At 74.6% G+C, this 56,642-nt stretch carries 50 protein-coding genes and 2 pseudogenes; 26 read left to right on the forward strand and 26 right to left on the reverse strand.

Annotated features, from left to right (window positions below; all coding sequences use genetic code 11):
• Positions 1-31 precede the first annotated feature (31 nt).
• A complete protein-coding gene (locus JHAT_RS20470; RefSeq protein WP_077799688.1) occupies positions 32-523 on the forward strand; it encodes a hypothetical protein in 492 nt (163 codons plus the stop codon).
• 67 nt (positions 524-590) lie between these two features.
• Here the strand turns inward: JHAT_RS20470 and JHAT_RS20475 are convergent, their stop codons facing one another.
• Positions 591-806 carry a dodecin gene (locus JHAT_RS20475; protein ID WP_077799751.1) on the reverse strand — a complete coding sequence of 72 codons (216 nt, stop codon included), beginning with the start codon at positions 804-806 and terminating at the stop codon, positions 591-593.
• A 293-nt stretch (positions 807-1,099) separates the two neighbouring features.
• Between JHAT_RS20475 and JHAT_RS20480 the strand changes: the two genes are divergently transcribed.
• Positions 1,100-2,365, forward strand: coding sequence for an extracellular solute-binding protein (locus tag JHAT_RS20480; protein WP_077799689.1), 1,266 nt, complete (start codon positions 1,100-1,102; stop codon positions 2,363-2,365).
• A 33-nt stretch (positions 2,366-2,398) separates the two neighbouring features.
• Here the strand turns inward: JHAT_RS20480 and egtD are convergent, their stop codons facing one another.
• Genes egtD through egtA form a run of 4 tightly spaced genes read right to left on the reverse strand, consistent with a single transcriptional unit; the run spans position 2,399 to position 6,868 of the window.
• Positions 2,399-3,361, reverse strand: a complete 963-nt coding sequence (gene egtD / locus JHAT_RS20485) for an L-histidine N(alpha)-methyltransferase (RefSeq protein WP_077799690.1) — start codon at positions 3,359-3,361, stop codon at positions 2,399-2,401.
• On the reverse strand, positions 3,358-4,191 hold the full coding sequence (egtC, locus tag JHAT_RS20490; protein ID WP_077799691.1) for an ergothioneine biosynthesis protein EgtC: 834 nt from the start codon (positions 4,189-4,191) through the stop codon (positions 3,358-3,360). Before egtC ends, egtD begins: the two co-directional genes overlap by 4 nt.
• Positions 4,191-5,570 (reverse strand): ergothioneine biosynthesis protein EgtB, encoded by a 1,380-nt coding sequence (gene egtB / locus JHAT_RS20495; RefSeq protein ID WP_253195557.1) that lies wholly within the window; start codon positions 5,568-5,570, stop codon positions 4,191-4,193. Before egtB ends, egtC begins: the two co-directional genes overlap by 1 nt.
• Positions 5,567-6,868, reverse strand: a complete 1,302-nt coding sequence (gene egtA / locus JHAT_RS20500) for an ergothioneine biosynthesis glutamate--cysteine ligase EgtA (RefSeq protein ID WP_077799692.1) — start codon at positions 6,866-6,868, stop codon at positions 5,567-5,569. Before egtA ends, egtB begins: the two co-directional genes overlap by 4 nt.
• Before the next feature lie 288 nt (positions 6,869-7,156).
• Here egtA and JHAT_RS20510 point away from each other — a divergent pair, with 288 nt between their 5' ends.
• The 3 genes from JHAT_RS20510 (at position 7,157) to JHAT_RS20520 (ending at position 9,665) form a co-directional block, all read left to right on the forward strand.
• Positions 7,157-7,996 (forward strand): TIGR02452 family protein, encoded by an 840-nt coding sequence (locus tag JHAT_RS20510; protein WP_077799753.1) that lies wholly within the window; start codon positions 7,157-7,159, stop codon positions 7,994-7,996.
• A gap of 274 nt (positions 7,997-8,270) precedes the next feature.
• Positions 8,271-9,161, forward strand: coding sequence for an NAD(P)-dependent oxidoreductase (locus tag JHAT_RS20515; protein WP_077799694.1), 891 nt, complete (start codon positions 8,271-8,273; stop codon positions 9,159-9,161).
• A gap of 78 nt (positions 9,162-9,239) precedes the next feature.
• Positions 9,240-9,665, forward strand: a complete 426-nt coding sequence (locus tag JHAT_RS20520; RefSeq protein WP_077799695.1) for a PPOX class F420-dependent oxidoreductase — start codon at positions 9,240-9,242, stop codon at positions 9,663-9,665.
• 164 nt (positions 9,666-9,829) lie between these two features.
• On the opposite strand, the gene ssuE is transcribed toward JHAT_RS20520, so the two are convergent.
• On the reverse strand, positions 9,830-10,384 hold the full coding sequence (gene ssuE / locus JHAT_RS20525; RefSeq protein WP_077799696.1) for an NADPH-dependent FMN reductase: 555 nt from the start codon (positions 10,382-10,384) through the stop codon (positions 9,830-9,832).
• A gap of 230 nt (positions 10,385-10,614) precedes the next feature.
• A complete protein-coding gene (locus tag JHAT_RS35965; protein ID WP_350721800.1) occupies positions 10,615-10,701 on the reverse strand; it encodes a putative leader peptide in 87 nt (28 codons plus the stop codon).
• Positions 10,702-10,844: 143 nt separating this feature from the next.
• On the opposite strand from JHAT_RS35965, the gene JHAT_RS20530 reads away from it, so the two are divergent.
• Positions 10,845-11,081 carry a hypothetical protein gene (locus JHAT_RS20530; protein WP_077799697.1) on the forward strand — a complete coding sequence of 79 codons (237 nt, stop codon included), beginning with the start codon at positions 10,845-10,847 and terminating at the stop codon, positions 11,079-11,081.
• A 441-nt stretch (positions 11,082-11,522) separates the two neighbouring features.
• A complete protein-coding gene (locus JHAT_RS20535) occupies positions 11,523-12,119 on the forward strand; it encodes a response regulator transcription factor (RefSeq protein WP_077799698.1) in 597 nt (198 codons plus the stop codon).
• A 26-nt stretch (positions 12,120-12,145) separates the two neighbouring features.
• On the opposite strand, the gene JHAT_RS20540 is transcribed toward JHAT_RS20535, so the two are convergent.
• The 6 genes from JHAT_RS20540 to JHAT_RS20570 form a co-directional block, all read right to left on the reverse strand.
• Positions 12,146-13,933, reverse strand: coding sequence for an ABC transporter ATP-binding protein (locus tag JHAT_RS20540; RefSeq protein ID WP_253195558.1), 1,788 nt, complete (start codon positions 13,931-13,933; stop codon positions 12,146-12,148).
• The gene (locus tag JHAT_RS20545; RefSeq protein ID WP_253195559.1) at positions 13,930-15,711 is read right to left on the reverse strand and encodes an ABC transporter ATP-binding protein; all 1,782 of its coding nucleotides are present in this window, start codon (positions 15,709-15,711) and stop codon (positions 13,930-13,932) included. Before JHAT_RS20545 ends, JHAT_RS20540 begins: the two co-directional genes overlap by 4 nt.
• 132 nt (positions 15,712-15,843) lie before the next feature.
• The gene (locus tag JHAT_RS20550) at positions 15,844-15,972 is read right to left on the reverse strand and encodes a SapB/AmfS family lanthipeptide (protein ID WP_006130296.1); all 129 of its coding nucleotides are present in this window, start codon (positions 15,970-15,972) and stop codon (positions 15,844-15,846) included.
• A gap of 33 nt (positions 15,973-16,005) precedes the next feature.
• Positions 16,006-18,624 carry a class III lanthionine synthetase LanKC gene (gene lanKC / locus JHAT_RS20555; RefSeq protein ID WP_077799699.1) on the reverse strand — a complete coding sequence of 873 codons (2,619 nt, stop codon included), beginning with the start codon at positions 18,622-18,624 and terminating at the stop codon, positions 16,006-16,008.
• A gap of 137 nt (positions 18,625-18,761) precedes the next feature.
• Positions 18,762-19,400: a LysE family translocator gene (locus tag JHAT_RS20560; RefSeq protein WP_077799700.1), complete on the reverse strand. Its 639-nt coding sequence runs from the start codon at positions 19,398-19,400 to the stop codon at positions 18,762-18,764.
• 206 nt (positions 19,401-19,606) lie between these two features.
• Positions 19,607-20,485, reverse strand: coding sequence for an alpha/beta fold hydrolase (locus JHAT_RS20570; RefSeq protein WP_077799701.1), 879 nt, complete (start codon positions 20,483-20,485; stop codon positions 19,607-19,609).
• A gap of 148 nt (positions 20,486-20,633) precedes the next feature.
• Between JHAT_RS20570 and JHAT_RS20575 the strand changes: the two genes are divergently transcribed.
• From JHAT_RS20575 to JHAT_RS20585, 3 genes are all read left to right on the forward strand, one after another.
• A complete protein-coding gene (locus JHAT_RS20575) occupies positions 20,634-22,643 on the forward strand; it encodes a BTAD domain-containing putative transcriptional regulator (RefSeq protein ID WP_077799756.1) in 2,010 nt (669 codons plus the stop codon).
• A 447-nt stretch (positions 22,644-23,090) separates the two neighbouring features.
• Entirely contained in the window at positions 23,091-23,516 is a 426-nt protein-coding gene (locus JHAT_RS20580) for a CBS domain-containing protein (RefSeq protein ID WP_077799757.1), read from the forward strand.
• 21 nt (positions 23,517-23,537) lie between these two features.
• Entirely contained in the window at positions 23,538-24,557 is a 1,020-nt protein-coding gene (locus JHAT_RS20585; protein ID WP_077799702.1) for an RNA polymerase sigma factor RpoD/SigA, read from the forward strand.
• A 22-nt stretch (positions 24,558-24,579) separates the two neighbouring features.
• Here JHAT_RS20585 and JHAT_RS20590 read toward each other — a convergent pair whose 3' ends face one another.
• From JHAT_RS20590 to JHAT_RS20605, 4 genes are all read right to left on the reverse strand, one after another.
• A complete protein-coding gene (locus JHAT_RS20590; RefSeq protein ID WP_077799703.1) occupies positions 24,580-26,022 on the reverse strand; it encodes an FAD-dependent oxidoreductase in 1,443 nt (480 codons plus the stop codon).
• 13 nt (positions 26,023-26,035) lie between these two features.
• Positions 26,036-27,250 carry a polysaccharide pyruvyl transferase family protein gene (locus tag JHAT_RS20595; RefSeq protein ID WP_077799704.1) on the reverse strand — a complete coding sequence of 405 codons (1,215 nt, stop codon included), beginning with the start codon at positions 27,248-27,250 and terminating at the stop codon, positions 26,036-26,038.
• Positions 27,251-27,404: 154 nt separating this feature from the next.
• A complete protein-coding gene (locus JHAT_RS20600; protein ID WP_077799705.1) occupies positions 27,405-28,592 on the reverse strand; it encodes a CaiB/BaiF CoA-transferase family protein in 1,188 nt (395 codons plus the stop codon).
• Positions 28,593-28,843: 251 nt separating this feature from the next.
• The gene (locus JHAT_RS20605; RefSeq protein ID WP_077799706.1) at positions 28,844-29,404 is read right to left on the reverse strand and encodes an NAD(P)H-dependent oxidoreductase; all 561 of its coding nucleotides are present in this window, start codon (positions 29,402-29,404) and stop codon (positions 28,844-28,846) included.
• A gap of 140 nt (positions 29,405-29,544) precedes the next feature.
• Between JHAT_RS20605 and JHAT_RS20610 the strand changes: the two genes are divergently transcribed.
• The gene (locus tag JHAT_RS20610; protein WP_077799707.1) at positions 29,545-30,213 is read left to right on the forward strand and encodes a TetR/AcrR family transcriptional regulator; all 669 of its coding nucleotides are present in this window, start codon (positions 29,545-29,547) and stop codon (positions 30,211-30,213) included.
• A gap of 91 nt (positions 30,214-30,304) precedes the next feature.
• The gene (locus JHAT_RS20615) at positions 30,305-31,339 is read left to right on the forward strand and encodes a LacI family DNA-binding transcriptional regulator (RefSeq protein ID WP_077799708.1); all 1,035 of its coding nucleotides are present in this window, start codon (positions 30,305-30,307) and stop codon (positions 31,337-31,339) included.
• A gap of 12 nt (positions 31,340-31,351) precedes the next feature.
• Here JHAT_RS20615 and trxA read toward each other — a convergent pair whose 3' ends face one another.
• Complete coding sequence (gene trxA / locus JHAT_RS20620; RefSeq protein ID WP_077799709.1) at positions 31,352-31,753, reverse strand: thioredoxin; 402 nt, start codon at positions 31,751-31,753, stop codon at positions 31,352-31,354.
• Between the two features lie 120 nt (positions 31,754-31,873).
• Between trxA and JHAT_RS20625 the strand changes: the two genes are divergently transcribed.
• The gene (locus JHAT_RS20625) at positions 31,874-33,307 is read left to right on the forward strand and encodes an NAD(P)/FAD-dependent oxidoreductase (RefSeq protein ID WP_077799710.1); all 1,434 of its coding nucleotides are present in this window, start codon (positions 31,874-31,876) and stop codon (positions 33,305-33,307) included.
• A 238-nt stretch (positions 33,308-33,545) separates the two neighbouring features.
• Here JHAT_RS20625 and JHAT_RS20630 read toward each other — a convergent pair whose 3' ends face one another.
• Positions 33,546-33,896: a tetratricopeptide repeat protein gene (locus JHAT_RS20630; RefSeq protein WP_077799711.1), complete on the reverse strand. Its 351-nt coding sequence runs from the start codon at positions 33,894-33,896 to the stop codon at positions 33,546-33,548.
• Between the two features lie 205 nt (positions 33,897-34,101).
• On the opposite strand from JHAT_RS20630, the gene JHAT_RS20635 reads away from it, so the two are divergent.
• From JHAT_RS20635 to JHAT_RS20660, 6 genes and pseudogenes are all read left to right on the forward strand, one after another.
• Positions 34,102-35,067, forward strand: a complete 966-nt coding sequence (locus JHAT_RS20635) for a pirin family protein (protein ID WP_077799758.1) — start codon at positions 34,102-34,104, stop codon at positions 35,065-35,067.
• A 220-nt stretch (positions 35,068-35,287) separates the two neighbouring features.
• On the forward strand, positions 35,288-35,812 hold the full coding sequence (locus tag JHAT_RS20640; protein ID WP_077799712.1) for an AAA family ATPase: 525 nt from the start codon (positions 35,288-35,290) through the stop codon (positions 35,810-35,812).
• A 167-nt stretch (positions 35,813-35,979) separates the two neighbouring features.
• Positions 35,980-36,894 carry a ketopantoate reductase family protein gene (locus tag JHAT_RS20645; RefSeq protein ID WP_077799759.1) on the forward strand — a complete coding sequence of 305 codons (915 nt, stop codon included), beginning with the start codon at positions 35,980-35,982 and terminating at the stop codon, positions 36,892-36,894.
• A gap of 238 nt (positions 36,895-37,132) precedes the next feature.
• Positions 37,133-37,564, forward strand: a pseudogene (locus tag JHAT_RS20650) (helix-turn-helix domain-containing protein); the annotation flags it as partial.
• 268 nt (positions 37,565-37,832) lie between these two features.
• Positions 37,833-38,054: a DUF2945 domain-containing protein gene (locus JHAT_RS20655; RefSeq protein ID WP_077799713.1), complete on the forward strand. Its 222-nt coding sequence runs from the start codon at positions 37,833-37,835 to the stop codon at positions 38,052-38,054.
• A 103-nt stretch (positions 38,055-38,157) separates the two neighbouring features.
• A complete protein-coding gene (locus tag JHAT_RS20660) occupies positions 38,158-38,439 on the forward strand; it encodes an MGMT family protein (RefSeq protein ID WP_077799714.1) in 282 nt (93 codons plus the stop codon).
• 90 nt (positions 38,440-38,529) lie between these two features.
• Here the strand turns inward: JHAT_RS20660 and JHAT_RS20665 are convergent, their stop codons facing one another.
• From JHAT_RS20665 to JHAT_RS20680, 4 genes are all read right to left on the reverse strand, one after another.
• A complete protein-coding gene (locus tag JHAT_RS20665; protein WP_077799715.1) occupies positions 38,530-40,647 on the reverse strand; it encodes a SpoIIE family protein phosphatase in 2,118 nt (705 codons plus the stop codon).
• 719 nt (positions 40,648-41,366) lie between these two features.
• Positions 41,367-41,900: a DUF488 family protein gene (locus JHAT_RS20670; protein ID WP_077799716.1), complete on the reverse strand. Its 534-nt coding sequence runs from the start codon at positions 41,898-41,900 to the stop codon at positions 41,367-41,369.
• Between the two features lie 227 nt (positions 41,901-42,127).
• Positions 42,128-43,438, reverse strand: coding sequence for a phosphatase PAP2 family protein (locus JHAT_RS20675; protein ID WP_253195560.1), 1,311 nt, complete (start codon positions 43,436-43,438; stop codon positions 42,128-42,130).
• A 264-nt stretch (positions 43,439-43,702) separates the two neighbouring features.
• Positions 43,703-45,766, reverse strand: coding sequence for a SpoIIE family protein phosphatase (locus JHAT_RS20680; RefSeq protein WP_077799761.1), 2,064 nt, complete (start codon positions 45,764-45,766; stop codon positions 43,703-43,705).
• Positions 45,767-46,161: 395 nt separating this feature from the next.
• Here JHAT_RS20680 and JHAT_RS20685 point away from each other — a divergent pair, with 395 nt between their 5' ends.
• The 5 genes from JHAT_RS20685 (at position 46,162) to JHAT_RS20705 (ending at position 51,210) form a co-directional block, all read left to right on the forward strand.
• Positions 46,162-47,154, forward strand: coding sequence for an NADPH:quinone reductase (locus JHAT_RS20685; RefSeq protein WP_171990991.1), 993 nt, complete (start codon positions 46,162-46,164; stop codon positions 47,152-47,154).
• A 174-nt stretch (positions 47,155-47,328) separates the two neighbouring features.
• Entirely contained in the window at positions 47,329-49,719 is a 2,391-nt protein-coding gene (locus JHAT_RS20690) for an excinuclease ABC subunit UvrA (RefSeq protein ID WP_077799719.1), read from the forward strand.
• Between the two features lie 438 nt (positions 49,720-50,157).
• A complete protein-coding gene (locus JHAT_RS20695) occupies positions 50,158-50,385 on the forward strand; it encodes a DUF2945 domain-containing protein (protein ID WP_077799720.1) in 228 nt (75 codons plus the stop codon).
• A gap of 5 nt (positions 50,386-50,390) precedes the next feature.
• Complete coding sequence (locus tag JHAT_RS20700) at positions 50,391-50,723, forward strand: DUF3140 domain-containing protein (protein WP_077799762.1); 333 nt, start codon at positions 50,391-50,393, stop codon at positions 50,721-50,723.
• A 31-nt stretch (positions 50,724-50,754) separates the two neighbouring features.
• A complete protein-coding gene (locus JHAT_RS20705; RefSeq protein WP_077799721.1) occupies positions 50,755-51,210 on the forward strand; it encodes a hypothetical protein in 456 nt (151 codons plus the stop codon).
• On the opposite strand, the pseudogene JHAT_RS35365 reads toward JHAT_RS20705, so the two are convergent.
• Both JHAT_RS35365 and JHAT_RS20715 read right to left on the reverse strand, forming a co-directional pair.
• Positions 51,197-51,427 (reverse strand): annotated as a pseudogene (locus JHAT_RS35365) (hypothetical protein); the annotation flags it as partial. The gene JHAT_RS20705 and the pseudogene JHAT_RS35365 sit on opposite strands and share 14 nt — an antisense overlap.
• Positions 51,428-51,455: 28 nt before the next feature.
• Complete coding sequence (locus tag JHAT_RS20715; protein ID WP_077799722.1) at positions 51,456-53,012, reverse strand: SDR family oxidoreductase; 1,557 nt, start codon at positions 53,010-53,012, stop codon at positions 51,456-51,458.
• 103 nt (positions 53,013-53,115) lie between these two features.
• Here JHAT_RS20715 and JHAT_RS20720 point away from each other — a divergent pair, with 103 nt between their 5' ends.
• Complete coding sequence (locus JHAT_RS20720) at positions 53,116-53,625, forward strand: MarR family winged helix-turn-helix transcriptional regulator (RefSeq protein WP_077799723.1); 510 nt, start codon at positions 53,116-53,118, stop codon at positions 53,623-53,625.
• Positions 53,626-53,815: 190 nt separating this feature from the next.
• Complete coding sequence (locus JHAT_RS20725) at positions 53,816-55,891, forward strand: MMPL family transporter (protein ID WP_077799724.1); 2,076 nt, start codon at positions 53,816-53,818, stop codon at positions 55,889-55,891.
• 165 nt (positions 55,892-56,056) lie between these two features.
• Here the strand turns inward: JHAT_RS20725 and JHAT_RS20730 are convergent, their stop codons facing one another.
• Positions 56,057-56,500: a PPOX class F420-dependent oxidoreductase gene (locus JHAT_RS20730; RefSeq protein WP_077799725.1), complete on the reverse strand. Its 444-nt coding sequence runs from the start codon at positions 56,498-56,500 to the stop codon at positions 56,057-56,059.
• Between the last annotated feature and the right edge of the window lie 142 nt (positions 56,501-56,642).

The raw sequence follows: 56,642 nt of genomic DNA on the forward strand, positions 1-56,642 counted from the left end.
GGTGGCGGCGGGCGCGCTCTAGGGTGGGGGCGTGACCGACCGCAGCAGGCCCCCGCTGGCCGTGTTCGACCTGGACAACACCCTCGCCGGCACCGCGCACCGGCAGCGCTTCCTGGAGCGCCGGCCGCGCGACTGGAACGCCTTCTTCGCCGCCGCGCCCCAGGATCCGCCGCTGCCGGAGGGCGTCGCGCTGGTGCGCGCGAGCGCCGGGGAGTGCGAGATCGTCTACCTGACCGGACGGCCCGAGCGCTGCCGCCGCGACACGCTCGACTGGCTGGCCGCGCAGGGGCTCCCCGAGGGGCGGGTGTACATGCGGGGCGACGCCGACCGCCGGCCCGCCCGTCGCACCAAACTGGAGATCCTCGCCCGGCTCGCCCGCACCCGCGAGATCCGTTTCCTGGTGGACGACGACGAGCTGGTGTGCGACGACGCCGAACGGGCCGGGTTCACCGTCGTCCGCGCGGACTGGGCCGCCCGCTCGGCCGAACTGGAGGACGCCCAGGAACGGGAGGGGCGCACCTGACCGTCCCGGCGGACCCCGCGGGCCCTGGTCCCCCGCGCCCCGCGGTCCGGTCCCGCCGGGGGCGGCGTCAGGCCGAGTCCTCCAGGCGGAAGCCGAGCTTCAGGCCCACCTGCCAGTGGGCGACCTCCCCTTCCTCGATCTGGCCGCGCACCTGTGTGACCTCGAACCAGTCCAGGTTGCGCAGGGTCTGCGAGGCGCGGGTGATGCCGTTGCGGACGGCCTGGTCGACGCCGTCGGGCGAGGTGCCGACGATCTCGGTGACCCGGTAGGTGTGGTTCGACATGCGGGTGCTCCCTTCCGCGGTGCGGACGGCGGTCTCGCGCGTGCCGCGCGTCACTCCACCGTGCCCCACGCGCCGGCGGAGCGCGAGGCGTCGGCGTCCCCGCGGGTCGTCCCTGCCGGTAGTCCCCGACCGCGGGCCCGGTGCGGGCTCCCCCCTTGACCTCCGCATTGGTACATACCAAAATCCCAGACACCCGTACGAGCCTCACGCTCGTCCCCCCACGTCGGGTCTCCCTTGGCGTGTGCGGGACCACCGGTCCGCCACCGACACCTGCTCGACCAGAAGGACCCCTCGTGAGACGTCGCCTCCTCGCCCTCGTCTGTGTCTCCGCCTCCCTGCTCAGCGGTTGCGGCCTGCTGCCCTCGGACGGCGGCGGCGGGCGGCGCGCCGTCACCGTGTGGCTGATGAAGGGCAGCGCCTCGGAGGACTTCCTGGAGCGCTTCACCGAGGACTTCGAGCGGGAGCACCCCGATCTGGACCTCGACGTCCGCATCCAGGAGTGGACCGGCATCGGCGAGAAGGTGCAGACGGCGCTGAAGTCCGACGGCGGTGACGGGCAGCCGGACGTCATCGAGGTCGGCAACACCCAGGTCCCGCAGTACGCCGAGGGCGGCCGGCTGGAGGACCTGACGCTCGAGTCGATGCGCGACTGGGGGATCCGCGACTGGCTGCCCGGCCTCGCGGAACCGGGGGAGTACCTGTCCCAGCAGTTCGGCATCCCCTGGTACGCCGCCAACCGCGTCGTCATCTACCGCAAGGACCTGTTCGAGCAGGCCGGCATCACCGATCCGCCGCGTACCCGCGAGGAGTGGCTCACCGTCACCGAGAAGCTCGACCGGGGGACCGGCCAGGGCATCTACCTGGCCGGGCAGGACTGGTACACGCTGTCCGGCTTCATCTGGGACGAGGGCGGCGACCTCGCCGAGGAGAGCGATGGCGCCTGGACCGGCGCGCTGGACACCCCGGCCGCCCTGCGCGGCATGGACTTCTACCGCGAACTGCAGGCCCTGGGCGAGGGGCCCGTCGACGCCGACGAGGAACACCCGCCGCAGGCCGGTGTGTTCGCCAAGGGCGAGGTCGCGCAGATCATCGCGGTGCCGGGGCTCGCCCGGACCATCCTGCGCGAGAACCCCGGACTCGAGGACGAGCTGGGCTTCTTCCCCGTCCCCGGCAAGAGCGCCGACAGGCCCGGGGCCGTGTTCACCGGCGGCTCCGACCTCGTCGTACCGGGGAACACCGACGACCGGGACGGCGCCGTCGCCGTGGTGGAGGCCCTCACCGGGGCGAAGTGGAACACCGACCTGGCCCGCACCATGAACTACGTTCCCAACAAGAGGACGCTGGCCGCGGACGTCGCGGGCGGGGAGGGAGTCCAGGCGATGGCCGCCGGTGCCGCGCAGGGCCGGGCGACCCCCGGTACGCCCCTGTGGGGCGCCGTCGAGGCGGACAACCCGATCAAGGCGTACATGACCAAGGTCCTCACGGGCGCCGAGGCGCGGTCGGAGGCCGAACGGGCCTCCGACCGCATCACCGAGCTCCTGGACCCCGACACCCGCTGACGCGGCGCCGGGCCCCGGATCGGCACGCCCGGCTCAGCGCACCCGGCTCAGCGACAGCGCGAACCGGTCCTCGCCGTCGGTCCACCAGTGGGTGAGGTCCAGGCCGGCCGCGGACAGCTCCGTCCGCACGCCCTCCCGGCGGAACTTCGCCGACACCTCGGTGCGCAGTTCCTCCCCGGCGGCGAAGTCCACGGCCAGGTCGAGCGCCTGGACCTTCACTGTCTGGTCCGTGCGCGAGCGCAGCCGCATCTCGATCCACTCCCGCCGCGCGTCCCACACCGCGACGTGGTCGAAGGCCGCGGGCACGAAGTCGGCGCCCAGCTCGCGGTTGATCACGGTCAGGACGTTCTTGTCGAACGCGGCCGTCACCCCGGCCGCGTCGTCGTACGCCCGCACCAGCACCCGTTCGTCCTTGACCAGGTCCGTGCCCAGCAGCAGCGCGTCGCCGGGCGAGAGCAGCGCCCGCACGGACGCGAGGAACACGGCCCGTTCGGCGGGCAGCAGGTTGCCGATCGTGCCGCCGAGGAACGCCACCAGCCGGGGACCCGGCGTGTCCGGGAGCGCGAGGTCGGCGGTGAAGTCGGCGACCAGCGCGTGCACCCGCAGCCCCGGCCGCTCGGCGGCGATCGCCCGCCCGGCCTGCGCGAGGGCGCTCTCGCTGACGTCGACCGGCACGTACGCGTCCAGCCCAGTCAGCGCGTCGAGCAGGTGCCGCGTCTTCTCCGAGGAACCCGAGCCCAGCTCGACCAGGGTGCGGGCACCGGTCGCGGCGGCGATCTTCCCGGCCCGGTCGACGAGGATCTCCCGCTCCGCCCGGGTGGGGTAGTACTCGGGCAGCCCGGTGATCTCCTCGAACAGCTCGCTGCCCCGGGCGTCGTAGAACCACTTGGGCGGCAGCGACTTGGGCGTACTCGTCAGGCCCGCCAGGACGTCGGCGCGCAGGGCGGCGCCCGTGGCGTCCTCGGGCAGCGTGCGGGTGAGGTGGAACAGGCTCACGTGCGGGGCTCCTTGACAGATACGGAAGCGGCGATGGCCGCGGGCACCGGGGCGTCGTCGCGCGGGTCCTCGATCGGGGTCAGCAGCACGTCCGTGCCGCTCGCCGCGAGCAGGGTGCGGTCGGGAACCTCCTGCCAGTGCGGGTCGTCGTCGTACGGCTCGGAGGCGACGACCGTGCCGCCGCCGGGCCGCGTCAGGTACCAGAGGGTGTCGCCCCAGACGGTGGCCGTGATGCTCTCGCCGTCCGTGAGCAGCAGGTTGAGCCGGGAGCCGGGGGAGGCCGCGGCGACCTCCAGCACCGTGTCGGCCAGCGCCCGCGCGTCGGCGCGCGGGTGCGGCTCGCCCGCGTCCGCGGCGCGCAGCCGGTGCAGGACCAGGGCCCACACCAGCGCCGAGTCGTTGCGGGCCTCCAGCGACAGCAGCTCCTCGCGGGGCAGCGACCCGGCCAGCGGCGCGAGCGAGCCGGGCCAGCCCGCCACGGCGCCGTTGTGACTGAACAGCCAGGGCCCCGCGGCGAACGGCGCCGCCGCGGCCTCCGCGTCGGCACCCGCCAGCGTCGCGTCCCGCACGGCGGCCAGCAGCGCGCCGGTGCGCACCACCCGGGCCAGGTCGGCGAAGGACTGGTCGGCCCAGATCGGCCCCGCCCGGCGGTAACGCGCCGGCACCGGGTCGTCCTTGGCGTACCAGCCGACGCCGAACCCGTCGGCGTTGACCGTGCCGTACCGCTGGCGCCGGGGCGCCCAGGACTGGCGGTACAGGGCGTGCGCCGGTTCCACCAGGAGCCGGCCCAGCGGCACCGGGGGTCCCACGTAGGCCAGGTGACGGCACATCAGGAACCCTCCGCGGAACGGGCGGTGCGGAAGCCGGAGAAGATCTGCCGCCGGATCGGATAGTCCCAGTTGCGGAACGTGCCCCGGCAGGCCACCGCGTCCACGGCGAACGAACCGCCGCGCAGCACCTTGTAGTCCGGCCCGAAGAACACCTCCGAGTACTCCCGGTACGGGAACGCCCGGAAACCGGGGTACGGCGCGAAGTCGCTCGACGTCCACTCCCAGACGTCGCCGATCAACTGCCGTACCCCGAGCGGCGACTCCCCGGCCGGATAGCTGCCCGCGGGCGCCGGACGCAGGTGCCGCTGCCCGAGGTTGGCGTGCTCCGGGCCCGGATCGGCGTCGCCCCACGGATAGCGCATCGAGCGGTCACCGGCCGGATCGTGCCGGGCGGCCTTCTCCCACTCGGCCTCGGTGGGCAGCCGCCGCCCGGCCCAGCGGGCCCACGCGTCGGCCTCGTACCAGCACACGTGCACCACCGGCTCGTCGGGCGGCACCACCTCCGTGACGCCGAAGCGCCGCCGCAGCCACTGCCCGCCGTCCCGGCGCCAGAACAGCGGGGCGGTGATGGAGTGCCGGCGGATGTGGTCCCAGCCCTCCGGGGCCCACCAGCGCGGGTCGTCGTAGCCCCCGTCCTCGATGAAGGCCTGGTACGCGGCGTTCGTCACCGGCGTGGTGTCGATGAGGAACGGGGCCACCTCGCGCCGGTGCGCGGGCCGTTCGTTGTCCAGGGCCCACGGCTCCGTCGAGGTGCCCATCGTGAACGGGCCGCCGGGCACCAGGACCTCCGCCGGTCCGGTGAACAGCGGCACGGGATCCGGGTCCGGGGCCGTCAGGGCCTGCGGTCCCTTGCGAAGCTGGTGGGTGACCAGCATGGTCTCGTCGTGCTGCTGCTCGTGCTGGGCGATCATCCCGAAGGCGAAGCCGGCCTCGGTCAGCCGCGTCCCGTGGAACGCGACGCGCTCCAGCACGTCCAGGGCCCGCTCGCGCACGTCCGCCACGTACCGGCGGGCCTCGTCCGGCGGCAGCAACGGCAGCGAGGGGCGTTCGGCACGCGGGTGCTCGAAGGCGTCGTACAGGCCGTCGATCTCGGGCCGTATCGCCTCCTGCCCGCCGACGGCGCGCAGCAGCCACTGCTCCTCCTGGTTGCCGATGTGCGCGAGGTCCCACACCAGCGGGGACATCAGCGGCGACACCTGGGCGGTCAGGTCGGGGCCCTCCACGCAACCGGTCAGCAGCGTGGTGCGCTCACGCGCCGTGACGAGCGTGGTCAGGGCCCGCTCGCGGAACGTCTCGGGGTCCACGCGGGGGTCGACGGCGGGCTCGGCGGTGCGGTCGGCGGCCGCACCGCCGGCGGTGTCCGTGACGGAGTCGGTCATGAGCGGGTCTCCCTCCCGTGCGGGCCGCGGCCCGCGCCGTCGTACGTGTCCAGCAGGTCGTCGGCGGGGCAGCGACCCCGGGCGACGTAGCGGTCCAGGAACGCCGCGACGGCATCCGTCACCTCGGTGGTGGCGCCGAGCCGGGGCAGCGCGGCGAGCGCCGCCGTGAAGCACACGCCGGCCGTGTCGCGCAGCTCCGGATCGGTGAGGGCGTCGCGGGCCGCGTCCCGGTACAGCGGGTTGTGCGGGGCGGGCAGGCCCGAGGTGCGTTCCGTGAGGGGCTTCACGGCCCGGTAGGCGGTCTCGGAGGCCTCCTGGTCGTCGAACAGCGCCGCCGTCACGGCGAGCGGCACGACCCAGCCGTCGTCCCCGGGTTGGGCGTCGATCATGCGCAGCTCCAGATGCCCGCGCGGCCGGACCGGCGGGAACAGGGTGGTGAGGTGGTAGTCGAGGTCCTCCCTGGCCGGCGGCCTCGGCGACCGGGTCCTGGTCCACTCCCGGAAGCTCAGGCCCTCCGGCACGTCCCAGCGGCCGCCGTCCCGGCGTACGCACATCACCGGGGCGTCCAGCACGTGGCGGGCCCAGGCGCGGCGCGGGTCGGCGTCCAGCGGGGGACCGCCCGCCCGGCCGGTGCCGATCTGCGTCCACCGCAGCTGCCGCGTGGACCGCCAGCCGGTGGGCCGGCCGCCGGACAGCGGGGAGTTGGCGAACGCGGCCAGCAGGACCGCGCCCAGCTGGTGGGCGAGCCACCAGCGGCGTACGTGGCCGAGCGGGCCGGGCTCCTCGTGCCCGGCGTCCAGGCACACCTGCACGGAGGCGGAGGCGCACATCATGAAGCGGCCCGCGGGACCGGTGCGGTCGAGACAGGCCTCCATGGCGTCGTAGCGCGGCCGGCGCAGGAACCGGCGGGGAGGGCGCCAGGGGTCGTGGCCCAGGCCGACGAGGGCGAGACCGTCCTGCCGCAGGACCGCCCGGACGGCGTCCAGATCGGCACGGACGGCGTCGACGCACTCCGTCAGGGAGGCGGCGGGCAGCGAGCTCAGCTCCAGCTGTCCACCGGGCTCGACGGTGAGCGGCGAGTTCAGGGGCACGGTGCGCAGTGCGGCGTAGACCGCGTCGAGTCTTTCGTCCGCCACGGGGAGCCACGGCGCGTGCGGTTCGTGGATCAGCCATTCCACCTCGACGCCGAGGCGTGCGGGCGGACCGGTCTTGAAGCAGATGCCGCGGACCAGCGCCTCGACCTCGGCTTCGGTGATGGTGGTACGCGGCCGTGTGCAGCCGCCTGTCGCATCGGACATGTCGGGATCCTCCTGAGATTCCACCATGTCGCCGACCCTCTTCGCGGTGGGCCGGGTCGGCACACCCGTCCTACCCAAGACCCTCGCGCCGCTCCGCACAAGGGTGCATACCGGGACGTTTCCTCTCAGTGATCTCCACGACCCGACCGTTTCCGGGGACTTTCCCCGTCGTTTCCCGGGCCGGGAAACACCGTTGCGCAACATCACCAGCATCACCCAGGATTCCCGCATGAGCACGACGGGGGAGGCCGCGCGGTGCGCGGTCACGGCGTCCACGGGGGTGGCGCCATGAGCGCACGCCTGCGTGGCATCGCCCAGCAGACGGAACAGATCGTCGCGGCCGGGTCCTACCGCACGCCCGACGGCCGCGAGGTGTCCGTCGCGGCGGCCGTCCGGGCGGCCCGGGACGGCACGCGGATGCACGGTCCGGACCCCGTCGGGGTGGCACCCCGCGCCCCGGTCCGGACGGTCCTCGAGGTCACCGGCGAGAGCAGCCTCGAGGCCGCCCGGCGCCTGGGCGGTGGGGTCGCCGTGCTCAACTTCGCCTCCGCCCGCAACCCGGGCGGCGGCTACCTCAACGGCGCCCAGGCCCAGGAGGAGGCCCTGTGCCGGGCCTCCGCCCTGTACACCTGCCTGCTGCGGGCCCGCGAGTTCTACGACCACCACCGCGCCCACCGCGACCCGTTCTACACGGACCGCGTCGTCCACTCGCCCGGCGTGCCCGTCTTCCGCGACGACCGGGGCCGCCTGCTGGACGAGCCGTTCACGGCCGGGTTCCTCACCTCCGCCGCGCCCAACGCCGGCGTGGTGCTGCGCACGGCCCCGGAGCGCGCCGCCGACCTGCCGACCGCCCTCGCCGTGCGCGCCGAGCGGGTGCTGGAGACGGCCGCGGCCCACGGACACCGGCGGCTGGTGCTCGGCGCCTGGGGCTGTGGCGTGTTCCGCAACGATCCGGCCCAGGTCGCGGGTGCCTTCCGCACCCTGCTCGGCCCCGGCGGACGGTTCGCCGCGACGTTCGAACGGGTGACGTTCGGCATCCTGGACCGCACACCGGGTGGCACGGTCCGCGCCGCGTTCGAGCGGACCTTCCCGGAGGCCGTCGCGGACGTGCGTCGGCTCCGGCCGTAGCGCTCCCGCGGCCGCTGCCGTACGAGGCCGCACCGCGTCCGGCCCGGCACGCACGCCCGGCGCCGCGTCCCGGCCCACGTCCCGCGGGTCCGCCCGAACGGTCGCGAAGGGGCCGTGGCGGCCGGGCGGGCGCGCGTCGCCGCCGCCGCGGACGGAGACGTGCACGGCCGTACCGTGCGGGACGCCGCCGCGTGCCGGGCGGCACGGGCCCCGGCCGGGTGGCAGGCTGATTCCCGGCACTCCCGTCCCACCACGAGAACAGGAAGCCGACGTCATGACCGACCAGCTCACCGTGAGCGTCCTGGGCACCGGCATCATGGGCGCCGCGATGGCGCGCAACCTCGCCCACGCCGGACTCGCCGTCCGCGCCTGGAACCGCACCCGGGACAAGGCCGAGCCGCTGGCCGCCGACGGCGCGCACATCGCCGGCGACCCCGAGGAGGCGGTGCGGGACGCCGACGTCGTCCTCACCATGCTCCACGACGGCCCGGCAGCCCTGGACGTCATGCGCCGCGCCGCCCCCGGCCTGCGCGCCGGCGCCGCCTGGGTGCAGTCGACCACCGCCGGGATCGACGCGGTCGGTGAGCTCGCCGCCTTCGCCCGCGAGCACGGCCTGGTCTTCTTCGACGCCCCCGTGCTCGGCACCCGGCAGCCCGCCGAGGCCGGCCGGTTGCTCGTCCTGGCCGCCGGCCCGGCCGACGCGCGCGACGCGGTGACGCCGGTCCTCGACGCGGTCGGCTCCCGCACGGTGTGGACCGGCGAGGACGGCGCCGCCGGCAGCGCGACCCGGCTCAAGCTCGTGGCCAACAGCTGGGTCCTCGCCGCCACCAACGCGGTCGGCGAGGTCCTGGCGCTCTCCGAGGCGCTGGGCGTGGACCCCGACGCCTTCTTCGACGCCATCGCCGACGGCCCCCTCGACATGGGCTACCTGCGCGCCAAGGCCGGCCTGATCCGCGACGGCGCACTCGTCCCGCCCCAGTTCGCCGTCACCACCGCCGCGAAGGACGCCCGCCTGATCGTCGAGGCGGGCGAGCGGAGCGGCGTACGCCTGGACCTCGCCGCCGCGAGCGCGGAGCGCCTGGAGCGCGCCGCGGCCCAGGGACACGGCGACGAGGACATGGCCGCCGCCTACTACGCCAGCTTCGACGAGAAACCGTCCGACTGAGCGCGTCCGGGGTACCGGACACACACGGGGCACGGTGCCCGAACCGCCCGGAAACGATCACGACCCGAAGGAGATCCCATGTCCAAGCCGCCGCTGCCGTCCGAGGCCGTCGACCTGCTGCGCCGCCCCAACGCGTGCGTGATGGCCACCCTCCGCTCGGACGGCAGTCCCGTCTCCACGCCCACCTGGTACGTGTGGGAGGACGACGGCCGCGTCCTGATCAACCTCGACGAGGGCCGCGTACGCCTCAAGCACCTGCGCCGCGACCCGCGCGTGACCCTCACCGTCCTCGACGGCGACGACTGGTACACGCACGTCACCCTCATCGGCCGGGTCACCGAGATGCGCGACGACGAGGGGCTGGCCGACATCGACCGGATCTCCACGCACTACACCGGCAAGCCCTACCCGAACCGGGTCCGGGCCCGGGTGAGCGCGTGGATCGAGGTCGAGCGCTGGCACGGCTGGGGCTCCCTGAAGGACAACGACCAGGCGTCCACCTGAGGACCGGCCGGTCACGACGTCCGGCCGGTCCCGGCCGGACGTCGTGACCGGTGTGCCGCGGTCGCCGCCGGCGTCGCGGCCGTCGCCGTTCGTGGGCGGGAGCCGGGGAACGGCAGGGACACGCCGTCGCCGATCGGGTGGGGAGGTCTTCGGGGGTGCGGGGGTCAGCTCGCCGCGGCCAGCAGCGGGGTGTGCCCGAGGGCCGCCGAGAACTGGTCGACCACCTGGGCGAGCGCCTCGGCGGCGGCCGGGGCGACCGACACGGAGCCGTCGTCGTGCCGGGTGATGTCCCGGTCGAGGGTGAACCAGCCCTGGACGACGTGCCGCGCGCCCATCGAGGTGAGGACCGGGCGCAGGGCGTAGTCGATGGCCAGCACATGGGCGGCGCTGCCACCCGTGGCGAGCGGGAGCACGGCCTTGCCGGCGAGCGCGTGCTGCGGAAGCAGGTCCAGCAGTGCCTTCAACACCCCGGAGTACGCGGCCTTGTAGACCGGGGTGCCGACGACCACACCGTCCGCGGCGGCGAACAGCTCGGTGGCCTCGACGACGGCCGGGTGCGTGAAGTCGGCGCCCAGCAGCGCCTCGGCGGGAACGGTGCGGACGTCGAGCGGGACCACCCGGTGGCCCTGGGCGACGAGCCGCTCGTCCAGGTGGCGCAGCAGGTGGTTGGTGCGGGAGGAGGCGGAGGGGCTGCCGGAGACGGACAGGACGGTGGCCATGGGGACCTCTTTCGGGAACACCCGGGCGCCTTCGCGTGCCGGGGCACACGGGGCCGGGCAGGGGACACGAGGGCCGTCGCGCGGGGACCGGAGCCCGGGGGAAGCCGGCGCACCGGACTCCCGCTTCGGGCGCGTCGGCGTACGGTGGTGAGGGACCGCTCAGGCGGGGAGACGGGGGCTCGCCGCGGAGCTCGCGGCGCTGCGAGGGGACGGCGGCTGCGGCGGAAGCGTCAGACCGGGCGGCGACAGCAGGCGCTGGAGACACGCGCCAGGTCGACGTGGCGCCGCCGCGTGAGATCCGGTCGCGTCTGCTTCATGACGGCGATCGTGGCAGTGGGCCCGCGCGGCCGTCAAGGAACGGCGGGCCGTCCCCGTGCGTCTTCCGCGGGATTTCACACGGGCGTGACAGACACCGGCACCGTACGGCAAATACGCTCTTTTCCGGGGTATTTGGGGCTCCATGACGTTGCCCAAGCCGCTCAAGAACGCGCTCGTCGTCGTCCTCGCCTATGTCTGCATCGCGTTGCTCCTGAGATACCGGCGCGACGGAATGGACTGGGGCCCGGCACTGCTGATCGCCCTGCTCGCCACCCCGCTCGCCCTGCTGCTGTCCGCCGGACGGGACCGGCTCATGAACTCGGCCCAGCGGGCGGGTGAGCGGGCACGAGAACGTCGGCGGGGGCACGCCTCCGAGTAGCGCGGCGTCTGTCCCGGGCGCGTGGTGTGCCGGGGAGCCGACGGGGTCGCGCGCAAGTCGGTGCGGTCCGGAGGCGGGCTTTCGGGCCACATTCACTCCGACGGTTTTCGGCCCATGGGGCCCGGGCCGCGGACGTTCCTTCCGTCTCTCCCCTCCCCGCCCGCTCCGTTCGCGGAGCGGAGCGCCTGGTTGCGGGCGGTCGCCCGGCCGGCCCGTACCGCGGGCCCGCCGCCGGCCTCCGTGCCGGCGACGATATCCGGCCTGGCCGCCCGTCGCGGTCGTGGCGTCGGACGCCGCGCAGAACGGCGGATTGACGTCGCTTTCCGGCGGTCCGCCCGTACCCGGTGCTTCTCGGACGGAACCCCGGGGCAGACGGCTGGGGACATTGGGGGACGAGCCCGGTGGTCCGCGACGACGGCCGGGAGACCTTGGGGGTCGTACATGGTCCGTGTTCTCGTGGTGCACGACGCGTTGCTGCTGCGTTCGGCACTGGAGCAACTGCTGCTGTCCGCCGACGGACTCGAGGTCCTGTCCATGCCCTCCCGGGGAGAGGGGCCCGACGAGGACGACTTACCGGTGGACGTGTGCGTCGTGGACGGGGACTGTCTGGAGGGGACGGAGGACCTCTGCCGCGCCCCCTACTGGGATCGGAGCGGGGCTCGGCTGGTCGTCCTCGCGGCGCCGGAACGGCCGGGCGTGCTGCGCAGGGCGTTCGACGCGGGAGCGCTCGGCTTCGTCGCCAAGGACGCCCCGTCGCACCGGCTGATCGACGCCGTGCACACCGTCGCCAAGGGCGAACGGTTCCTCGACGAGAGACTCACCGTCCCCCTGCTCAAGGCGTCCCAGACGCCCCTGACGACCCGTGAGCTCCACGTGGTGGCACAGGCGGCGCAGGGCTCCTCCATAGCCGAGATAGCCGGTGTCCTCCACCTGTCGCGGGGAACGGTCCGCAACTACATGGCCAGCGCGATACGCAAGGTCGGCGCGCGCAACCGGGTGGACGCCATACGCATAGTCCAGAGCGCCGGCTGGATGTGAGGAGGCGGGGCACGGGGACGCCGGGGTCACCCCCGGCTCTCGTCCCAGTGCCCCACCAGATCGCGGTAGAGCGGTGAACGGACGAGGAGTTCACGGTGCGTTCCGCAGATCGCACCGGTACCGTCCAGTACGAGGATCCGGTCGGCCCGCAACGCCGAGGACATGCGGTGGGCCACCACGACCAGCGCGCCCGGACGCCGGGCGAGGGCCTCCTCGGCCCGTGCCTCGGCAGCCGGGTCGAGGTGGCAGGTCGCCTCGTCGAGCAGGAGCAGGCGCGCCGTGGACAGGTGCGCCCGCACCAGCACGAGCAGTTGACGCTCGCCCTGCGAGAGGTCGCCCGGGACGAGCGGCGCGTCCAGCCCGCCCAGGCGCTCGACGAGCGCGTCGGCACCGAGCTCGCGCACGGCGGCCCGGACGCGGGCCGCGGGGGCGTCCGGCCGCAGATAGGTGAGGTTGTCCCGCACCGACGCGGTGAAGACGTACGCCTGCTGGGGCAACAGCACCCGCAGGTCGGAGAGTTCGGTCGACGCACGGCCGGTGACCGCATGGCCGGCCACCTCGACCGCACCACCGCTCGGCGCCAGTGTCCCGGCCACCAGGCGGGTGAGGGTCGACTTGCCGATGCCGCTGGGGCCGACGACGGCCAGGTGCTCGCCGTCCTCGACCCGCAGGTCGAGCGCGTCGAGGACCGGCTCCGCCCGCGCGCCGTAGGACAGCGTCACCGACCGCAGCTCCACGGCGGGCGCCGGTGCCCCCGCCCGCCGGCCCGCGTCCGCGGCGGGCGCGGCCGGCGACGTGCCGGTCAGGGGCGGACGCGGATCCGTGCCGATGAAGCGGTCCAGGACCACGAGCAGCCGCGTCCCCGCGGCGCCGATCGCCGACATGAGGGTGTGCAGGGCGGGCAGCAGGGCCTGGGCGAGGTAGGTGAAGGCGCCCAGCAGCGCACCGGTGGTGACCCCCTTGCCGCGCAGCCACGGCACGGTCACCAGCAGGAGCAGGACCGGCAGCTGGCCCGCGACACCGAGGGCCAGCGTGCGCACCGCGGCCCAACGGGCGAGGACGCGCGCGGTGGCGGCGGCGTCCGCGACGAGCCGTTCACCGTCGCGCTCCACCTCCTCCTGGGTGCCGCAGGCGGTGATGTCGCGCAGCGCCCCCCGGGTCCGCGCCGCGTGATCGCCCAGCGCCTCGTCGGCGGCGAGGGCCCGTCGCTGCGCCGCCGCCATGGGCCGCAGCGTGACCAGGAACAGGGCGAGGCCCCCGGCAAGGGGCGGCACGACCACCACGAGCAGCGCCGGGTCCAGCGAGAACAGACCGAGCAGCGCGCCCGCGGCGGTGAAGACGAACGAGCGCAGGGTCAGCACGAGTCCGGCGAAGCTGTCCCGCACGATCTCGACCTGGTTGGTGAGCCGTGAGACGGCGGCACGGTCCCGGCCGCCGGGGCGGGCCTGCGCGTCCGCCATGGACCGTACGACCGCCCGTCGCACCAGACGGTCCCGCAACGGCTCGGTCAGACCGGCCAGTTGGGCGAAGACCCCCCTGACCACGGGCGCCCCGAGCACCACGGCGACGGCGGCGACCGCGAGCCAGCCGAGCCCCGCGGCCGTGTCACCGGCCAGGAAGCCCCGGTCGACGGCCCGGGCGACGCCGTAACCGACCAGGAAGGTCTGCGCGGACTCGGCCACCGACCACGCCCCGAGCCGTGTGAGGACGCCCTTGCGCCCGGCCAGGAAACGCCGGGCGTGCGGCCGGACCCGGCGCAGCGGACCGGGCTCCCGGCCGGACCGCACCGCAGGGCCGCCGCCGACGGCGGTCACGGCCGCGCCTCGCCGTGCAGGGAGACGGCCCGGACGCCCGCGGGCCCGGTGTCCGCCTCGTCGGCGCCGGGGTCGGCGTCGGTGGCGAACACCGCCCGGTAGGCGGCGCGTTCCCACAGCAGCCGATGGGGGCCGACCTCCCGCACCCGCCCGTCCTCCAGCCAGATCACCAGGTCCGCCCGCGCCGCGACCGACGGGCGGTGCGCCACGACCAGGCGGGTGGTGCCCTCGAGCGCGTGGCGCACCGCCCGGTCCACGGCGTGCTCGGTGGCGGTGTCGAGACTGGACGTCGCGTCGTCCATCACGAGCAGCCGGCCCGCGTGGGCGAACGCCCGGGCCAGACCCAGACGCTGGTACTCCCCGCCGGACAGCGGGACGTCGGCGAGCGGGGTGTCGTACGTCCGCGGCAGGCGGCGTACGAAGGCGTCGGCGCCCGCGAGGCGGACCGCCTCCCGCACCCGGCGCTCCGTCACGGGAGGCGTTCCGGCCGCGACCGCCTCGGCCACGGTGCCGTCACCGAGCACCGGGCGCGCGAAGGCGAAACCGACCTCGGCGCGCAGGCTCGCACGGGTCAGGGAGTCCAGCGGGGCGCCGTCCAGCAGGACCTCCCCCTCGTCGGGGTCGATCAGCCGGCCCGCCACGGCGGCCAGGACGGACTTGCCGGCGCCGCTGCGGCCCACGACCGCGGCCGTCGCCCCGCCGGGCACCACCACGTCGTCCGCCCGCAGCACCTCCGTCCCCTCCCGCAGGACGCGCACACCGCGCAACGCGAGGACGCCCGGGCCGCCCGGGGGCAGGGTCCGGTCGCCGTGACGCAGGGCGGGCAGCCGCTCCAGGGCCGTGGTGCGCTCCCGCGCCGTCCGGCCCCGGACCAGCGCGCCGAGCAGCGTGGCCGCGCTGCCGAACCCGGCGGCCAGCTGCGCGTAGCGGCACACCGCCAGCAGCTCGCCGACGCTCAGGGCGCCCGCGCCGAGCCGGAGCCCGCCGACCGCCGTGGCCGCCACCGTCAGCAGCGGGACGAGGACACCGCCGGTGGCCAGCGCCCGCCCGTGCAGGACCCACATGCGCTCGCCCAGCGCGCCGAGCTCCGTCAACGGCCGGAGCACCCGCTCGCGTTCACGGTCCGCCGTCCCGGCGGCGGCGATGGTCTCCGCGCCCTCCAGGGCTTCCAGCAGGCGGCCCGCGATGTCCGACTGCACGCGCTGGTAGGCACGCACCGACGCCCCCGTGTCGCGCGCGAAGACCCGCAGCACCAGCGCCAGGGCGGGCAGTCCGGCCAGAACGCACCCGGCGACCCACACGTCGACGAAGACCAGCGCGACGAGCGCGCCGGCCGGGGTGATCAGCGAGGCGGCCAGCGCGGCCCGGGCCGCCGGGGCGCCGCCCGCGTCGGAGGCGTTGAGCGTCAGCCGCGTCCCCACGTCCCCCGCGGAGTACGGACGCGTCGCGTCCGGTACCGCGCGCAACAGGCCGGCGAGGGCCCGGGAGCGGATCGACGCGGTCCAGGCGGCGGTGCACCGGCCGGTGAGCAGCGCGGTCAGACCGTCGAGGAGAACCTCGCCGGTGAGCAGGGCCACGCTCACCGCGAGCCAGGGCCCGGCGCTGCCGTCGTGCAGCAGCAGATCCAGTGCCCGGCCGAGGACCAGGGGCTGCGCGACCGCGGCGGCGGCCGCGGCCACCGAGCACACCAGCACCAGCAGTTCGGGCACACGGCCGGGATCCGCGCCGGGCGAGCCGGACACGCGCTTGTGCCGTCGCCGGACCGGGGTCGTGTCCACCAGCCACCCCTCCTCGTGGTCGGCGCCGCACGCGGCGGCGTGACACGGCACCGGCGCCCCGGCGGTGAGGCCGGGACGCCGGTACCGGACCGGACGGCCCGCCGCGGTCACCGCGGCGGGCCGCCTCGGACGTCAGTTACAGGTCGTGACGGAGAGGCTGCTGTCACCGCAGAGCAGGAGGCTGGCGCGGCTGCCGGTCTCGACGTCCCCCATGGCCTCTTCCTTCGGGGTCTCCATCGACTGCAGGTCGAACAGGTTCATGTTGCTCATCCCTTCGTACGGACAACGGGTTGGTCACGGCCCCTCGTGGGACCGGCTCGTGGGCCGCGGCTCGGGCCGCGGCGGGGGGAGGAACGGCAGACCGGCGGGCCGGTCGCCGCGTACGGACGCGAGGGCCAGCAGACAGCCGGCCGTCCCGGTGGACAGGTCCATCGACAGGCGCATCATCTGCTCGCCGGGGAAGGCGAGCAGGCCGCGGTAGGACATGGCGTGCCAGGCCAGCGCGTCGATCTGGCGCCGGACGGCCTCCGGGCCGGTGCCCGGGCCGGGCGCCGTCGTCCGGCCGAGGTACAGCACCATGCCGGCGACGCCCCGGTAGAGCCCGGGCTGGGCGTAGAACATGGCCTGCGCCGCGCGCACGATCTCGCTCCGCGCCCGCTCGAACTCCTCGTCGGCGCGGTGCGCCAGGTAGTCGTCGAGCACCATGCCGATGCCCACGCTGCCGGCTCCCAGGTACGGCATGGTGCGCCAGCCCTCGTCCACCTGGAGGGCGCCGCCCGCGCCGCGGACGCAGCACGCGAGGTCCCGGCGCAGCGCGTCACCGGCGAGGTCCAGCAGGGCGGTGTCCCCGGTGCGTTCGTACAGGCGCAGGAACAGCAGCGCGCTGCCCGTCGCGCCGTGCAGCAGGCCGGCGCGAGGCCGGCGGCCGGACCCCCGGCCCGGCGGACCGGCCGGCGCGCCCCGGGCGCTCAGCTCGGCACACCGCAGGGCGGCGGCGCGCAGGGCGGTGTCCCCGGTGGAGGCGGCCAGGGCGTCCAGCGCCAGACCGATGCCGGCCGTGCCGCCGTGCAGGTCCGGCGAGAGCCCGTCGAGGGGGTGCTCGAGGAGGATCCCGGTCAGGTCGAGCGCCCGGGCCCGGTGCCCGAGGCGGTCCAGCGTCCAGGCGGTCCCCGCGATCCCGTCGTGGAAGCCCAGCGGCATGCCCGACGGCGGCTCCTTCGTCCGCTCCAGCAGCCACTGCTCCCCGTCCTCGTCGCGTCCCGCACCGCTCTCGGCGAGGGCGTAGAGCACGCCGGCCGCTCCGTACCCGAACGTCAGGCCCCCGCCCGCCGTGGCGAACTGGGCGACGTCGCCCGGGAACAGACGGTCGTCACGGGACGGGGTCGCCGAGGCGCGGATGGCCGCCGCCATCGAGTCCCGGCTGCGGGGCCAGTCACCCGGCTCGACCGGGACGAAGCCGCTCCCGCCCCGGCGCGCCGCCCGCGGACGGGCCGGCTCACCGGTGATCTCGGCGACCGCCGCGTCCAGGAACTCCCGCGGAACCGGGAACTGCCGCGCCACCACCTCGGCGAGGTGCTCCGCCTTGCCCCGGTCCAGCGCCAGCAGGCTGGTCAGGGGCAGGAACAGGGCCAGCCGCAGGCAGGCCAGCGCGTACCGGTCCACGGCCGTGCCCCGCCGGCCGGGCGGTGCCACGAACCCGGGGTGGGCGACGGTCTGCCGGCCCGGCTCGTCGACGTGGTGGGCGGCCTCGAAGTCCAGCAGGGCCACCCGCCCGTCGTCGCGGATCATGATGTTGAACAGGTGCAGGTCGTTGAAGACCACGCCCCGCTCGTGCACCTGGGTGACGGCCCGCTCGACCTGGGCGTGGACGTCGAGCGCCCACGCGGTGTACTCGGCGAGCCGTCCCTCGTCGGGGTCGGCCTCGATGAGCGGGTGGCGCCGGGCGAAGAAGGTGTTGAGCGGCTTGCCGTCGAGGTGTTCGAGGACCAGGAAGTGGTGCTCCCCGACGGTGAACGCGTCCCGCACCTCGGGGGTGCAGTCCAGCCCGGACAGTCTCTCCAGGGCCCGGCGCTCGCGCTCCAGCCGGGCCACCGCGTCCGCCCCGTCGGCGGCCAGGCCCGCGTGCGGGCGGGCCTCCTTGAGGACCACCGTCTCACCGGTGCGGGTGTCCCGCGCCCGGTAGACGCCGCCGCCGTTGGAGAAGTGGAGCGCCGCCTCGACGGTGTAGGGGATGCCGGTCAGCGTCACCGTCGCCCGCGCTTCGAGGTGGGGCTCGAGGAACTCCGGCACGCTCACCCAGTCGGGCACCCGGAACACCGGGCCGCGCGGGTCCGGGACGAGCACCCCGTCGGGGTCCGCGATCGCCGGCCGCAGCTCGCCGTCCTCGTCGTAGCAGTTGCGGCGGGTGAAGCTGCCGTAGCGCACGTGCACCGGGCCGTCGCCGAGTCTGAGGTCGCTCAGGATGTGCGGTCCCGGCTCGCCGGCCAAGAGGTCGGCCAGCTCGCCCGCGAGGCGCTCGAACCGTTCCTCGTCCGCCGGGTACACGGTGATGAACTTGCCGCTGCCCGCCCGGTCGGCGTACTTGGCGTTGCGCTGGTGGAGCAGGTAGCGGCTCGGCACGAACTTGAAGGCGACGCCCTGGTCCAGGCAGAGCCGCCGTACGCGCTCCAGGACGGACTCGGCGTTGTCCAGGCAGGCGGAGACGTGGATCTTCCAGCCCTGCGCGGGCAGTTCGGCGTCCAGCGGCCGCAGGGCCAGCCAGTCGCCGCTCTCGCCGCGCTGCCAGCCGGCCGGGACGGGCTCGGTGGCCGCCGCGTACCGGGTGCCGGCCGCCGCGGTGCCGGGAGCCGTGCGGTGCGGCGCGTCGTAGAACTGCGGGTCTGCGTCGCAGTACACGGCGTAGCCCTTGTTCACGCCTTCTCCCTTCACCGGTCGGTGCCGAGGAAGACGCTGTCACGTGCCGCCGTGCCCGGGACAGTCACCGCTGTCACCTCTCGGACGTGAGGAACGCACAGGTAACTTCGGGCGCGGCGGCGTTCCGGACGCCGGCGTCAGTCCTTGCGCCCGCTCACCGCCACCGTGACACCGAGGCCGATCATGGCCAGGCCGCCGGCCCCGCCGACCGCGGACAGCCGGCGCGGGGAGCGCGCGAACCAGTCGCGCGCCGTGGCCGCGAGCAGTCCCCAGGCGCTGTCGCAGACCACCGCGATGACGTTGAACACCAGGCCGAGCAGCAGCATCTGCCCCGCGACACCGCCCTGGCCGCGGTCGACGAACTGCGGCAGCACCGCGGCGAAGAAGACGAGGGTCTTCGGGTTGGTCACACCGACCGCGAACCCCTCCCAGAACGTGCGCCGGCCTCCGCGCGGCTCCGCAGCGCCGCCGAACGCCGCCCGCAGGTCACGGCGTTCGCGCCACGCCTTCACCCCGAGGTGCACGAGGTAGGCGGCGCCCGCCAGCTTGAGCACGGTGAAGACCAGGAGCGAGCGTTCCACCACCGCCCCGACCCCCAGGGCGACGGCGACGACCAGCATGTACGCGCCGAGGGTGTTCCCCACGACCGTGGTGAGCGCGGCCCGGCGCCCCTGCGCGAGCGCCCGGCCGATCACGAACAGCACGCTGGGGCCCGGCACCACGACGAGCAGCAGCGACAGGGCCGCGAAGGCGAGCAGACGGTCGGAGGACACCATGGCGCCATGCAAGCACGGAGCGGGCCCGGCGCTCCACGGCATTTCGCGGCCGCCCGGCCCGCGGGACGGCACCCGCGCCGCACCGACCGCGACGACGGGGGACGCGGCGTGCACTTCACCGACCCGTCCCCACCGCTGAACGGCGTCACGGAGGACGCCCCGGGAGCACGCCGATCGGCCGGTGCCGGCCGCCCCGCGCGGTGCCGCTAGCGGGCCAGCAGGTCCCGCAGGGCCCCGGCGACCTCCCCGGGCGCCTCCTCCGCCATGAAGTGGCCGCAGCCGACCGTGACGTGCCGCAGGTCGGGGGCCCAGGCCCGCCACAGCGCGGCGGCGTCGTAGCCGAGGGCCGTGCCCCAGTCCTGCTGGAGCACGGTCACCGGCATCCGCAGCCGGTCGCCGCGCTCGCGGTCGGCCCGGTCGTGGTCGACGTCGACGCCCGCCGAGGCCCGGTAGTCGGCCACGATGGACGGCACCGCCTCCCGCGACGCCTTCAGGTAGGCGGCGCGGACGTCGGCGGGCAGGGCGCCCGGGTCCCGGGTCCACACGTCGAGGAAGTGGCCGAAGAACGCGTCCGGCGCGGCACCGATGAGCTGTTCCGGCAGACCGGGCGGCTGCGCCATCAGATACAGGTGGAAGCCCACGGCCGCCGTCACCCCGTGCAGGACGTCCCACATGTCCAGGGTCGGCAGCACGTCCAGCGCGGCCAGGTGCGTCACCGTCCCCGGGTGGTCGAGTCCGGCCCGGACCGCGACCAGGGCGCCCCGGTCGTGCCCGGCCAGCGCGAACCTGTCGTGTCCCAGCGCCCGGGCCAGGGCGACGACGTCGGCGGCCATGGTCCGCTTGGCGTACGCGGTGCCGTCCGCGTCGGCGGGCTTGTCGCTGTCGCCGTAACCGCGCAGGTCGGGACAGACGACCGTGTGCTCGGCGGCGAGGTCGGCGGCGACGTGCCGCCACATCAGGTGGGTCTGCGGGAAACCGTGCAGCAGCACGAGCGGGCTGCCGGAGCCGCCGACGGCGACGTTCAGCGCGACGCCGTCGGCGACGGGGACCCGGTCGTAGGTGAAGCCGGGGATGGTCGGTGCCATGACTGGTCGGTGCCTTTCGGTGTTCTTCGACGCGTCCGGACCCGGACGCCTTCCCAGGCTGCCGGGCGCGGATCAGCAACCGATCAGCGCGCGTACCGTGGAGATCACGGACCACGGGCGCGACGGCGCGGAGCAGGGCGGACGGAACATGGAAGCGGTCACCTTCGGGGTGCTCGGCCCCGTCACGGCCGGACGGGACTCGGGCGCGCTCGACCTGCGCGGCCCCCGGCACCGGGCCCTGCTGGCCCGGCTGCTCCTGGCCCGGCGGCGCGTGGTCACCGTCACGCGCCTGGTCGAGGACCTGTGGGACGTACCGCCCGCCCGGGCCGTCGGCACGGTGCGCACCTTCGTCGGCGATCTGCGCCGGGCCCTGGAACCCGAACGTCCGCGCCGCGCACCGGCCCGGCTGCTGGTCACCGAGGGCCCCGGCTACGCCCTGCGCGCGGCACCGGAGGCGGTGGACGCCTGGCGTTTCGAGGAAGCCGTCGCCCTCGCCGACCGGCTGCCGACCGACCGGGCGCAGGCCCGGCTCGGCGCGGCCCTGGGGGAGTGGCGCGGACCCGCCTACGCCGAGTTCGGCGGCGAGGACTGGGCCCGGGGCGAGCGCGCCCGGCTGACCGAGCTCAGGCTCCACGCGGTCGAACGGCGGGCGGACCTGCTCGTCGGCCTGGGCCGGGCGGCCGAGGCGGTCCCCGACCTGGACGCGCACCTGGCCGAGCACCCCTGGCGCGAGGAGGCCTGGCGGCTGCTCGCCCTGGCCCTGTACCGCACCGGCCGCCAGGCGGACGCCCTCGCGGTGCTGCGCCGGGCCCGCGCCCTGCTCGCCGGGGAACTGGGCATCGACCCGGGGCCCCGGCTGCGCCGGCTGGAGGCCGGCATCCTCGCCCAGGACCCGTCCCTCGACCCGCCCGCCGAACCCGCCGACGCGGCGGCCCGCCTGTGGTCCCGCGCGACCGAGGCGTACGACCGCACGGTCGCCGCCGGAGCCCGCGCCCGCCTGGAATCGACCGTCGGCCTGCTGCGCGACCTCGCGGTCACCGGCGGCGGCGGTCTGGAGGCGGCCCGGGAACACCGCACGGCGGCGGTCGACGCGGCCGCGGAGACCGGCGACGCGGAACTCGCGGCCCGGGTGATCGGCGCCTACGACGTCCCCGCCGTCTGGACCCGCAGCGACGACCCCGAGGCCGCCCGGCGGATCGTCACGGCGGCCGAACACACCCTCGCCGCCCTGCCAGACGACGCCGGGGCCGACCCGGCCCGCTGCCGGCTGCTCGCCACCGTCGCCCTGGAGTCCCGGGGCGTCCGCTCCCCGCGCGGACCCGAGGCCGCCGCCGAGGCCGAGCGGATCGCCCGCCGCCTCGACGACCCCGCACTGCTGGCGTTCGCCCTCAACGGCACCTTCATGCAGTCCTGCACCACCGCCGGGCTCGCCCCGCGCCGCGACGCGATCGGCGCCGAACTCGTCGCCCTCGCCCGCCGGCACGGCCTCGACAGCCACGAGGTGCTCGGCCACCTGATCCGCGTCCAGGCGCGGTCCGCCCTCGCCGACTTCACCGCCGCCGACGAGCACGCCGACGCCGTGGACCGCCTGGCCGAACGGTACGAACGGCCCCTGGTGGCGGTGTTCACCACCTGGTACCGGGCCCTGCGGCAGGCCGCCACCGGCGGCCCGTACGACCGGGCCGAGGCCGGCTACCGGGCCGCCGCCGCACGCCTCGACGGCGCGGGGATGCCCGGCCTGGAGAGCGGGCTGCTGCCCCTGGCGCTGCTCGGCCTGCGTCTGGCCCACGGGCGGCCCGCCGAGGTGGACCGGCGGGAGGACTGGGGCCCGTACCGCCCGTGGGCCGAACCGTTCGCACTGCTGCGCGAGGGCCGCGGGGCCGAGGCCCGGTCGGCGCTGCGCGCCCTCCCCGAACCGCCGCCCGACCTCTTCCACGAGGCCCTGTGCTGCGCCGAGGCCGCCCTCGCCCTCGCCCTCGGCGACCGGACGGCGCTGCGACGGGCGTACCGCCGGCTGCTCCCCGCGGCCGGTGAACTCGCGGGCGCGGGCAGCGGGCTGCTCACCTTCGGGCCCGTCGACGACTGGCTCGCCGCGATCCGCGGCGCACTCGGTCCGGCCGGCACCCCGCCGGACGCTCCCGCGGCACCGCGCGAGTGACGCCGCGCGCGCCCGCACGCGTCGGCGGCGGGCCGCGTCACCCGCCGGAGGACGCCCGGCGCGGTGCGGGGGCGCCCGGTGACGGTTGCCCCCTGCCACGTCGGGTACCCGACAGTGCGTGAGGCGACGACAGGCGCGGGACGGCCCGTCGGCGAGCGGTGCGAGGTGCCGTCGGTGATCGGGGACGTCGTCGGCGCCGGACCCGTCCCGCACGCAGTGCCGGGTCCGTCCGACGGTCGCACCCGCGGCGGTCACCCGCTCTCCGGCGGGGCCCGGCCCGCGCCGGAGGCCGCCGTCCGCGTCGGTCCGGCCGGGACGCACCGGCCGGACACCGGCCCGGTCCCGACCGGCCCCGGGCCGAGCCTGCCGCCGGAAGACGGTTCACCGGCCCCCACGCGGGCTACGCGACCCGCACGGGCCCGTACCGACGCCCAGGGAGGCGCGACCATGACCCAGCGTGTCCGAGACGTGATGTCACCCGCCGCGGTGGCCGTCGAGCCCATGACGACGGTGACGCGGGCGGCGCGGCTGATGCGCGAGGAGAACGTCGGCGACGTCCTGGTGACCTACGACTGCGACCTGTTCGGCCTGCTCACCGACCGCGACATCGTGGTCCGCGGCGTCGCCGTCGGCCGTGACCCCGACGACACCGCGGTCGGCTCGGTGTGCACGCCCCCGCCCGTCGTGACGCTCGCACCGGAGGACCCCACCGAGTACGCGGTCGACCTGATGCGGCGCCACGCCGTCCGGCGGCTCCCCGTCGTCGAGCACGGCGGCGTCCCCGTGGGCGTGGTCAGCCTCGGCGACCTCGCCGCCACCGAGGACCCGCACTCCGCCCTGGCGGACATCAGCACGTCGGCCCCCGGCCACTGACCGGGGAACGGAGGAAGCGACATGACCCCCCCGGCACGAACCCCCGCGGCAGAGACCCGGGAGGACCGCCGTGCCCCCACCCGCACCGCGCGGCTGCGCAGCCGCATCCCCGAACCCGACGAGGAACCCGACCTCCTCGGCCAGTACCTGGCCCAGATCGGCGCCACCCCCCTGCTGACCGCCGAGGACGAGGTACGGCTCGCCCAGCGCATGCAGGCCGGGATCCGTGCCGCCGAGGAGCTGGCGGCGGCCGACGCCGGCGAACCCGCCCCGGAGCCCGGGCGGCGCCGCGCGCTCGAGGAGACCGTCCACGACGGCCAGGCGGCCAAGGACCACATGGTCCGCGCCAACCTGCGGCTCGTCGTGTCGATGGCCAAGCGCCACGCCCACCGGGGCCTGCCCCTGCTGGACGTCATCCAGGAGGGCAACCTCGGACTGATCCGCGCGGTCGAGAAGTTCGACCACACCAAGGGGTTCAAGTTCTCCACGTACGCCACCTGGTGGATCCGCCAGGCCATCGAACGGGGCCTCGCGACCCACGCGCGCACCGTGCGGCTGCCGGTGCACGTCGTGGAGCAGCTGCAGAAGCTCGCCAGGGTGGAGCGCAAGCTCCGCGGCGCCCTCGACCGCGAGCCGACCGTCGAGGAGGTGGCCGCCGAGAGCGGCATCGACGCGGAGAAGGTCGTCTGGCTGCGCCGTGTCGGACGCGACGCCGTCAGCCTGGACACGCCGGTGGACGAGGCGGGGGAGACCGTCGTCGGCGACCTCATCCCCGACACCGAGGTGCTGCGGGCCCCGGAGGTCGCCGAGTTCCGGGCCCTGGCGGAGGAACTGCGGGAGGCCGTCGGCACCCTGGCCCCCCGCGAGGCCCTCATCCTCAGCCTGCGCTACGGCCTGCACGACGGCCGGCCCCGCACCCTGAAGGAGGTCGCCGAGCACGTGGGCCTGACCCGCGAGCGCGTCCGCCAGCTGGAGAAGGGCTCCCTCGCCCACCTGCGCGCCCCCGAGAACCGGGACCGCCTGCTGGACTGGGCGAGCTGAGCCCGGGCCGCCCGCCCGGCCCTCAGCCGTCGTCCCCCGGCACCCGCAGCCGCGCCCCCTGCCGCAGCAGCTCCCGCTGCACCAGCCGGTAGGGCAGCCCGCGCGGCCCGCGCCCGTGCCGGACGGTCAGCGCCGCGCTGACGCCGGCCGCCTGGCCGGTCGCCATGGCGATGGGCATGACCCGGTACGACGAGTGGGCCACGTGCGTCCCGGAGATGCAGCGCCCGGCCACCAGCAGCCGCTCGGTGTCCCGGGGGACCAGGCAGCGCAGCGGGATGTCGTAGAAGCTGCCCCGCGGCACCCGCTTCAGGACGGTTCCGGGGCCGCGCGGGTTGTGGATGTCGACCGGATAGGCGCCGTGCGCGACGACGTCCCGGAAGGTGCGCGCCGCCAGGATGTCGTGACCGGTCAGCTGGTAGTCGCCGAGGACGCGCCGGGTCTCCCGCACGCCGATGTGGGTACCGCTCTGCACCACGTACGACTCCTCGAACCCGGGCACGCGGGTGCGCAGGAAGCGGTCGATCGAGGCGAGCTGACGCCGCGCGGTGTACTCGGCGCGGGTGAGGTCCCACACGTCGGTGCCGAGGACGCGGTTCACCCGGGTGCTGTTGACGGCGACCTCGCGCGGGTGCGGGGTCGCGAAGAACAGGATGTCCTCGCGCGGCAGCCTCAGTTCCCCCGCCGCCCTGGCCTCCTCGATCAGGTCCCACAGACCGTGCACGCCGCGCCACTGGTCGGGATGCGCGCGCACGTAGTCGGCGAAGTCGGGCCGCGCGAAGTCGACGACGCGGAACATCAGCGTCATCGGCTGCACCAGCCCGTCCTCGGGCCGGCCGATCTCGTACGGCGCCCCGCAGGCGGTCGCGACGTCCCCGTCCCCGGTGGCGTCCACGACCACCCCGGCGTCGATCACCACCGGTCCCGACTTGGTCTCGAGGACCACGCGCCAGCCGGAACCGTCGTCCAGCGGCAGCGCACCGGAGGCGAAGGAGTGGAACAGCATCCGCACCCCCGCCTCGTCCATCATCTCCAGCAGCGCCAGCTTGAACAGCTCCGGGTCGAAGGGGACCGTGTACCCGGTTCTCGGGGACGGCGCGAGACAGCCGCCGCGTCCCATGAGCCGGTCGAGCAGCTGCCACAGCACGCCCGCGACCACCGGCTCGCCCTCCCCGTGGTCGGTGGGCAGCAGCCGCGAGGTGTCCCCGGCCTCGGTGAACGCGGCCTGCTCGTGCTCGTTGTGGAACGACATCAGCGGCATCACCAGCGCCACGGTCGCGTTGCCGCCGAGGAACCCGTACCGCTCGACCAGCACCACGTCGGCCCCCGTGTCGGCCGCGCCGACCGCCGCGGCGAACCCGGCGGGACCACCGCCCACCACCAGGACGTCGCACCGGCCCCCGTGCCGTGCGGGCCGCGGGGGCAGGGTGACGGTGCGGGGCTCGCGGGGCTCTTCCAGGACCGGCATCGCTCACCTCGGATCAGGCGTGCAGCGGGCGCGGCTCGGACACGCACGGGTCGGCCCCCACCGCCCCCGCCACCGGGCGGGCGTCGATCCCGTCGAGCAGCGAGCCGCAGCGCACGCAGGTCTCCCGGGCCACCGCGGACAGCTCCCGCATGCGGTCCCGCAGGTTCTCGCGGCGCTTCGGATACTCGTCCCACAGCCGGTCCACCTCCGCCAGCAGCAGCCCCGCCTGCTCCCGCGCCACACCCACCAGGGCCGGTGCGCCGAGCCGGCGCGCGAAGTCGAAGACCTTGCCGGAGTAGGGCAGCGGCAGCACCGGCACCCCGGTGAGCGCCGCGAAGATCACGAAGTGCAGCCGCATGCCGACGGCCAGGTCCAGATGGCGCATGAAGCCGAGGATCTGCCCCGGGCTGTAGTCGCCGTGCAGGATCCGGCCCTTGTCCGGAGCGGTCATGTGGGACAGCACGGCGTGCGCGTGCCGGACGTCGTGCCGCTCCATCGGCAGGAACACCACCCGCGCGTCCAGCCGGCGCACCAGGAAGTCCGCCACGTCGGCGAGCAGCGCGTGGTAGTCGCCCTCGTCGAGCTTCTCGGCGGCCCGGCCCGGTTCCCGCACCGACATCCCCACCAGCCGGGTGCCGGTGCGGATGCCCTCGTCGCGCATCATCGCCCCGGTGAACGGCTCCGGACGCAGCAGCAGCGCCGGGTCCGCGGTGACGGTGACCTCGCGCTCCAGGCCGACCTCCTCCAGGACGAGCCGGGACTCCTCGTCCCGCACCACCACGTCGTCCATGTCCGCCAGCACGGTGCGCACCGCCTCCCGGTCCTCGGCGTCCGTCAGCGGCCCCGCTCCCACGGCGTAGGCGAAGGTGGGCACGCCCCGGATCTGCGCGGCGCGCACGAGCCGCAGGTAGCGGCGGGCCTCGCCGTCGTAGAGGACGCCGCCGCCGCCGAGCACCAGCAGGTCCAGGCCGGGCAGCACGTCCAGGACGTGGTTGCGGCTGACGCCCTCCCAGGGCACCACCTCGTCGGCGTCCCGGTGATGGCCGCGGGTGTGCTCGGCGTCCCGGCTCAGCACCACGAGGTGCGCGTCGGGCCGCTGGGCGCGCAGACAGGCCAGCACGCAGGTCAGGATCGCCTCGTCGCCGGTGTTGAACCCTCCGTACGATCCGAGCACGCCGACGCGCGGGCCCGATCGGGCGGAATGCGGATGCGAGGGGGCAGTGGTCATCCGGGGCTCCCGTCAGGTCGGAGTCGGCCGGCCGCCGGCCCTGGCGTGCGGACGGTCGCCGCCCGCGTGCCGTGCCGAGTTGCCTGCCCCACGTTCCGGAAACACCCTCTTGGTCCCGTCCTGTCCGCAACGGTCCCGGTATGCGCCCGGTCCCTCAGACGACGGCGTCCGCGCGCAGCGCCGCGATGTCGGCGGGGGAGCGGCCGAGCTCCGCGAGGATCGCGTCGGTGTGCTCGCCGACCGCCGGTACGGGGCCCATGCGCGCGGGCAGCCCCGCGAGGTCGGCCGGCGGCAGCAGCGCCCGTACCGTGGCGCCGCCCGGTACCGGCACCCGGCGCCAGCGGTCGCGGGCCTCCAGCACCGGGTGGTCGAGGAACGCGGCGACGTCGTTGACCCCCGCGCAGGCGATGCCGATGTCCCGCAGGTCCTCCAGGACGGCGTCGCTGTCCGAGCGGGCGATCCGGGCGGCGACGACGGCGTCCAGTTCCTCCCGGTGGGCGACGCGGTCGGAGCCGGTGGCGAACCGGGGGTCGTCCGCCAGCTCGGGCCGCCCGAGGAAGCCGGCGCACAGGGCGGCCCACTCGCGCTCGTTCTGCACGGAGAACAGCACCTCCTTGCCGTCGGCGGCCCGGTAGGCGCCGTACGGCGCGATGGTGGCGTGCCGGGTGCCCAGGCGCGGGGGCTGGCCGCCGCCGTACTCGGTGTAGTAGGCGGGCTGGCCCATCCACTCCGCCAGGGCCTCGAACAGGGAGACCTCCACCGGGTGGGCCCGGCCGGTGGTGGCGCGGGTGTACAGGGCGGTGAGGACGCCGCTGTAGGCGTACATCCCGGCGGCGATGTCGGCGACGGAGATGCCGACGCGCGCGGTCTCCTCGGCGGTCCCGGTGAGCGAGACCAGCCCGGTCTGGCACTGGACCAGCAGGTCGTAGGCCTTGCGGTCGGCCCACGGGCCGCTGGTGCCGTAGCCGGAGACCGTGCACGGGATCAGCCGGGGGAAGCGCTCCGCGAGGGCCGCGGCGTCCAGGCCCAGGCGGCCGGCGGCGCCGGGTGCGAGGTTCTGCACGAGGACGTCGGCGTCGTCGAGGAGCCGGTGCAGGATCTCCAGGCCCCTCGGGTCCTTGAGGTCGAGGGTGAGCGACTCCTTGGACCGGTTCAGCCACACGAAATAACTGGAGTGCCCGTGCACGGTCGTGTCGTAGCGGCGGGCGAAGTCACCGTCGCCCGGCCGTTCCACCTTGATCACCCGGGCGCCGAGGTCGGCGAGCTGCCGGGTGGCGTAGGGCGCCGCCACGGCCTGTTCGAGGCTGACCACCGTGACCCCGGTCAGGGGAAGCCGCTGCACGCTCGTGTCTCCTGCCGCCGGTCCGGGCGCCCGCGGACGGTGCTCCCGGCAGGCCTTGTGCGCTGATTTCTACGGCCCCCCTCCGGCGGCTGTCAACGGCGGCCGGAGCCGGCGCGGGCGCCCGGCCGCGGCCCCGCCGATCGTCCGGCCGCACCGCGAGCTGCTCACCCGCGCGCGCCGCCGCGGCGGCCCGGCACGCGCCGGGACCGGAGCTCGGTGAGCTCCGGTCCCGTGCGTCGTCGCGGGGCGGGTCAGGCGGCGGCGGCGTCCGCGTGGCCGTGCAGGCGGGCGACGACCTCGGTCAGCTGCGCGGCGACCTCGGCGTCGTCGGCCGGGTGGGTCTGCGCGAAGCGGGTGACCGAGCCCGGGATGGACAGCTTGATGTCCTCGATCACCTTGCCGCCGGCGATGCCCACGGACTTGCGGGTGTCGTCCTGGGCCCACACGCCGCCGTACTGGCCGAAGGCGGTGCCGATCACGGCGACGGGCTTGCCGTTGAAGGCGCCGGCGCCGAAGGGGCGGGACAGCCAGTCGATGGCGTTCTTCAGCACGGCCGGCATGGTGCCGTTGTACTCCGGCGAGAGGAGCAGGAAGGCGCCGGCGGACCCGGCGGCCTCGCGCAGCTTGACCGCGGCGGCCGGGACGCTGCCCTCGACGTCGATGTCCTCGTTGTAGAACGGGACCTCGGCCAGGCCCTCGAAGATCTCCACCTCGGCGCCCTCGGGGGCGAACCTGGCGGCCGCCTCGGCGAGCTGGCGGTTGTGCGAACCGGCGCGAAGGCTGCCGACGAGGGCGAGGATACGGACAGACATGAGTACTCCCACTGATGGTGCGATGTGAACGGCCGGTGCCCGAAACACCGCCGGAGCGATCCGGACCGAGGTCCGTTTAATTTCTAACATCCTAAGCGGACCGCGGTCCAGTTTTGTTCCCGATGCTTTACGCTGTTTTCATGTCCGCCGCCCTGCCGCCCTTTCCCCAGCCCCAGGAGACCGACGGCCCGCTCGAGCTGCTCCAGCTCGGAACGGGAGCCGACGAGGACGAGCCCTGCCTGCGCGCCGACGCCGCCCGCAACCGCGCCCGGCTGCTGGAGGCCGCCGCGCGGCTGGTGGCCGAGCACGGCGCGGCGAGCCTCACCATGGAGGCGGTGGCCGCGGCGGCCTCGGTGGGCAAGGGCACGGTCTTCCGGCGTTTCGGCGACCGCACGGGCCTGCTGATGGCCCTGCTCGACCACTCCGAGAAGAAGTTCCAGGCCGCCCTCCTCGGCGGTCCGCCGCCCCTGGGGCCCGGTGCGCCGGCCGTGGAGCGGCTGCGGGCCTTCGGCTGCGCGATGCTGCGCCGCAGCGGCGACGAACTGGCCCTGCACCTGGCCGCCGAGCCGAGCGCGGAACGCCGCTACACCGCCGCCCCGCGCCGCTTCCTGCGCGGCCACGTGGCCCTGCTGCTGCGCCAGGCCGCCCCGGACGCGGACAGCGAACTGCTCTCCCACACGCTGATGGCCTACCTCGACGCGGCCCTGATCCACCACCTCACCGAACAGTGCGGGATGCCCCTGGCACGGCTGGAGGCGGGCTGGCAGGACCTGGTGGCACGGGTGACCCGCAGCGAGCCGACGGACTGAACTCCCGCCGCGGGACGCGAGACCGTCCGGTCCGGACGACCGTCCCCCGGCCACGGGCGGCGCCCGGGGCTCTGCCAAGATGCCGTACGTCATGGTGCAGATACCGAAAACGTCCGCCCCCGCGTCCCCGGCACCGCGCTCCGTCCCCACGAGCACCGATGTGGCCCGCCTGGCCGGCGTCTCGCGCGCGACCGTCTCCTACGTCCTGAACGACACCGACGCCGTCCGGATCAGCGAAGCCACCCGCCGCCGCGTCCACGAGGCCGCCCGGGAACTCGGCTACGTCCCCCACGCGGCGGCCCGTTCCCTGCGCGCCGGACACAGCCGCATGGTCCTGATGCCCGCCCCGGCCTTCCCCGTCGGCCCGCTCTACAGCCGGTTCCTCACCGAACTCCAGTGGGCGCTGGGCCGGCTCGACTACACCGTCGTGCAGTACGGCACCGCGGGCCGGCACGACGACGACGCCGCCCGCGCCTGGGCCGAACTGCGCCCGGTCGCCGTCCTGGTGCCCGGCTCGGGGCTGGGCCCGCGCGGCGTGGAACTGCTCAGACGCTCCGGCGTCCGCGCCGTCGTCACCCTCGCACCCGAGGCCGTCGAGGGCGCGCACGCCCTGCTCATGGACCACGAGGCCGTCGGCCACTGCGCCGGACGCCACCTCCACGACCGCGGCCGCCGCCGGATCGGCGTCGTCGTCCCCGCGGAAGACGGTCTCGAGGTCTTCTCGGCACCCCGCCTGCGCGGGGTGCGCCGCGCCGTCGAGGGCACCGACGCCACCGTGACCGGACTGCCGCTCGCCCACGACGAGCGGGACGCCGCCCGGCTGGCCGCCCGCTGGCCCTCCCTCGGCCTCGACGCGGTGTTCGCGTACAACGACGAGTACGCGATGCTGCTGATGCGGGCCCTGCAGGACGCGGGTCTGGACATCCCCCGGGACACCGCCGTGGTCGGCGCGGACGACCTCATGCTCGGCCGCCTGCTGAGGCCCCGGCTCAGCACCGTCCACCTCGAACTCCCGTCCGGCCGCGACCTGGCCGCACTGGTCGACCGCGCGGTCCACGACCCCGACGCCGCGCCCGAGCTGCACGCGGTGCTCGGCGCGAGGGTGGTGCACCGCGAATCGAGCTGAGCCGCCCGGCCCCTACCGGCCGTCCTGCCCGGCCTGGTCACCCTGCTGCTGGGCCTGCTGCTGGGCGATCGCCTTGCGGACCTCGTCCATGTCCAGGTTGCGGGCCTGCCCGATGACGTCCGTCAGCGCGGCCTCCGGCAGCGCACCCGGCTGCGCGAACACGGCCACCTGGTCCCGGACGATCATCAGCGTCGGGATCGACTGGATCTGGAAGGCCTGCGCGAGCTCCGGCTGCGCCTCGGTGTCCACCTTGCCGAACACCAGGTCGGGGTTCTCCTGCGCGGCCTTCTCGTAGACCGGGGCGAACTGACGGCACGGCCCGCACCAGGACGCCCAGAAGTCGATCAGGACGAACTCGTTGTCCGTGACCGTCTGGTCGAAGTTCTCCTTGGTGAGCTCCACGGTGCTGCTCATGACGTGATCCCTCTTCCTGGTGTCGGCGACAAGCCGTCCGCACGAACACGGCCGAGGGGACGGTTATTCCGCGCACGTACCCATGTGGCCACGCCGCACACCACCCACCAGACTGGCCCCATGACGGAATCGGAATCCATCGCGTACGACGTCGTGGTGATCGGCGCGGGCCCCGTGGGGGAGAACGTCGCCGACCGCACCCGGGCGGCGGGACTGTCCACCGCGATCGTGGAGGGCGAACTGGTCGGCGGCGAGTGCTCCTACTGGGCGTGCATGCCCAGCAAGGCCCTGCTGCGCCCGGTCATCGCCCACGCGGACGCCCGCCGCACCCCGGGACTGAGCCGGGCGGCGCAGGCCCCTCTCGACGCCGCCGCGGTGCTCGCCCACCGCGACGAGTACACCTCGCACTGGAAGGACGACGGGCAGGTCCGGTGGGTCGAGGGGATCGGCGCCGACCTGTACCGCGGACGGGGACGCCTCGCCGGACCCCGCACGGTGGAGGTGACCGGCCCCGACGGCACCCGCCGCGTCCTGACCGCCCGGCACGCCGTCGCCGTCTGCACCGGCACCCGCGCCGCCCTGCCGGACCTGCCGGGCCTCGACGACGTACGCCCCTGGACCAGCCGCGAGGCCACCAGCGCGCAGAGCGTGCCGGGACGGCTGATCGTCGTCGGCGGCGGAGTCGTCGCCGTCGAGATGGCCACGGCCTGGCAGGCCCTCGGCTCCCGGGTCACCCTCCTCGTCCGCGGCAAGGGCCTGCTCGCCCGCATGGAGCCGTTCGCCGGCGAACTGGTCGCCGACGCCCTCACGGAGGCCGGCGCCGACATCCGCACCGGCACCTCCGTCGCGTCCGTCACCCGCGAGAACGGCACCGTCGTCGCCCTCACCGACACCGGCGAGCGCATCGAGGCCGACGAGATCCTCTTCGCCACCGGCCGCGCCCCGCGCACCGACGACATCGGCCTGGAGACGGTCGGCCTCGAGCCCGGCTCCTGGCTCCCGGTCGACGACAGCCTCCGCGTCGACGGCCACGACTGGTTGTACGCCGTCGGCGACGTCAACCACCGCGCGCTGCTCACCCATCAGGGCAAGTACCAGGCCCGGATCGCGGGCGCCGCCATCGCCGCCCGCGCCTCCGGCGAGCCCGCCCTGGAGTCCGGCCCGTGGGGCGCGCACGCCGCGACCGCCGACCACGACGCCGTGCCCCAGGTGGTCTTCACCGATCCGGAGGCCGCCGCCGTCGGTCTCTCCCTGGCCGAGGCCGAAGAGGCCGGCCACCGCGTCCGCGCCGTCGACGTCGACCTGTCGACCGTGGCCGGCGCGGGACTGTACCGCGACGGCTACGCGGGCCGCGCCCGCATGGTCGTCGACCTGGAGGACGAGATCGTCCGCGGCGTCACCTTCGTCGGCCCGGGCGTCGGCGAGCTGATCCACTCCGCGACGATCGCCGTCGTCGGACAGGTACCGGTCGGCCGGCTGTGGCACGCGGTGCCGTCCTACCCGACGATCAGCGAGGTGTGGCTGCGGCTGCTGGAGGCCTACCGGGACAACTGACCGGCCCGGTCGCGTCGTTCGGGACGAGCGGGGCACGTCCGCCCCGAACGCGCCCGCACCGGCGGCCGTTCCCTGACGCGACGTCGGGGAAGGCCGGACCCACAGCCCCACCGTCACACCGCACGGCGCACGGCACCCGCCTACCGTCGCACTCCGGGCGGACGACGGTGCCCGGCTCCCTCGGGGGAACCGGGCACCGTGTGCGTCGTCGGCACGGGGCGCCGCTCGCACGCTCTTCTCAGGCGTCCTTCGGGAAGTCGCCCGCGAAGGCGGAGGCGATCCGCAGGTGCGAGTCGGCCTCCTCCTGCCGCCCCTGCCGTTCGAGGGTGCGGCCCAGCATCAGCCGGGCGTAGTGCTCCACCGGATCGCGCTCGACGATGACCCGCAGCTCGGCCTCCGCACGCCGCAGCTGGGCGGAGTGGTAGTAGGCACGCGCCAGCAGCAGCCGCGGTCCGGTCTGCTCGGGCACCTCCTCGACCAGCGCGCCCAGAACGCGCGCGGCGGCGGCGTAGTCCTTGGCGTCGAAGAACATCCGCGCGCGCTCCCAGCGCTCCGCCGGCGTTCCGTGGTCGTAGTACGTCGTGTCCACTCGTGACCTCCTTCTGCGCCCGCTGCAACCACACCCATTGGTTGAAAATTCCACCACCCTTCCCGTGGGGCCGTGGGGCCGTGGGGCCGTGGGGCCGTGGGGCCGTACGTGTGCCGGGACCCGTCGGCCCCGCACGCCCGTCCGGCGGGGTGAAGGGCGGTGGAGGAGTGCCGTGACGGGCCGTGCGGGGGCTAGGTTGGGCGCCATGAGCAATCTTGATCGCGAGGCGGTTCCCTCCGTGTGCGGCGGCCGCGGCTTCGTGGTGGCGGAGCCCGTGCGAGAACTCCTCAGCCCCCGTCAGGTCAAGCTCGGCGAGTCCACCGAGGTCCGCCGGCTGCTGCCCAACCTGGGTCGGCGCATGGTCGGCGCCTGGTGCTTCGTCGATCACTACGGTCCCGACGACATCGCCGACGAGCCCGGCATGCAGGTGCCGCCCCATCCGCACATGGGGCTGCAGACGGTCAGCTGGCTCCACGAGGGCGAGGTGCTGCACCGCGACTCCACCGGCAGCCTGCAGACCATCCGCCCGCGCCAGTTGGGCCTGATGACGTCCGGCCGCGCGATCAGCCACTCCGAGGAGAGCCCGCGCCCGCACGCCCGCCACCTGCACGGCGCACAGCTGTGGGTGGCCCTCCCGGACGCCCACCGCCACACCGACCCGCACTTCGAGTTCCACGGCGACCTGCCGCACGTCACGGCCCCCGGCCTGACGGCCACCCTGCTCCTCGGCGAACTCGACGGCGCCGCCTCGCCGGGGACGACGTACACCCCCCTCGTCGGCGCCGACCTGAGCCTCACCCGGGGCGCGGACGTACGCCTCCCGCTGGAGCCGGACTTCGAGTACGCGGTCCTGTCCATGTCCGGCCAGGCCCACGTCGACGGTGTGCCCCTGGTGCCGGGCTCGATGCTCTACCTCGGCTGCGGCCGCCGCGAACTGCCCCTGCGGGCCGACTCGGACGCGGGCCTGATGCTCCTGGGCGGCGAGCCGTTCGAGGAGGAACTGATCATGTTCTGGAACTGGATCGGACGGTCGCAGGAGGAGATCGAACAGGCCCGTCGGGACTGGATGGAAGGCACGCGGTTCGGCGAGGTGAAGGGATACGACGGCGCTCCGCTGCCGGCCCCTGCGCTGCCTGCGGTGCCGCTGAAGCCGCGAGGAAGGGTTCGCTGACCTGCGGGAACGTCCGAGATCGGGCGGCTGGTGAGCGCAAGGCGGTCAGGTGTCGGCCCCCGTACCGCGATCACTGGCGGGAGGGCGGCTCGGCTCGGCCGCGCGGCGGGGCCGGGCCGTCGCACCAGGATGCCGCCCGCGACCGGACGGGGCGGCGGCACGGTGATCCCCGCCAAAACCACATGCCGTGGTGAACCAGCCTCTGTCAGGCTGACGCGCCATGACTGCTTACGAACTGTTGCTCATCGGTGGTGGTGCGGGCGTCGGGAAGACCACCGTCGCATGGGAGGTGTCCGCAGCGTTGCAGCAGAAGAAGACGGCGCACTGTCTGATCGAGGGGGACTACATGGACCAGATCCATCCCGCCCCCGACAACGATCCTCACCGCACAGCGATCACCGAACGAAACATCGCCGCGATCTGGTCGAACTACGCGGCCCTTGGCCGGCACCGGCTCATCTACACCAACACGGTGAGCATCCTGGAGAAGGCGATGGTCAGCCGGGCCATGGGTGGCAGTGCCGTCAAAGCCACCTGCGTCCTGCTCACGGCTGAGGAAGCCACCGTGCGTCAGCGGCTCGCCCAGCGCGAGATCGGCACCCAACTGCACGCTCACATCGAGCGGAGCATGCGGATGGCACGGCAACTCGACGAGGAGGCTCCGGCGGGCACCGTACGCGTCCCGACGGACAACCGGTCGGTCCAGGAGATCGCCCTGCACGTGCTTCAGGCCACCGCCTGGTAGAAGCAGCAACCGTCAGGCTCACATGGGCCCAAGGCCGGGGAAGCTGAGCAGGATCTCGCTGTCGGCGTGCCGGTGAAAGGCGGCTGTGGCCGCCTCTGCGAAGATCGTCTTGACGGCGGCCACCGACCACCGGGGCCGACCCAGGAGAGGACAACTTCATGACGTTCATGACGAGCAAGCCCACGGTGGCCGTTCTGGGGCCGGGCGGTGTCGGCGGTCTGCTGGCCGCCCTGCTGTCCCGTTCCGGCCACCGTGTCGTCTGCCTGGCCCGAGAAGCCACGGTCCGCACCTTGCGCACCAGCGGGATCGAGGTCCGTAGCCGTCACTTCGGCGACTTCACGGCAGCCGTGGAAGCGGACACCGAACTGCGCGAGCCGGTCGACGCGTGCCTGATCACCGTCAAGCAGACCGTGCTGGACGCCGCACTCACCCGCGTGCCCCCCGCGACCCTGGGCGACGCCCTTGTGGTCCCCCTGCTCAACGGCGTCGAACACCCCGTGGCCCTCCGTGCCCGCCACCGGCCTGACCGGGTGGCTCCCGGAGTGATCCGCGTGGAGTCCACCCGCCTCGCCCCCGACGGCACGGGGCCCGTCGTCATCGAGCACGGCAGCCCGTTCGCCGAGATCGACCTGACCGCCGACTCGGCACCCCGCCTCCGCGCCGAAACCCTGGTGACCACGCTGTCCGCCGCCGGGGTGACGGCACGCGTGACCGAGGACGAGACCACGACCCTGTGGGCGAAGATGGCCTTCCTCGCCCCCTTCGCCCTCCTCACCACCCGGTACGGCGCTCCCCTCGGAGAGATCCGCACCCGCCACCACGAGGAACTGGAGAGCCTGGTCGCCGAAACCGCCGCGGTCAGCCGCGCCTGCGGCGCCCCGGTGGATCCCGCTCAGGCTCTGGCGCGCTACGACGCCTTCCCGGCGGACACCAAGTCCTCCATGCAGCGCGACGCGGAAGCGAACCGAGCGCTGGAACTCGACGCCATCGGCGGAGCGCTGCTGCGCGCGGCCGACCGGCACGGAGTGCCCATGCCGGTGACGAGCCGCCTGGTACGGGAACTGCAGGCCGCAGGCCATTGAGAGGTCGTCTCCATGCCGGGAACGCCGCGCGGCGCACGGTCCGGGGCGACGCGGCGGTGAACATCGTCTCCGCGTCGACGCCGTCGGCGCGGAGGCGTTCGGCTCGGTGCGTCATGGCCGACCCGTGCCGGCGCGAGGTGGCGCGCGTGTGGCGTCACTTGCCGTTGTAGACGGGGAAGGCGCTGTGCCCGCCGTAGTCCACGTCGCGCAGGTCCCGCGGGACGTCCATCGCGCGAAGATGACCCCGCAGCAGGCCGGCCTGCCCGCGTACGGCGGCGGGAACCGCAGGGTGCCGGGGCCGCGCCGCGAGGAAGTCGCCCTGCTGGCCGGCGTCAGCATCGACTACTACGCCCGCCTGGAGCGCGGTCAGCTCGCCGGTGCCTCCGAGGAGGTGCTCGACGCCGTCTGCCGCGCACTGCAGCTGGACGAGGCCGAACGCTCCCACCTCCACGACCTGGCCGCCGCCCAGCGTCAGCGCCCGCCGCGCCGCGCCGCCCGCAAGGCCGAGAACGCCGTCCCCGCCAGCCTCAGGCGCGTTCTGGACTCCATGACCGGCTCACCGGCCTTCATCCGCAACGGCCGTCTGGACGTCCTCGCCGTCAACCCGCTGGGGCGCGCTCTCCACGCCCCCCTGTTCACCGGTCCGGGCCGCCCGGTGGACATCGCCCGCCGAGGAGATGCGCGGGTCCGTCCACGACCTGTGCCACGGCGGTTCGCCGCTCGGGTGGGGGCGGAGGCCGGATGAGGCTGTGCGGCCGGGGCGATGCGCTGCACGTGGACGTCGAGTTCCCCGCCGCAGGTCAGGCCGATGGCGAAGGCGCCCCTGCTCCGATTCGCCCCCTGGCTCGCCGGGTACCCGGCACGTTCCCGTCCGAGAGCCGGTCCGGTGCCGGCTCGCGTACCGGACTCGTGCCCAGGGAGGGAACGGAGGAAGGGCCATGGCGAAGGAGTTTTCCGTGGGGGACCACGTGCGCTGGAACTCCGAGGCCGGACACGTCGAAGGCACCATCGTCAAGAAGCACACGCGCGATGTCGAGTTCAAGGGACGTACCCGTCACTGTTCGGAGGACGACCCGCAGTACGAGATCAAGAGCGACAAGACCGACCACATCGCCATGCACAAAGGAGGGGCCCTGACGAAGATCCGGAGAACGATGTGACCCGGAGAACGATTTCCGTGTCCGCCGGCCTCCTGCCCGGCAGCGGGCGCGACCGGTCCGGCACGTCGGCCCGCGACGACCGTCCCGCCTGCTTGGAGTCGCCGTGACCTTCGTCGACGACGTACGGGAGGCGGTCCTCACGATCCCCGCGGGCGCTGTGGCCTCCTACGGAGACGTCGGCCGAAGGGTCGGTGTCGGCGCACGCCAGGTGGGGCGGGCCATGAGCCTGCTCGACGACAACGTGCCGTGGTGGCGTGTCGTGTACGCGGACGGGACGCCCGCCTCCTGTCACGGTGGGCGGGCGCCGGTCCTGCTCGGCGACGAGGGAACGCCGATGCGCGGTGCGCGAGTGGACATGGCGCGTGCGCGGCATCACTGGGCGTGACGCACACCGGTGGCCGGGCGGGTGAGAGGGGGCGCCCTCGGACCGGCCTCGACGAGAACGAGCGGGGTCCCGGTGAGCAGGTGCCGCGGATCAGGCGCGTCGTGAGGGTCGGACCGCCGGTGTCCCGCCTTCCGGAGTCAGGCAGGCGAGGAGGAGTGCGACGTCGTCGCGCGAGCCCGGGTGACGCATCTGCTCCAGGAGCAGGTCGCAGGTGTCCTCCAGGTCCTGCGGAGCCTTGGCGAGCAGCTTCAGGAGGAGCTGGAGCCGGTCGTCGATGGCATCGGTCCGGGTCTCGACGAGGCCGTCGGTGTACAGCAGGAGCCTGCTGCCGGCGGTGAGGGCGAGGCGGTGGGTGGTGAACGCGCTGTCCCCGATGCCGAGCGGGGGCCCGGGAGTCGGGTCGATCAGCTCGACGGTCCCGTCGGGACGGACCACGACGGGCGGCAGGTGACCGGCGGAGGCGAACTCGCAGGTGCCGGAGGCCGGTCGGCAGGTGAGGTACGTACAGGTGGCGAAGGGGGACTCGAGGTCTTCGGCGAGGCGGTCCAGCCCGCACAGGACGTCGGCCGGGGGCAGGCCGACATGGGACAGCGTGCGGGTGGCGGTGCGCAACTGCCCCATGGCGGCTGCGGCCGGCACGCCGCTTCCCATGACGTCCCCGATGACGAGGGCGGTGCCGCCGTTCGCCAGGGGGAGCACGTCGTACCAGTCGCCTCCGATCTCGGAGGTGTCGTCGGCCGGCCGGTAACGGGTGGCGATCTCGAGCCCGGCCCGGTCGGGGGCCCGGCGCGGCAGAAGGCTGCGCTGCAGCGCCAGGGCGGTGTCGCGTTCGTGCCGGTACCAGCGTGCGTTGTCGATGCAGATGGCTGCCCGGTCGGCGAGTTCGACGGCGAAGTCGCGGTCGTCCTCGTCGAAGGGGCGTGGGTCGTGGACACGCAGAAGGGACAGGGCCCCCAGGACGCAGCCGTGCGCGCTCAGGGGGACGGCCAGGTAGGAGTGGGCGCCGGCACGGCCGAGGACGTCCGAATCGGGCTGGTGGCCCAGGCGCCTGAGGGTTTCGGCCGTCAGACGTGGCACCAGCACCGGCCGGCCCGTCGTGACGCACTGCGTGACCAGGCGGTCCGCGGCGTAGACGGCCACCTCACCGACGGGATCGGCGGCCCGGGCGGCCTCCGTCGGCGGACGGGCGGCGACGGCCAGTGGGCGGAAGGCCGCGCCTTGCCCGATGTCCGGCAGGGCGGGGTCGGCGGCGGTGAAGACGACGTCGAGGACGTCGACCGCGGCCACGTCGGCGAGGCCGTCCACCGCGATGTCGGCGAGCTCGTGCGCGGTGCGCTCCAGATCGAGGGTGGAGCCGATGCGCACCCCCGCCGCGGCGAGCGTGGCCAGGCGCCCGCGTACCCGGCTCGCCTCGGACGCGGCCCGGTGCCGCTCGGTGTCGTCGGTCATGGTGACGGCGGCCCCGAGGGTCCGGCCGCGCTGGTCCTGGAGCCGGTAGTAGGACGTGGACCAGACGTGTTCGCGCCGGGGATCGGGGTCGGCCGGGGTGGTGCCGCGGGTGAGCCGGTCCAGCAGCGGTTCGCCCGTGGTGAGCACACGGTGCAGGGCCGCCTCGACCGGGGCGCTGTCCGGGGCCGGGATCACCTCGGACACGTGCCGGCCCATGACCTCGTGGGCCGTCCTGCCGTAGATCTTCTCCAGCACCGGATTGACGAGCAGGTAGCGGAGGCGGGGATCGAGCACCGCGAGGCCGAACGGCGCGTGGTGGAACAGGCGTGACGTCAGCGCCAGCCCGGTCTCCAGCTCGCGCAACTGCGTCTGGTCGGTGGCGATGCCGAGGGCGTAGGTGTGGTGCCGGCCGTCCTGGAGCGGCACGTTGCGGAACTCCGTCTGGCGCACGGTGCCGTCCTTGCAGCGGATGGGGAAACCCCCCGCCCAGGACTCCCCGGCCAGCACGCGGCCGAACAGGTCGAACACCTGGGGCCTGTGCAGCGGATCGATCAGGAGATCCGCCGCGTACCGCCCCAACGCCTCGGTGGAGCCGTAGCCGAAGAGGCGCTCCGCCTCCGGGCTCCACAGGACGATCCGCCCCTTGTCGTCGAGCACCGCCGCCGCGACACCCAACAGGTCCAGCAGGCCGCCGGGCGGGGAGGAGAACTCGTCGTTCCCGGGACCGGCCGAGCCGGCCGCGGCGTTGTACCGGTCCATGTCGACCCTCCTGCGCCCACCGCGGGGACCGAGGTGCCACAGCGGCACAGTGCCATCCTCCCCCCTCGCCCCTTACGGTGCACACCGCCGGTCGCGAGGGGGCCGTGGAGGGGGGCGCACGTGCAGCCGGGGCGCCGGGCGGTGACCGCGGTCGTCGCGGGACGATCCGCACCCCGGTGTCGGTGAACCGGGATGCCGAGCGTGATCATCGACCGGTCGTCGTGAGCACGTGAGTAGCCGTCCGTGGCTCTTCGCCGGTGAGGTCCCGGACAGGCGGACCGGCACCGTCACCGACGCCGCGCCGACCGCGGGACCGATGGCCCGCCCGCCGTTCCGTCCGCCGGCCGTGCCCGGGCGCCGCGGTCCTCAGGACTGCGGCCGCTTCCCGTGGTTGGCGGCGTGGTTGCGGCGCGCCTTCTTCTTCCGGCGTCGCTTCGAGGACATGGCCATCCTCCTCTTCGTACGGGTGGGAGCGGAACGCGTGCTGACCGTTCCACGGTTCCACACGGCACCGAGCACCGCGACCCGAGGTGCTGCCGTGCACGGGCTGCCTGAAGTGACATGGGGGACGTGCGCCGCGGGAAGGACCCCCCCCGTGACCGGACGGATCACCTGTCGCAGGGTGTACTACGAGGAGCCGTCGCCGCAGGACGGCCACCAGGGACGCGGACCGCGGCGAGGCCGCCGTGCCGGCCGGATGGCTGAACGACGGCGGGACCTCACGCTGACGCGGGCGGCGGGTAGGTGAGGCGTCCGTCCCGGACGCGCGCGTGAGGACTCAGGGAAGCGGGCTTCGTCGTCGTGGCCGACATGATGTGCACGACCTCCACGCCCGCGACGATCAACGCGTCGGTGATCAGCCTGCGGTGGCAGCGCCAGGGCACCGCCTCGCTGCACATGATCGCCGGACGCCCTTGCGCGGCGAGGCCGAGCAACTCGTCCAGCCCCTCCTGGAACGCGTCGCTCGCCATGTGGTCGGCGTAGTCACGGAACGCCTTGACCCGCCATGCGCCGTTCTCGCTCGGCACCCCCGCAGGGGTGTGCCGTCGGCCGCCCAGCTGCGGAATCCACCGGTACGCGATGTCGGGAGGGAGCGCCTCGACGATCGCGGACTCGTTCCACTGCGGGAACTTCCGTGAGGAGGGGAAGGAGCGGACGTCGACCAGGTGGGTCACCTCGTTGTTCCGCAGCATCGTCAGCATCTCGTCGAAGTCGCGGGTCGAATGTCCCACCGTGCAGATCCGGTTCGTCATGGAGTCGCGGGCTCGGAGCCGCCCCCCTTCCTGATCGTGCGGTGCTGTGAGCCGTCGCGCACGCCGACGGACGACGACGTCGGCATCCACATGACAGCTCCTGGTGCGGTGACAGGGAGGTCTTCAACCGAAGCGCGTCGCCGAAGGTCCCGCAACCCGGAGCGGAGCACGCCGATGCGCCGATGCGCCGGTCCGTGGGGCGGTCCGGCGCATCGGGACACCCCGCCTCACACGAGCTCGGGTCGTGCTTCCGCGGGGGTCGGTTCCGGTTCCGGTTCCGGCGCCGGCGCCGGCGCCGGAACCGGCGCGGCTTCCGAGTCCCACTGCCGGGTCGTCCACAGGTAGCCGTAGACCACCGAGGCCGTCACCAGGACGAGCAGCGGACCGGACAGCCACGGGTGCGCGGCCATCTGCCTCGGCAGGAAGCGGTACGACACCAGCAGCAGCGCGAAGACCGTCGCGCCGTGGGCGACCAGCCACGTGGCCGACCGGTCCCAGCCGCGGGCGAGCGCGCGCATCGCCGCCTCGACCGTCAGCGCGAACACCACACCGGCGAGGAGGTCGGCGCCGTAGTGGTAGCCGAAGCCCAGCGTCGCGGTGAGGGTGGCGACCAGCCAGAACGCGCCGGCCCAGCGCATCGTCCGCGACCCCTTGCGGGTGTGGACGAACAGCGTGGTGGCCCAGGCGGTGTGCAGGCTGGGCATGCAGTTGCGCGGGGTGACCGCGTCGAACGGCATCGAGTGCGGGACGCCGACCGGCGGGATCGTGCCCGGCCACAGGTCGGCCGCCGCCCAGGAGCCGCCTTCGGCGCCGTAGGCGAAGACCGGTCCCACGACCGGGAAGATCATGTACACGGCCGGTCCCAGCAGGCCGATCACCAGGAAGGTGCGCACCAGGTGGTGGCGCGGAAAACGGCGCTCGACCACGACATGGCGCAGTTGGTAGAGCCCGACGACGGCCGCCGCCAGCGGCAGTTGACCGTAGACCAGGTGCAGGGCGTGGCCGCTGACCGGCTGGGTGGCCTCGACGATCCGGCCGATCAGCCACGACGGGTTGCCCAGCGCGTGGTCCGCGGTCGCCACGTACGGGTCGAGCACCGTCGGCCGGGTCTTCGCGGTGATGAGCAGCCAGGTGTCACCCGTCTTGTGACCGGCCACCAGCAGCAGGCCCAGCCCGACACCCTTCAGGAGCAGCACGCGCTCCCGGCCGGTCCGGCGTGTGACCGCGACGACCGCGCAGCCCAGGACCACCCACAGGGCGCCGTTGCCGAACTCCATGTCGGCGCCGATCGTCCACCGCACCAGCGCGAAGACGACGTCGACGGCGATCGCGACGGCGAGCGCGAGGAACCGCTGACGCCAGGTGAGCACCACCATCGTCAACGCCAGCCCGGCGTACAGCAGCGGCCCCAACGACGGGGTGAACACCACCTCCCGGGCCTGATGGGTGATCGGCCCCGGCAGGCCGTAGTGACGCGCGGCGCATTCCAGCGCGACGAGGAATCCGAGGGCCGCCGCGCCCGCCGCGGTCCACAGCACAGCCCGTGGGCGGCTCCGTGCGGCGAACACGGAAGCGCGGTCTGTCCGCCCCGGTATTCGTGGGGGAGTGGTTTTCAATGATATGGCTCGTTTGTCGGATATGGACGGAAGGGGGCACTCAGCGCGCTGTTCGGCAGGGTGTTCCGGTGAAGAGCGGACGATCGACGGATCGTCGTGAGCTCGAACATGCTAGCGGCACGGTGCGGGACCTCAGCCGTCATGGCCGACACGGGCCTTCCCCACGGGCCAGCCGCGGGGGCCCGGTCAGTCACCCGGGGATATGAGGAGCAGGGCGATGTCGTCGCCCGGCGTGGGCGCGTGCCGGATGAGGGTGTCGGCCATGGTGTCGAGATCGGCCGGATCCGCGTGTTCGAGAAGCCCCGCGAGGGCGGCGGTCGCGTCGTCGGGGTCCACCCCCGGGGCCTCGACGAGCCCGTCCGTGTAGAGGGCGAGCACGGACCCGTGCGGCAGCGGGATCTCCAGAGCCGGGTAGGCGGTGTCCGGCTCGATGCCCAGCAGCAGGCCGGGAGGCACCCGGAGGAGTTCGGTGCGTCCGTCGGCGTGGCGCAGCAGCGGCGGCGGGTGGCCGGCGGTGGCCACGCACGCGCGACGCCCGGCGAGGTCGAGGTGGACGTAGACGCAGCTGGTGAACAGACCGGGGTCGAGATCGGTGAGCAGCCGGTTGGTGCGGGCCAGGACGTCGGCGGGGGACGCGCCCACGGTGGCGTGGGCGTGCACGGCGGTGCGGACCTGCCCCATGAGAGCCGCGGCGTCCACGTTGTGCCCCTGCACGTCGCCGATGGCGGCACCGGCCGTGTGCGCGTCGAGGCGGATGAGGTCGTAGAAGTCGCCGCCGATGCCCAGGCCCCGGGCGGCCGGCAGGTAGCGGGCGGCGATCCTCAGCCCGGGGATCCGGGGCAGCGTGTGCGGCAGGAGAGCGGACTGCAGGCGGTGGGCGAGGTGGTCCTTGGCGTCGTAGAGGCGGGCGCGGTCCAGGGCCTGCCCGACCAGACCGGCCATGGAGGTGAGCACGGCGCGCTCGCCGGGCGGGAAGACCCGGCGGTGGCCATAGGCGAGCAGGAGCGAGCCGATGGGGCGGCCGGACGCGATCAACGGCAGGACGGCCCATGACGCCATGCCGTCCTCGTGGACGGTGGACGGGTAGGCGCGCCGGAGGTCGGCGAAGGTCGGGAAGAAGCTGGGGACGCCGGTGGTCAGGACCTCGCTGCCGGGAACGTCCGAGTTCAGGGGGATCCCGTCGAAACGGTCCGTCAGCTCGGTGGGGTAGCCCCGGTGGCCGAGGATCCTCAGGCGGCCGTCCTCGGACGACATCAGCACCATGGCCTGTGCGCCGAGGGCGGGCAACAGCTGGTCCGCGGCCTGCTCGACCACGTCCTGGACGCCGACGGCCTCGGTGAGGGTGGCGGCCAGGTGCATCAGGTGGTAGAGCAGGGTGGCGCGGCTGGGACCGGCGGCCGGGACGGACGGGGCCGCGGGCGCCTCCTCGGCGGGGTCGCTCCGCCGGATGCGGACGCTGATGCCGGACGGGTCCGGATACAGCTCGAAGGACAGCCACACGTCCGGGGGGCGCAGCACGGTGAAGGTCTGCGGCCGCCGGCTGACCAGCGCGGCCCGGTAGCGGTCCTCGACCTGGGGGACGTCCATCCACGGCAGCGACTCCCAGGGCAGCGTGCCCAGCAGGGAGGCCGCGTCACGGCCGAGGAGGCCGGTGGCTGCCGGGGTGATGAAGACGATGCGGCCGTTTGTGTCCAGCGCGCAGGACCCTCCGGGCAGCCGGTCGACGAACGCCGAGACCACCGCCGCCTCGTTGAGGGAGAGGGAGCGGCCGGCCGTCGGCGGCAGCATCCGCGGCCGGTCGGCGGGCACCACCGGGTCGCCGCGGTCCGCCGCTCGTTGCAGGAGGCCGCCCAGCCGGCGGCAGCCGCTCTCGATCGCCTCGCGCTCGCCCCGGTCCAGCCGGCCCGGACGGCCCCCGGGCCACAGCAGCACCAACCCGCCCCGGAGCGCGGTGTCCGAAGCGACCGGGGCGGCCGCCAGCGCGAACTCGTACGGCAGGACGAGCGCCGGACGCGGGTACTGGCGCGCCATCTCCTCCTGACCGCCGATCCAGACCATGCGCCGCTCGCGCACGGCGTCCGCCACCGGCATGGGATCGGTCAGCGCGATCCGCCGCCACGGGGCCGCGATCTCCTCCGGCACCCCCGCCACCAGGACCAGCCGCAACGCGTCACCGTCGGACGGCAACACGTACAGCAGTCCGCCGAACGCCCCGGACTCCCGCACCACGGCGGCCATGGCGGCGTCCATCAGCCACCCGCCCGGACCCGCGGCCGGGCAGGCCACGCCGCACCGCCCGGAGGCCTTCGCCCCCCGGCCCTCGGCCCGCTCACCCCGGCCCGCCGGCCGGACCGAACATCACCCATACGCGGACACTACGCCCCGCCCGCCGCTCCGGCATCCGGTCACCGGGACGGCCCCGTTCCGCGGTTGCGGTACCGCGCCGCCGTCGCACCGTGCCGTCGGCGCGACGGCCCCGGCCGCCCGGACCGCCGCGGCCGGCGAAGGCGGCCCCGGGCGCGGTGCGGCGGCACCGGACCCTGCCCGCCCGTGGCACCGGGTCCATGATCGGGGGGTACGGCGTCGTCGCCCCCGACGCCCCGAGCCCAGGAGGAGCCATGCCTGCCGGCGCAGTCCCCGACGTGATGCGGGCCGCCTTCATCGACGCCGTCGGCCCGGCCGACGCCATCCGGTACGGGACGCTCCCCGTGCCGCCCGTCGGACCCACGGACGTGCTCGTCCGCGTCGAGGCCGTCGCCGTCGACCCCGTGGACACCTTCGTACGGTCCGGCGCCTACGCCACCCCGCTCCCGTTCCCCTTCGTCGTCGGGCGTGACCTGGTGGGCGAGGTCGTCGGGACCGGGAGCGGAGCGGTGGGCTTCACGCCCGGACAGCGGGTGTGGTGCAACAGCCTGGGACACGCGGGCCGGCAGGGAGCCTGCGCCGAGTACGCGACGGTCGCCGCCGAGCGGCTCTACGCGGCACCGGACGGCATCGCCGGGGAGCACCTCGTCGCGGCCGCCCACCCGGCGGCGTCGGCCTGGCTCGCGCTGTTCCGGCACGGCAGGCTGAGGGCCGGCGAGACCGTGTACGTCGGCGGCGGCGCCGGCAACGTGGGCGGCGCCGCCGTCGCACTGGCCGCCCGGGCCGGCGCCCGCGTGATCGCGACCGCGCGTGCCGAGGACGCCCCGGCGGTCCGCGCCCTGGGCGCCGCGGAGGTCCTCGACTACCGGGCGCCCGGTCTCGACGGGCACCTGCGCCGGGCCGCGCCCCGCGGGTACGACCTGCACCTCGACACCTCCGGGCACGGCGTGCTGGCCGACTCCGTCGACCTGCTGGCGCACGGCGGGCGCCTGGTCGCCATGGTCGGACTGGGCGGCGGCCCCTCCGCGCTGCCGCTCGGCCGCCTGTACACCAAGGACGCGAGCATCGTGGGCTTCGCCATCAGCAACGCCACGACCGCCGACCTCGCCGAGGCGGCCGAAGGGGTCGTGAGCGTCCTGCGCGACACCCCGTGGCGCCCGCGCATCGCCGACCGCCTGCCGTTGTCGATGACCGCGCAGGCCCACCGGAGACTGGAGGCCGGCACGGTGAGCGGCCGGCTGGTCCTCGTACCGGACGGCCGGGGGAACGCATGAGTCCGGCGGCCCGGCCGCGCGGGACGGGCCGCCCGCCCGCACCGTGACCGTCGGACGCCGTCGGGCCGTTCCGCATCGACGGTGCGCGACGACCGGACATACTGCTCGCGGACCGAGCCCTCGGACGCCGACGCCGGGCCGCGCAGCCGGCCCCGCCCGACAGATGGAGACACCATGAGCAAGGCCACGCGGACCGGCACCCGCCCGCCTGCGCCGCACGCCGCCGACAGCCACGACCTGATCCGCGTGCACGGCGCGCGGGAGAACAACCTCAAGGACGTCGGCATCGAGATACCGAAGCGCCGGCTGACGGTGTTCACCGGGGTCTCCGGATCCGGCAAGAGCTCACTGGTGTTCGACACGATCGCCGCAGAGTCACAACGGCTGATCAACGAGACCTACAGCGCCTTCGTGCAGGGCTTCATGCCGAACCTGGCCCGGCCCGAGGTCGACGTCCTCGACGGCCTGACGACCGCGATCAGCGTCGACCAGCAGCGCATGGGCGGCGACCCGCGTTCCACCGTCGGCACCGCCACCGACGCCAACGCGATGCTGCGCATCCTGTTCAGCCGGCTCGGCGAGCCGCACATCGGTCCGCCCAGCGCGTACTCCTTCAACACCGCCTCGGTCCGGGCCAGCGGCGCGATCACCGTCGAGCGCGGCAACAAGAAGGCGGTGAAGGCCACCTACGAGCGCACCGGCGGCATGTGCACCCGGTGCGAGGGCCGGGGCACGGTCTCCGACATCGACCTCACCCAGCTCTACGACGACTCCAAGTCGCTGAGCGAGGGCGCGTTCACCATCCCCGGCTGGAAGTCGGACAGCCAGTGGACCGTGCAGGTCTACGCCCAGTCCGGCTTCGTCGACCCGGACAAGCCGATCCGCGACTACACCGACGAGGAGCTGCACGCCTTCCTCCACGGCGAACCGGTCAAGGTGAAGGTCAACGGCGTCAACCTCACCTACGAGGGCCTGATACCCAAGATCCAGAAGTCGTTCCTGTCCAAGGACAAGGAGGCGATGCAGCCGCACGTCCGGGCCTTCGTGGAGCGGGCCGTCACCTTCACCACGTGCCCCGGGTGCGACGGCACCCGGCTCAGCGAGGGCGCCCGCAACTCGCGGATCGGGAAGGTGAGCATCGCCGACGCCTGCGCGATGGAGATCCGCGACCTGGCGGAGTGGGTCCGCTCCCTCGACGAACCGTCGGTGGCGCCCCTGCTCACCGCGCTGCGGCACACCCTCGACTCGTTCGTGGAGATCGGGCTGGGCTACCTCTCCCTCGACCGGCCGGCCGGCACCCTGTCGGGCGGCGAGGCACAGCGCGTCAAGATGATCCGCCACCTCGGCTCCTCGCTCACCGATGTCACCTACGTCTTCGACGAGCCCACGATCGGCCTGCACCCCCACGACATCCAGCGGATGAACGACCTGCTGCTGCGGCTGCGGGACAAGGGCAACACGGTCCTCGTCGTGGAACACAAGCCGGAGACCATCGCCATCGCCGACCACGTCGTCGACCTCGGCCCCGGCGCCGGCACGGCCGGCGGCGCCGTCTGCTTCGAGGGCACCGTCGAGGGACTGCGGGCCAGCGACACGATCACCGGCCGCCACCTCGACGACCGGGCCGGCCTCAAGGAGAGCGTGCGCAAGCCGGCCGGCGCGCTGGAGATCCGCGGCGCGACCACGCACAACCTGCGCGGCGTCGACGTCGACATCCCGCTCGGGGTGCTCTGCGTGGTCACCGGCGTGGCGGGCTCCGGCAAGAGCTCCCTGATCCACGGTTCGCTGCCCGCCGGGGCGGACGTCGTCTTCGTCGACCAGAGCCCCGTCAAGGGCTCGCGCCGCAGCAACCCGGCGACCTACACCGGACTGCTCGACCCGATCCGCAAGGCCTTCGCCAAGGCCAACGGCGTCAAGCCCGCCCTGTTCAGCCCCAACTCCGAGGGCGCCTGCCCCACCTGCAACGGCGCCGGCGTCGTCTACACCGACCTGGCGATGATGGCCGGCGTCGCCATCCCCTGCGAGGACTGCGAGGGCAGGCGGTTCCAGGCCTCGGTGCTGGAGTACCGCCTCGGCGGCCGGGACATCAGCGAGGTGCTCGCCATGCCGGTGACCGAGGCGGAGGAGTTCTTCGGCGCCGGTGAGGCGCACACGCCCGCCGCGCACCGGATCCTCGAGCGGCTCGCCGACGTCGGCCTCGGCTACCTCACCCTCGGCCAGCCGCTCACCACACTGTCCGGCGGCGAGCGGCAGCGGCTCAAGCTGGCCACCCACATGGCGGACAAGGGCGGCATCTACGTACTCGACGAGCCGACCACCGGCCTCCACCTCGCCGACGTCGAGCAGTTGCTCGGCCTGCTGGACCGGCTCGTCGACTCCGGCAAGTCCGTCGTGGTCGTCGAGCACCACCAGGCGGTCATGGCCCACGCCGACTGGATCATCGACCTGGGTCCCGGGGCCGGCCACGACGGAGGCCGGATCGTCTTCGAGGGCACCCCCGCCGACCTCGTCGCCGCCCGCTCCACCCTCACCGGCGAACACCTCGCGACCTACGTCGGCGCCTGACCGGGCCGTGCCCGGACGCCCTCCCGTCCGGGCACCCCCGAGTGGTGGTGCGGCGGTCCGCGGTCCACGCTGGTCGGGGACCGTGAGGAGCGCACATGGGCAACGGCCGACACCGCCGGACACCGCGCGTCGTCGTCGCCGGCGGCGGGCTCGCGGGCCCGGCCTGCGCGTCCGCACCGGCCACCGCGACGGCTCCCTCCCGGACCGGGACCTCCAGGGCCGCGACACCACGTACCCGCGGGTCCGCCGTCTGCTGCCGCCGCGCGAGCTGCGACTGCGGCCGTCCACCCCCGGGGGCGCCGGCCCGCACACCGTCCGGCACCCTGCGGCTCACCGACCCCACGAGGCCCCCCCGCGAGGCCGGTTCCCTCCTGCCGGGCCGCCCCGGACGTCCCACCGGCCCCACCGAGTAGAACCGAGAAGGAAGGGAGTACCGAGATGGTGAAGAACCGTGGCGGGAACGAGAAACCGAAGAAGGGCGACAAGGTCGCCTGGAGCAGTCACGGCAGCGAGACCGAGGGCACGGTGGAGAAGGAGATCACCGAACGGACCGAGGCCGCGGGCCGCACGGTCGACGCCTCACCGGACGACCCGCAGTACCAGGTCCGCAGCGACAGGTCCGGCAAGTCCGCGGTGCACAAGCCGTCCGCGCTCAGGAAGAAGTGACGGGCGTGGACGACGCAGAGCGCAAGGAGACCTGGGACGACTTCCGCGAGCTGGTGAACATGACCCCGGCCGAACTGGAGGAGTGGCTCGCCACCGACGCCTCCCGCGACGCCGGACAGCACGAGGACGGCGGCGAGTCCACCGGGCACGCGTCCGGCCGCCGCATCGTGGGCATCCTGCGGGCGAAGAAGAGCGACCTCACGGACGACGACTACGCGCACCTGCGCAAGGTCGTCGGTTACGTCCGCCGGCACCTGGCGCAGCGACCCTCGGGGGACGTCCGCGACACCCGCTGGCGGCACTCGCTGATGAACTGGGGCCACGACCCGCTGTCCTGACGCCGTGCCACCGCACCGGAGGAACACCCCCATGTCAGACACGCACCGGCGTCCGGAGGGCGTCGACGACAAGACGGTGGAGGCCCTCGGGTCCCTGTCCAAGGCGCTGGAGACCGTCGAACGCGCCCGCGGGCACCTGTACTCCTTCCACCAGCTCACCGGCACCGCCGACCTGGAACTGGACCGCACCGTGGAACTGCTGCGCGAGGCCGGCCACCCCGAGTGGGCGCAGCGCGTCGAGACGGAGATCCTCGGACGCAACGTCATCCCCGGCCACTGGACCTTCCAGATCGTCGAGGCGTACGACCAGACGTACTACCGGGCCTTCAGGGACCTGGAGCACGAGGCGGTGGGGCGGCTCGCCGACGGCCGGGACCACCTCTACGAGGCGGAGATGAAGGAGGCCCGCCGCACCCGGAACCATCCGGACCACACGGCCGGCCCCGACAGCCCCGGAACCCGCCCGCCGACCGCCCCCTTCGCCTGACGGCCGCCCGCTCGGCCGCGTCCGCGAGGAGGGCCGGCCGGTCGGGCACCGCGAACCCCGCTGCGTCGACGCCCCGGTCCCGGACGAACAGCGGCACCACCTCACCGCCCCGGTCGAGGGCGGCGCGCGGCGGCGGGCGGTCGTGCGGGCGCAGGCCGACGGTGGACAGGACGACCCGGACGGCCGTGGTGCCCCTTCGCGGGGCGGTGGGGTGCATCAGGCGCCTCGGAACGCCTCGCGGGGCCTCAGGAGACCGGCGTCCGGCGGGACGCTCCGGGCCGGGACGTGCGGGCGGCGGTCCGGGCGATGTTGCGGGCCATGCCGCCGAACACCACGGCGTGGAAGGGCGACACGCTCCACCAGTAGGCGTGACCCGCCAGCCCGTGGGGATGGAACAGGGCCCGCTGGCGGTACCGCGTCCGGCCGGCCCCGTCGGTCTCGGCGTACATCTCCAGCCAGGCCAGGCCCGGCAGCCGCATCTCGGCGCGCAGCCGCAGCAGCCGGCCGGGGACGATCTCCTCCACCCGCCAGAAGTCCAGCGAGTCGCCCGTCCGCAGCCGGGCGGCGTCGCGCCGGCCGCGATGCAGGCCCGCGCCGCCGACCAGCCGGTCCAGCCAGCCGCGCACCGCCCAGGCGAGCGGGAAGGAGTACCAGCCGTTGACGCCGCCGATGCCCTCGATCACCCGCCACAGCGCGTCGCGCGGGGCGTCGACGCTCAGCGCGCGGTCGTCGGTGTAGAGGCTGCCGCCCGCCCAGTGGGGGTCGGTGGGCAGCGGGTCGCTGGGCGCACCGGGGAGGGACGCGGACGACCAGCGGGTGGTGACGCGCGCCTCCCGCACCCGGCGCAGCGCCAGCCGGAGCGCGTCGTCGAACCCGAGGGGAGAGCCGGGCGGCGCCGGCACGTACCGCTCGATGTCGTCGTCCCGGCACACCACCTCGTGGCGCAGCGACTCGGTGAGCGGCCGCGCGATCGACGCCGGTACCGGGGTGACCAGGCCGACCCAGTGGCTGGACAGGCCGGGCGTGAGCATCGGCACGGGAAGGATCAGCCGTCGCGGCAGCTCGGCCACCCGGGCGTAGCGGAGCATCATGTCCCGGTAGGTGAGGACATCGGGGCCGCCGACGTCGAAGGCGCGGCTGACGTCGTCCGGCATGCGGGCGCTGCCGACGAGGGCGCGCAGCACGTCCCGGACGGCGACCGGCTGGATGCGGGTGTGGACCCAGCTGGGCGTCACCATCACCGGCAGCCGCTCGGTGAGGTAGCGCAGCATCTCGAAGGAGGCCGAGCCCGAGCCGATGATGACGGCGGCCCGCAGGACGGTCGTGGGCACGCCGGAGGCCAGCAGGATGCGGCCGACCTCCGCCCGCGACCTCAGGTGCGGCGACAGCTCCCCCTCCGGCACGCCCGGCGGGGTGAGGCCGCCGAGGTAGACGATGCGGCGCACCCCCGCCGCCCTCGCCCGCTCGGCGAAGGTGCGGGCGGCCCGCCGGTCGGTCGCCTCGAAGTCCCGGCCGGTGCCCAGCGCGTGCACCAGGTAGTAGGCGACGTCGACGCCCTCCAGCGCCCGCCCCACCGAGTCCGCGTCCAGGACGTCGCCCCGCGCCACCTCCACGTCCGCCGCCCAGGGGTGGTCGCGCAGCTTGTCCGGGGAACGGGCCAGGCACCGCACCGCGTGACCGGCGGCGAGGAGCTCCGGCACGAGCCGGCCGCCGATGTACCCCGTGGCGCCGGTGACCAGGCAACGGCCCCCCGCCGCGCCGTCGCCGTCCGTGCCGCCGCGTCCTTCGTTCGCCTCGTTCATGGTGTTCCGTCTCTCGTGGGACAGCCGTCGTGCTGACCTCTTCCCCGAACGGGCCGTCACGGGCGCGCCGTGGACGGATGTGACCCTTCTATACGCTGATCGCGTGGCGACAGCGAACCAGCGCGGACGGCGCGCGCACGAACGGCAGACCCCGGCCGGGGCCGAGGCGGGCGACCTCCACGTCCTCGCCGCCGGACTGCGGCGGATGAACGGTGAGATCAACCGTCTCGTGCACGGCTTCGCCGCCGCCCACGGGCTGCACGCCACCGACGTCCAGGCGCTCGCGGCGATCCTGGACGCCGAGGAGCCGATGACGCCGGGACGGCTGCGCGAGCACCTGGGACTGACCTCGGGCGCGGTCACGGCCTGCGTGGACCGCCTGGAACGCGCCGGGCACGTGCGCCGGGTCAGGGAGAGCGCCGACCGCCGGGTCGTCCATCTGCACTACGTGCCCGGCGCCCGCGCGGCGGCCCGGACGCACTTCCGGCCGCTGGCCCGGGCCGCGGCGGCGGCCCGGGACCGCTTCGACGCGGAGGAACTGGCGGTCGTGGTGCGCTTCGTGGCGGCCATGAACGAGGAACTGCGGCTCGTACGGACCGCCGGCGACCGCTGACCCCCGCCGTTCGCGCACAGGGGTGACGGCCGTCCGCATCAAGGGACGGGTCGCGGGCACCGGACGGGGTACCGACACGGCACGGCGGGCCGATAACTCGATGATTGAGATTGTTTATGATCGAGCCACCTCATCGGCGTCCCGTACGGCCGGCATCCCGCACCACGGAAGACCTGGAGACCGCAGACCGATGTCCCGCACCTCACGAGCCCGGTGGCTCGTCCCCGTCCTCCTCCTCCTGGTCTGGCTCGGCATCGGCGGGGCGTTCGGCCCGTACGCCGGGAAACTGGGCGAGGTCGCCACCAACGACCAGGCCGCCTTCCTGCCCCGCAGCGCCGAGTCCACCCGGGTCATCGACGCCCGGAAGGCCTTCCAGCAGGACGAGACCCTGCCGGTGATCGTCGTGTGGACCGCGGACGACGGCGGTGACGTCGCCGCCCACCGGGCGGACGCCACCCGTTCGGTCGCGGGCCTCGCGGGCGAGCCCGGCACCGTCGGTCCCGCGACGCCCGCGCTGCCCTCCGCCGACGGAGCGGCCCTCCAAGCCGTCGTCCAGGTCGAACCCGGTCTCGGCGACCGCCTGCCCGACGTCCTCGGGCACATCCGCGAGGCCGCGGAGCGGGTCCCGGGCACCCGGGCGCAGCTGGCCGGTCCGGCGGCCTCCCAGGCCGACCTCTCCGACGCCTTCTCGGGCATCGACGGGCTGCTCCTCGGCGTCGCCCTGATCACGGTGCTCGTCATCCTGCTGCTCGTCTACCGCAGCGTCCTGCTGCCCCTGGTCATCATCCTCGGCGCCGTCTTCGCGCTGGGGCTGGCCTGCGCGATCGTCTACGCGCTCGCCGAGCGCGACGCCGTGCGCGTCGACGGACAGGTCCAGGGCATCCTCTCCATCCTCGTCATCGGCGCCGCGACCGACTACGCGCTGCTGCTCACCGCCCGCTTCCGCGAGGAACTGGCCCGGCACCCGGACCGCTTCGCCGCCGCGCGTGCCGCGCTGCGCGCGTCCTGGTCGGCCGTCGTCGCCAGCGCGGCGACCGTCGCCCTGGGCCTGCTGGCCCTGCTGCTCAGCGACCTGACCAACAACCGCGCGCTCGGACCCGTCGGCGCCATCGGCATCGCCTGCGCCGTCCTGAGCACCCTCACGTTCCTGCCCGCCGTCCTGGTCCTGCTCGGCCACGCCGCCTACTGGCCCGCCAAGCCCGTCCGGGCCGACGACCCGGAGGCCGGACACCGCCTGTGGCACCGCGTCGCCGGGCTGGTGGACCGGGCGCCGCGCCGTATCTGGGCGGTCTGCCTCGCCGGACTGCTCGCCTGCGCCGCCTTCTGGCCGACCCTGGAGTCGAAGGGCGTCACGCTGGACGAGATCTTCGTCGACGACGCCCCGTCGGTCGCCGCCCAGGAGACCCTGACCCGGCACTTCCCGGGAGGCTCCGGCAACCCCGCCGTGATCATCGCGGACGCGGACCGGACCGCCGCCGTCCTCGCGGCGGCCCGGGACACGCGCGGCGTCGCCTCCGCCGCCGCGGTGACCGCGTCGGGCCGGCCCGGCGGCGGCGCCCCGAAGGTGGTGGACGGACGGGTGCGGATCGACGCGACCCTGCGGGCGCCGGCGGACAGCGACGCGGCCAAGGAGACGGTGGCCCGCCTGCGGAGCGCGGTGCACGCCGTGCCGGGCGCGGACGCCCTCGTCGGCGGCTACACCGCCCAGCAGTACGACACCCAGCGCACCGCCGAGCACGACCGGACGCTCATCGTGCCCGTGGTGCTCGCCATCATCCTGGTCATCCTGATCGGCCTGCTGCGCTCGCTGCTGCTGCCGTTGCTGCTGGTCGCGACCGTGGCACTGAACTTCCTGGCCACCCTGGGCGTCTCCGCCCTGGTCTTCCGCCACGTGTTCGGCTTCGAGGGTACGGACGCCTCCGTCCCGCTGTACGGGTTCGTGTTCCTGGTCGCCCTCGGCGTGGACTACAACATCTTCCTCATGTCCCGGGTGCGGCAGGAGTCGCTGCACCACGGGGTGCGCCAGGGCGTCCTGCGCGGCCTGACCGCCACGGGCGGCGTGATCACCTCGGCCGGTGTCGTGCTCGCCGCGACCTTCGCGGCGCTCGGCGTGATCCCGCTGGCCTTCCTGGTGCAGATCGCCTTCATCGTCGCCTTCGGCGTCCTGCTGGACACGCTGGTGGTGCGCTCGCTGCTCGTCCCGGCCCTCGCCCGCGACATCGGCGCCGTCGCGTGGTGGCCGGGCCGCCTCGGCCGCGGGGCCTGAGGCGACGCGGGACGACCCGGCGACAGGTCCCCCTACCCGGCGGCAGATCCCACGGCCCGACCGGGGCCGGGGGGCACGAACGGGGGCCGGGGGCGCGAACGGAGGCCGGTGGCCGAGCCGGGTCCGGTGGCCCGACCGGAGGTCGCGCGGCGCGGCCCCTGCGGCTCACCCGGCCGGACGGTCACCCGCCCCCGGGGCGTCCGGGCGGGGCCGCACGGTGCCGAGGAAGCGCCGCACGTCGATCTCGATGACGACCCGCTCCGGATTCGCCCGGGGCTGCCGGTAGCGGGCCGCGTACCGGGCCTCCGCGTCCCGGACCGCGTCGGCGTCGTCCCGTACGGTCGCCACGCCCTCCAGCGTGGACCAGCGGCGGCCGTCCACCTGGCTCACGGCGACGGGTGCCTCGCCGGCCCGCTCGACGTTGCGCACCTTGGCGGTGCCCCGGCTCGTGATGACGCGCGCGGTGCGCGTCTCGTGGTCGTACGTCACACCGACCGGGACCAGGTGCGGGCTGCCGTCGGCGCGCCGCGTCGACAGGAAGCACACCCGGCGCTCCTGCCAGAAGGTGACGAACTCCGCGTCCGCGTCGCCCTGTTGCCCGGTGCCCATGCGTCTCCTCGGTCCGGTCGGCCGGCTCGGCCGTCGGTGATCACCTCTTCGTCTCCCCACCCTACGACGCGTGCGCGGACGTGAGCGCCCGTCACCCGGGTGACGCAAAACGACGACGGGATCCCGCCAGTCGGTGACTCGA

Source organism: Streptomyces sp. JHA26 (assembly GCF_002005565.1).
Lineage (GTDB): Bacteria > Actinomycetota > Actinomycetes > Streptomycetales > Streptomycetaceae > Streptomyces.

Coding starts and splice junctions, on each gene's coding strand:
- JHAT_RS20475 (WP_077799751.1), bottom strand. CDS start 806: ATGTCGAACCACACCTACCGGGTCACCGAGATCGTCGGCACCTCGCCC.
- egtC (WP_077799691.1), bottom strand. CDS start 4,191: ATGTGCCGTCACCTGGCCTACGTGGGACCCCCGGTGCCGCTGGGCCGG.
- egtB (WP_253195557.1), bottom strand. CDS start 5,570: ATGACCGACTCCGTCACGGACACCGCCGGCGGTGCGGCCGCCGACCGC.
- egtA (WP_077799692.1), bottom strand. CDS start 6,868: ATGTCCGATGCGACAGGCGGCTGCACACGGCCGCGTACCACCATCACC.
- JHAT_RS20510 (WP_077799753.1), top strand. CDS start 7,157: ATGAGCGCACGCCTGCGTGGCATCGCCCAGCAGACGGAACAGATCGTC.
- JHAT_RS20515 (WP_077799694.1), top strand. CDS start 8,271: ATGACCGACCAGCTCACCGTGAGCGTCCTGGGCACCGGCATCATGGGC.
- JHAT_RS20520 (WP_077799695.1), top strand. CDS start 9,240: ATGTCCAAGCCGCCGCTGCCGTCCGAGGCCGTCGACCTGCTGCGCCGC.
- ssuE (WP_077799696.1), bottom strand. CDS start 10,384: ATGGCCACCGTCCTGTCCGTCTCCGGCAGCCCCTCCGCCTCCTCCCGC.
- JHAT_RS35965 (WP_350721800.1), bottom strand. CDS start 10,701: ATGAAGCAGACGCGACCGGATCTCACGCGGCGGCGCCACGTCGACCTG.
- JHAT_RS20530 (WP_077799697.1), top strand. CDS start 10,845: ATGACGTTGCCCAAGCCGCTCAAGAACGCGCTCGTCGTCGTCCTCGCC.
- JHAT_RS20535 (WP_077799698.1), top strand. CDS start 11,523: ATGGTCCGTGTTCTCGTGGTGCACGACGCGTTGCTGCTGCGTTCGGCA.
- JHAT_RS20550 (WP_006130296.1), bottom strand. CDS start 15,972: ATGAACCTGTTCGACCTGCAGTCGATGGAGACCCCGAAGGAAGAGGCC.
- JHAT_RS20560 (WP_077799700.1), bottom strand. CDS start 19,400: ATGGTGTCCTCCGACCGTCTGCTCGCCTTCGCGGCCCTGTCGCTGCTG.
- JHAT_RS20570 (WP_077799701.1), bottom strand. CDS start 20,485: ATGGCACCGACCATCCCCGGCTTCACCTACGACCGGGTCCCCGTCGCC.
- JHAT_RS20575 (WP_077799756.1), top strand. CDS start 20,634: ATGGAAGCGGTCACCTTCGGGGTGCTCGGCCCCGTCACGGCCGGACGG.
- JHAT_RS20580 (WP_077799757.1), top strand. CDS start 23,091: ATGACCCAGCGTGTCCGAGACGTGATGTCACCCGCCGCGGTGGCCGTC.
- JHAT_RS20585 (WP_077799702.1), top strand. CDS start 23,538: ATGACCCCCCCGGCACGAACCCCCGCGGCAGAGACCCGGGAGGACCGC.
- JHAT_RS20590 (WP_077799703.1), bottom strand. CDS start 26,022: ATGCCGGTCCTGGAAGAGCCCCGCGAGCCCCGCACCGTCACCCTGCCC.
- JHAT_RS20595 (WP_077799704.1), bottom strand. CDS start 27,250: ATGACCACTGCCCCCTCGCATCCGCATTCCGCCCGATCGGGCCCGCGC.
- JHAT_RS20605 (WP_077799706.1), bottom strand. CDS start 29,404: ATGTCTGTCCGTATCCTCGCCCTCGTCGGCAGCCTTCGCGCCGGTTCG.
- JHAT_RS20610 (WP_077799707.1), top strand. CDS start 29,545: ATGTCCGCCGCCCTGCCGCCCTTTCCCCAGCCCCAGGAGACCGACGGC.
- JHAT_RS20615 (WP_077799708.1), top strand. CDS start 30,305: ATGGTGCAGATACCGAAAACGTCCGCCCCCGCGTCCCCGGCACCGCGC.
- trxA (WP_077799709.1), bottom strand. CDS start 31,753: ATGAGCAGCACCGTGGAGCTCACCAAGGAGAACTTCGACCAGACGGTC.
- JHAT_RS20625 (WP_077799710.1), top strand. CDS start 31,874: ATGACGGAATCGGAATCCATCGCGTACGACGTCGTGGTGATCGGCGCG.
- JHAT_RS20635 (WP_077799758.1), top strand. CDS start 34,102: ATGAGCAATCTTGATCGCGAGGCGGTTCCCTCCGTGTGCGGCGGCCGC.
- JHAT_RS20640 (WP_077799712.1), top strand. CDS start 35,288: ATGACTGCTTACGAACTGTTGCTCATCGGTGGTGGTGCGGGCGTCGGG.
- JHAT_RS20645 (WP_077799759.1), top strand. CDS start 35,980: ATGACGAGCAAGCCCACGGTGGCCGTTCTGGGGCCGGGCGGTGTCGGC.
- JHAT_RS20655 (WP_077799713.1), top strand. CDS start 37,833: ATGGCGAAGGAGTTTTCCGTGGGGGACCACGTGCGCTGGAACTCCGAG.
- JHAT_RS20665 (WP_077799715.1), bottom strand. CDS start 40,647: ATGGACCGGTACAACGCCGCGGCCGGCTCGGCCGGTCCCGGGAACGAC.
- JHAT_RS20670 (WP_077799716.1), bottom strand. CDS start 41,900: ATGACGAACCGGATCTGCACGGTGGGACATTCGACCCGCGACTTCGAC.
- JHAT_RS20680 (WP_077799761.1), bottom strand. CDS start 45,766: ATGGACGCCGCCATGGCCGCCGTGGTGCGGGAGTCCGGGGCGTTCGGC.
- JHAT_RS20685 (WP_171990991.1), top strand. CDS start 46,162: ATGCGGGCCGCCTTCATCGACGCCGTCGGCCCGGCCGACGCCATCCGG.
- JHAT_RS20690 (WP_077799719.1), top strand. CDS start 47,329: ATGAGCAAGGCCACGCGGACCGGCACCCGCCCGCCTGCGCCGCACGCC.
- JHAT_RS20695 (WP_077799720.1), top strand. CDS start 50,158: ATGGTGAAGAACCGTGGCGGGAACGAGAAACCGAAGAAGGGCGACAAG.
- JHAT_RS20705 (WP_077799721.1), top strand. CDS start 50,755: ATGTCAGACACGCACCGGCGTCCGGAGGGCGTCGACGACAAGACGGTG.
- JHAT_RS20715 (WP_077799722.1), bottom strand. CDS start 53,012: ATGAACGAGGCGAACGAAGGACGCGGCGGCACGGACGGCGACGGCGCG.
- JHAT_RS20725 (WP_077799724.1), top strand. CDS start 53,816: ATGTCCCGCACCTCACGAGCCCGGTGGCTCGTCCCCGTCCTCCTCCTC.
- JHAT_RS20730 (WP_077799725.1), bottom strand. CDS start 56,500: ATGGGCACCGGGCAACAGGGCGACGCGGACGCGGAGTTCGTCACCTTC.